This window comes from Bradyrhizobium sp. MI1.4 (assembly GCF_055811315.1).
Window position 1 is genome coordinate 315,659 of record NZ_JBVVPP010000001.1, and the last position, 57,671, is coordinate 373,329.

The following is a 57,671-nucleotide window of genomic DNA, read 5'->3' on the forward strand; positions in this document are numbered from 1 at the left end:
AGGCCAAGCACCGCCAGCCAAATCGTCACGCCCGGCATCGGGAAACGCCACGGCTGCTCCATTGCGCCAGCGACGATCGCCATCATCACCGTGGAAGCCATCAGTTGAAACGCGGCCGTCCCCAGCGGGGCTGCGTCCTTCAACAACCGCCGCGCCGCCAGCGCGGCAAAGCCATAGCTCAAGGCGCCACCGAGACAGAGCAGGATGCCCAGCCCCTGCCCCGCCCGTGTCTCGACACCCCATCCGTGCAGGATGATCACGCCGGCGAGGCCCAGTGCCACGCCGGCGACGCGGCGGAGCCGTAAGGCCTCTTCGCCCGCCGCGGCCATCACGATCACCGTGAACAGCGGCGTGGTGGCATTCAGGACCGACGCCAGCCCGCTTGGAATGAAAGTCTGGCCGATCACGATCAGCGAGAACGGGATGACGTTGTTGAGGAGCCCCATCGCGACGAACGGTTTCCAGCCGGCGATGCCCTTGGGAAAGGCGATGCCCTGAAAACGGAGCAGCGGCAGCAGAAGGGCTGAACCAAGTGCAACGCGCATAAACACCAGCGTGAGCGGCGGCAATTCCCGCAGCGCCGCGCCGTTGAAGAAGAACGAGCCGCCCCAGAGCGCCGAGAGCACAGCGAGCAGCGACCAGTCGCGCGCGTCGATACGGTTGTCGATCGGGGACATGGCGTCTCACAGCGATGGTCCGACCTGCTAGGACTGCGCGACCAAAATTGCCACCCGATTTCCGGGTAAAGGGCGAGATTCAGGATCGATCGCGACTTCGCGCGTCAACCGCGATATCCGCAACCACCGCCCCAACGACCAGAACACCGCCAACAAGGGCGTGGACGGCAGGTACCTCGCGAAAGGTAATCCAGATCCAGAACGGCATCAGCGGCGTTTCCAGCGTCGCAATCAGGGAAGCCTGGCTCGACGGCAGGAGGCGCGAGCCGAGCATGTAGAATGTCAGCCCCAGCGCCACCTGAAAGCAGCCGAACATCGCGAGGATCGCGAGGTTGGCGCTGTCGATATGGACGAGGTCGTGCGCAAACGGAAGGCTGACGAGGCTTCCCAGGAAATTCGACAACGCCGCCGCTGCCACCATCGATGTCTCCTGGTAGCGTCGGATCACAACCGTCATCGCCGAGATGGCGAGTACCATGAGGCAGCTCAGCGCCACGCCTCCAACATCAGCCCCGGCTTCGATGCCTCCGACCGTGATGGCGACGCCGCCAAAGGCAACGAGGCTCGCGATCAGGGTACGCCATGTTACGGCTTCGCCAAGCCACAGCCACGCCAGCGCCGCGGCCACGAAAGGCTGCGTGGAGATCAGCACAGCCACATTCATCACCTTGGTCATCTGGAGCGCGGGGATGAAGGAAACCATGCCGAGCGTGGACAATGAGGCGACGAGCAAGCCGCCGCGTCCCGGCGCCACCAATTGCCGCAGCGCGCCGCGTCCCTGCATCACGACGAGAAACACCGAGATCAGACTGCCGCCGAACACGCCGCGCCAGAACAGAATGGTCCAGGGATCGAACGGCAACAGACGTGTGAAGAACGGCGCCGTGCTCCAGGCAATCGCAGCTGATATGACGAGGGCAATGCCGAGACCGCGTTCCGAACGAGGCTGCCCCATGTCGATGCGGCCGCTAGGACGGTTTCTTCGGCCGCGACACCAGTTCGATCATCTTGCCTTCGTCGTCGTCAGGCATCGCGGCCTTCGCTTGCGCGTAGGCTTCCACCGCGGCGCGCGCGACCAGCGGCTTGTCGGCCAGCAGGCTCTCGGCGAGCTTCACCGCGTAGGCGGCATCCTTGTGCCGCAGCGCTGCCGTGAATGTCGCGCCGGAGAAATCGCGGGAGACCATGCGCTTGGAATGACGCTGCACCTGCGGGCTCGCGGCCACGCCCGCCTGAATCGACTCCAGCACGAGGTTCATGTCGAGCCCGGCCTGCTCGGCAATGGCAAGCCCCTCGGCGAGGCCGGCGATCTGGATCGCGCCCATCAGATTGTTGATCAGCTTGTAGACCGTGCCGGAGCCGACCGCGCCGAAATGGCGGATGGTCGAGCCGATCGGCGTCAGATAAGGCCGCGCGCGTTCGAGATCGGCGGCATCGGCACCAACGAGCAACGTCAGCTTTCCGCTCGCGGCCGCATCCGGCAATCCCGTCACGGGGCAATCGATATAGATCAGCCCGCGAGCGTTCATCTCGCGGCCCATCTCGCGCGCATGGTCATAGGAGACGGTGGAGCATTCGATCGCAATGGTGCCGGCCTTCGCGGTCTTGGCTGCGCCCTCGGGCCCGAGCCAGACCGCACGCGAGGCCTCATCATCGGCGACCATGGTCACGACGGCGTCGGCGTCGATCGCCGCGTCCTCAGGCGAGGTCGCCCAGAGCGCGCCGCGCGCGATCAGGTCTTCCGCTTTTGTTTTACTGCGATTCCACAGCGTCACCGTGAAGCCAGCATCGAGATAGCGGCCGGCCATGCCATGGCCCATCCGCCCAAGCCCGATGAAGGCGATCCGGGGCATCAGTCGACGTCCTCGATGTCGGCGCCGGGAGTGCCGAAGGCGCGCTGCGCCAGGGTCGCGGCCATGAAGTCGTCGAGATCGCCACCGAGCACGCCTGATGTGTCGGAGGTCTGCACACCCGTGCGCAGGTCCTTCACCATCTGGTAGGGCTGGAGCACGTAAGAGCGGATCTGGTGGCCCCAGCCGATGTCGGTTTTGGCGGCCTGGTCGGCGGCGGCCTTCTCTTCGCGCCGCTTCAGCTCGATCTGGTAAAGCCGCGCGCGCAGCATGTCCCAGGCCTGCGCCTTGTTCTTGTGCTGCGAGCGGCCGGCCTGGCAGACCACGGCGACACCGGTCGGGATATGCGTCAGCCGCACCGCGGACTCGGTCTTGTTGACGTGCTGGCCGCCGGCACCACCGGAGCGCATGGTGTCGACGCGGACGTCGGATTCCTTGATGTCGATCTTGATGGTGTCGTCGATCACCGGAAACACAGCAACGGACGAGAACGAGGTGTGCCGCCGCGCGTTGGAATCGAACGGCGAGATCCGCACCAGGCGGTGCACGCCCGCCTCGGTCTTCAGCCAGCCATAGGCATTGTGGCCGGAGACCTGGATGGTCGCGGACTTGATGCCGGCCTCTTCGCCCTCGGACTCTTCCAGCACCTCGACCTTGAAGCCGTGGGTTTCGGCCCAGCGCGAGTACATGCGAAGCAGCATCTGGGCCCAGTCCTGGCTTTCGGTGCCACCGGCGCCGGCATGCACTTCGAGATAGGAATCGAAACTATCCGCCTCGCCCGACAGCAACGCCTCGAGCTCGCGCCGGGCGACTTCCTTCTTGAGGGTCTTGAGCGCGGCTTCGGCTTCCTTGACAACGCCCTCATCGCCCTCGGCTTCGCCGAGCTCGATCATGCCGATGTCGTCTTCGAGCTCCTGCTCGACCTTGCCGATGCCGGAGAGCGCATCCTCAAGCGAGGTGCGCTCCTGCATCAATTTCTGGGCTTTCTGGGGATCGTTCCAGAGATTGGGATCTTCTGCGAGCTTGTTCAGCTCAGCGAGGCGCGCCGTCGATTTCTCGACGTCAAAGATGCCTCCTCAGCAGCCCGACAGACTGCTTGATCTCTTCTACCAACCGTTCGATTTCGGCGCGCATGTGGTTCTCTGGTCTCGCGGAATTTTTCCGCGTCTAATGACAACGGGATGTAGCGGCGGCGGCTGCAAAGCGCAACCGCCGCGGCGACGAACGTCTGTCTTGTCCTAAGCCTTAGTACAGCCCGCCGGTGCCCGGCCGCATGAAGAAACCGGAATCCGGCTGCTGCTGCTGCGACGCCGGCACGCCGCCTCGCCCATCGGCATCGGCAACGCCGATGACGGAGTAGTTATCCGGCGGCGCCGTGCCCGGCTTGAAGGCTTCGAGAATGGTTCCGCCGGTCTCGCCCGGACCGGCGCGCATGCCGGACTTGGCGACGACCCGCACCAGCTTGATGCCGGCCGGCACCTTGAACGGGACCGCGGGCTTGTCGGCGAGCGCGAGCTGGAGGAAGTCGCGTGCGATGGGAGCTGCGAGATGGCCGCCGGTCGCGGCGTTGCCCTTGCCGAGCGGACGCGGTTTGTCATAGCCCATATAGATGGCAACGGCGACGTCGGGCGAGAAGCCGACGAACCAGGCGTCCTTGGCCTCGTTGGTGGTGCCGGTCTTGCCGGCGATCGGCTTGCCGACCTGCTTGACCACGGTCGCGGTACCGGCCTGGACCACGCCTTCCATCAGCTCGGTGATCTGATAGGCGGTCATGGAATCCAGCACCTGCTCGCGGCGGTCGATCAGCTGCGGCTCGTTCTGGTTCTTCCAGCCGCCGGGCGCGTCACAGCCACGGCATTCGCGCTGGTCGTGCTTGAAGATGGTGTGGCCGTAGCGATCCTGGATGCGGTCGATCAGGGTCGGCTTCACCCGGCGGCCGCCATTGGCGAGCATCGAATAGGCCGTGACCATGCGCATCGCCGTGGTCTCGCCGGCGCCGAGCGCGTAGGACAGATAGTTCGGCAGTTCGTCATAGACACCGAAGCGGCGGGCATATTCGCCGATCAAGGGCATGCCGATGTCCTGGGCGAGGCGCACCGTCACCGTGTTGAGCGACTGCCGCAATGCGTTGCGCAGCGTCACCGGCCCCTGGAATTTGCCCGAGGAGAAGTTTTCAGGCCGCCACACGCCCGCGCCCTGGCCTTGATCGATTTCGATCGGGGCGTCGAGCACGACAGTCGAAGGCGTATAGCCGTTGTCGAGCGCAGCCGAATAGACGATCGGCTTGAACGACGAACCGGGCTGCCGATAGGCCTGCGTGGCGCGGTTGAACTGGCTCTGGTCGAACGAGAAGCCGCCGACCATCGCCAGCACGCGACCGGTCCAGGGGTCCATCACCACCATCGCGCCGGACACTTCCGGGATCTGGCGCAGCCGGTACTGCCCTTCGACAGGCTGGGCGTCCTTGTACAGCGGATCGGCGTAGATCACGTCGCCGGGCTGGAGCACCTGCGACACCGCACTCGCCGCCCTGCCCTTCGCAGCCCCCGAGGCCGCTCTTGCCCATTTGATACCGTCGAGCGTGATGAGGCCGGTCTCGCGCTGCTTGCTCACGGCGCCGCCGAGTTCGCGGCTCGGCTGGAAGCCGATGCGCGCCGACTGGTCGCTGGTCTCCAGCACCACCGCCATGCGCCACGGCGAGATATCGGACAGAGACTTGATTTCGGCGAGCTTCACGCCCCAGTCGCCCGAAATGTCGAGCTTGCTGATTGCGCCGCGATAGCCCTGCTGCTCGTCATAGTTGACGAGACCGGCGACCATGGTCTTGCGCGCCATGACCTGAATCTTGGGATCGAGCGTGGTGCGGACCGAAAGGCCGCCCTCATACAGCTTCTTCTCGCCATAGCGCTCGAAGATGTCGCGGCGCACTTCCTCGGCGAAATATTCGCCGGCGAAGGTGTGGGCGCCGTTGGAACGGCTGGTAACGGCCAGCGGCTCCTTGCGCGCCTTGTCGGCGTCGGCCTGCTTGACCCAGCCGTTCTCAACCAGACGATCGATCACGTAGTTGCGGCGCTCGATGGCGCGGTCGCGGTTGCGGACAGGATGCAGCGTCGCGGGCATCTTCGGCAGCGCCGCGAGATAGGACGCTTCCGCGACGGTCAGCTCATTCACCGACTTGTCGAAATAAACCAGCGACGCAGCCGCGATTCCGTAGGCACCTAAGCCCAGATAGATTTCATTCAGATACAGCTCGAGGATCTTGTCCTTCGAGTAGGTCTTCTCGATCCGCATCGCCAGCAAGGCTTCCTTGATCTTGCGCGCGAAGGAGACCTCGTTGGTCAGAAGGAAGTTCTTGGCGACCTGCTGGGTGATCGTGGAAGCGCCCTGCGGACGGCGGTTGGAGCCGTAGTTCTGGATGTAGACCACGCCGGCGCGCGCCATGCCGGTGTAGTCGATGCCACCATGCTCGTAGAAATTCTTGTCCTCGGCCGCGAGGAAGGCGTTGATCACGAGTTTCGGCACCGCCTGGATCGGCAGGTACAGCCGCCGCTCCTTGGCGTATTCGCCGAGCAGCGAGCCGTCGGTCGCGTGCACGCGGGTCATCACCGGCGGCTCGTAATCCTGAAGCTGAGAGTAGTCAGGCAAGTCCTTGGAGAAATGCCAGATCAGGCCTGCGACGGCACCCACCCCGACAAGGAACAACACCGTTCCCGCGGCGAACAGGAAGCCCATGAACCGCACCAGCAAGCGCATTATCTGTTTATCCGTTCAAACTCTGGATCAGCCCAAGATCAGCCCTGGCACCAGAAACAGGCACCAAACCATCGCGAATTCACCGGCTTTACTCAATACTATTAGTGCCGGACTCAAGGCGCTTGCCGAGCGGGATTCTCGCCGATTCCGGAACCCCCTGCGGCGTTTTTATAAAGCGCCCGCTGTGGCCAAACTAGGGCTTTTGCGGCGGGACGGAAAATCACTCTCAATTCAACGATCCCCGGGTCGTCAACTGGACGATCGCCCGGTCGTCAATTCGACGATCCGGCCGTGGCCATCCGTTTGGCCAAAAACCCGTCGATCGCCTGCGCCATCGAGCCCACGGCACGCGACCGCCATCCCTCGGAGACCAGATGCTCGAGGTCGCCCTTGTTGGAGACATAGCCGATCTCGACCAGGACCGACGGCACGTCGGGCGCCTTCAGCACCCGGAAGCCGGCTGACTTCAGGGGATGCTTGTGCATCCGCACCGTCGACTTCATTTCGCCCATCAACAGGCGGGCAAAACGGCTTGAAAAGGTACGGGTTTCCCGCTGGGTGAGATCGATCAGGATGTCGGCGACATCGGTCGGCTCCTCCGCGAGGTTGAAGCCGGCGATGGCGTCCGCCCGGTTTTCCGCATCCGCCAGCCGCTGCGCCTCGGCGTCGGAGGCCTTGTCGGACAACGTGTAGATGGTCGCGCCCTGCGCATCGCCCTCGGCGCGCGGCAGCGCGTCGGCATGGATCGAGACGAACAACGCCGCCTTGAGCCTGCGGGCGACTTTGACCCGGTCGTTGAGCGGGATGAAGGTGTCGTCGTCTCGGGTCATCACCACGCGATATTTGCCGGTCTTTTCCAGCCGTTCGCGCAGCGCCAGGCCAAAGGCCAGCACCAGATTCTTCTCGCTCTCGCCGCTCGACTGCGTGCCGTTGTCGATGCCGCCATGGCCGGGATCGATGACGACGACCGCGCGGCCATCGGCCTTCTGCCCGGCTTCAGGGGGGGCAGATGCGGGAACCGTCGCGGGCGGCGGATCGGCAATAGCCGGCCGCAGCTCAGGACGGTTTTCCGGAGCTAGCGACGGCACGAAGGCGGTGCGCTCGACCTCCTCCATTTCGAGCACCAGCCGCGCCGGCTGGCCGTTGGCAGCCTCCACCACGTAGGAATTGGCGATCTTGGCCGGGCCCGTCAGGTCGAACACGATTCGGGAGCCGCCGGGCATCACAAGCCCATAGCGGAAGGCCTTGACCAGTCCGCGTCCGCCGGACCCGGTCCCGGCGGGAAGTTGAAAATTGACCTGGGGAACGTCAACCACCACCCGATACGGGTCGGCCAGAGTGACTGCGCGGAAGCTAACGGTCTGATCGATGTCGAGGACAAAGCGAGTCTGCCTGCCGTCCCCGGCCAGTCGGGCGGCCGAGGCCGTTGGGAAATTCGCTGATGCAACAGGGAGTTGAGGCTGACTTTCCGCGGCCTTCAGGCGCGAGGAATCAGCACACGGCAATGCCGCCGCGCAGAGCAGCACGCATCCCAGCAGGATCCTTTGATTTGCGCGGCTCGCCACCGATTCCGTGCCTCCGAGCAGCCTCTTTAACGCAATAGAACCACAGGGTTAAACGATCCTTAATGACAGACACGCGAAACTCGCTGACTGTGACCGCCGTGCGACGCTCCTTGCACGGATGGCCCAATCCACGTATGTACGGAATGCTGACGGCCGATATTTCCGGTTGTGTCGCATTCAGCCTCCCGGTGCAGCGCCGGAACTCTCAAGGTTTGGGAATTCCAGCGTTTTTCCGTTCCCCTCTAAGTCCAGCGCGGTGCGCGGCAGCAAGGTGGAGCGGGGCAAGCCCCGGCGGCGGAACGGTCCTCGGTTACCAACACGTTTCCGGGACGGTTCTGACAGCGGCGCAACCCGTTACCCGGTCCCTTAATCCCAAGGGAGCGGTTCGTAATACCCCAAGGCGAGCGCGCTCGCGCCATGCCTGGCCAACAGCAACTGATTGAGGGGCGGCCCCGCCGCCCAATGTTTCATACGGGCCGACGCTTGATGCGCCAGACTGTGCCGACCAATTCTGAAGGACCATTCGCGACGCTGCGGAGTGACAATTCCGCGCGCCGCTTCGGTCCTCCGGCTTTCGGTTCGGCAAGGCGCGAGAGACGGTGTTTCGGCCTTCCCCTCACCCCCGAATCAGGTGGACCGTCGCGTCACCCGGCAGCGCTGATGGCGCCCACGGTGAATCGCGCCCGCCGCCGCCAAGAGTTAAGACATGCCCAACAAGATGTTGATCGATGCCACCCACCCGGAAGAGACCCGGGTCGTCGTGGTCCGCGGCAATCGCGTCGAAGAGTTTGATTTCGAGACCGCGCAACGCAAGCAACTGCGCGGGAATATCTACCTCGCCAAGGTCACAAGGGTCGAACCCTCGCTCCAGGCGGCTTTCGTCGAATATGGCGGCAACCGCCACGGCTTCCTCGCCTTCAGCGAAATCCATCCCGACTACTACCAGATTCCGGTTGCCGACCGGCAGGCGCTGATCGAAGCCGAGGAGCAGGCCCATCGCGAGGCCGAGGAAGAGAGCGAGAACCGCTCCCAGGGCCGCCGCCGCTCCCGCCACCGCAATTCCCGCCGCCGTAGCCATGGCGAGCGCGTCCGCAGCGAGGTCGTCGAAGGCGATCCCGCGGCCCGGCAGGTCCAGGGCGAGGCCCTGCCTGAGGGCGCTTCGCACGAGGGCGAGCACCTGCACGCCGACGCAGAGCATCACGGCGAGCACGAAGGCCACGATCATCACGGCCACGAAGCACATGACCACGAAGGGCATGACCACGACGACCATCATCATGCCCATGGTGACGATCATCACGCGCACGATCATCACGACCACGATCATCATGGCGAGCACGATCATCACGACCATGATCATGCCGACGAGACACCGGCGCCTGTCGCGGCGATCGGCGCCGAGCCCGCGGTCGCCACCGAGGCCGTTGCCGAGCCGGAGGAGTTTGCCTCCGACGCGCACGCTCACGATCTTGCCGAGGCCGTGACATCGGCTACTGAGCCTGCCGACGCCGTGTACGCCGCAGGTGAGAGTGCGCAGGCTCCGCATCACGACTCCGAAGCGACGGCCGAGGATGACGACGAAGACGAGGACGACGAGGAAGCCGAAGAGGACGTCGTTGAATCCGTCGGCGGCGACGATGTGCTGGAGGAAGTGCCGGAGCGCACCTTCCGTCCCCGCCGCCAGTACAAGATCCAGGAAGTCATCAAGCGTCGCCAGGTGATGCTGGTGCAGGTCGTCAAGGAAGAGCGCGGCAACAAGGGCGCGGCGCTGACGACCTACCTCTCACTCGCCGGCCGTTATGCCGTTTTGATGCCGAACACCGCGCGCGGCGGCGGCATCAGCCGCAAGATCACGAGCGCGCAGGACCGTTCGCGCCTGAAGGAAGTGGTGCAGGATCTCGACGTGCCCGAGGGCATGGGGATCATTCTGCGCACGGCGGGTGCCGCCCGCACCAAGCCCGAGATCAAGCGCGATTTCGAGTACCTGATCCGCATGTGGGAGACGGTGCGCGACATGACGCTGAAGTCGCAGGCCCCGACCCTCGTCTACGAGGAAGGCTCGCTGATCAAGCGCTCGCTGCGCGACCTCTACAACAAGGAGATCGACGAGATCCAGGTGGCGGGCGATGCCGGCTACCGCGAAGCGCGCGACTTCATGAAGATGCTGATGCCCGCCAATGTGAGCGCGGTGAGACAGTATCGCGACGGCCAGCCGCTGTTCTCGCGGATGGGCGTCGAAAGCCAGCTGGATGCGATGTTCTCGCCGACCGTACAGTTGCGCTCCGGCGGCTACATCGTGATCAACCAGACCGAAGCGCTGGTCTCGATCGACGTCAACTCCGGCCGTTCGACGCGCGAGCATCATATCGAAGATACCGCGCTCAAGACCAATCTCGAGGCCTCCGAGGAGGTTGCGCGTCAGCTTCGGTTGCGCGACCTCGCCGGCCTGATCGTCATCGACTTCATCGACATGGACGAGAAGCGCAACAACCGCGCGGTCGAACGCAAGCTGTCCGATTGCCTCCGGCAGGACCGCGCGCGGATCCAGGTCGGACGCATCTCGCATTTCGGCCTGCTCGAGATGTCACGCCAGCGCATCCGCGCTAGCGTGCTGGAATCCTCGACCGATCCCTGCACGCATTGCGGTGGCACCGGCCATGTCCGCTCGGTGTCCTCGGTTGCGCTCCAATTGCTGCGCGGCCTCGAAGAGATCCTGATGAAGGGCGCAACCCACAACCTCGTGGTCCGCACCCGCACCGACGTCGCGCTCTATGTGCTGAACCACAAGCGCGGCCATCTGCGCGACCTTGAGAACGGCTTCAAGGTCACGCTGTCGGTCATCGCCGACCCGAGCGTCAGCGGACCGCAGGCCTATGTCATCGACCGCGGCGAGCAGGTGCATACGCTGGAAGCCGCCAAGGCTCTGCTGGCGGCGCAGGCGGCCGCAAGCCCGCCGCCCCTGGTCGAAGAGGCCTATGACGACGAGGAGTTCGATCCGGAGACCGAATCCGAGGTCGAGACCGAGGAGACTGAAGGTCTCGCCGAGGAGCAGACCGCAGGCGACGCCGTTACCGAGCAGGACGGCCAGCGCCGCAAGCGTCGCCGTCGCCGCCGCGGTCGCGGTGGCCCGCGCGACGAGGAGACGCGCGAGGATGGCGCTCCCGTTATTGCCGAGACGGCCATGGCAGCCGGCGAAGGCGAAGAGGATGCCGAGGCCGAGCCGGACGGCGAGGAAGGCGAGGAACAGGCAGCCCGTGGCGAGCAGCAGGGCAGCGCCGACCGCCGTCGCCGGCGTGGTCGCCGTGGCGGACGCCGCCGTCGCGGTCCTGGCGAGGAAGGTCTCGCCGGCTCCATCAGCGACGAGCTCGCTGCCAATGCACCGTCGGAAGCGACCGACGCAGTCGCCGATTTCGACGGTTTTGGCAGCGAGGCTGCGCCCTCGATCGCGCAGGCCGAGCACACCTCTGAACCCCAGGTCAACCAGCCTGAGCCGCGCGCCGAGGCAAAGATCGAGGCAGCGGCCCAGCCTGAGCCGCCTCCTGCTGCCGCGGACGAAGAGCACGCCGACGACAAGGCCGCACGACGCCGCTCGACGGTTCGGGAAAAGGTGAGCTTCCTGTCGAGCAGCCAGAGTGAACCGACACCGATTGCACAGGCGGCCGAGCCGGTTGCCCCGCCCGCCCCCGCTCCGGAGCCCGCGCCCGCAGCGACAAGCGAAACCTCGGCCGCACCTCGTCGTGCCGGCTGGTGGTCGCGCCGCTTGGGCGGGGGCTAATAAACAAGCCCCAATCAAAAACGCCCGGCTTCGGCCGGGCGTTTTTCGTTCCGCGCTCTCTTTGCCGACGTCAGAGCGACGGTGGATCGCCTTCGAACGGTGCCACGTCGCGCGATGCAATCCGGCGGAGCTGATCGTAGAGGTCAGGCGCCTCGCTGGTGCAAAGGCAGACGCCTTGCGCAGAAGGCGCTTCGCCGGCGTTGAGGTAGGCGTGGCCCATGGTGCTGTCGAGATAAATGCCGTCGCCCTCGCCCAGGATCTCCGGCGCGTAGAACTCGGTGTGGACGGCAACGCGTCCGCTCGTCACCACGAAATATTCCTCGCCGGCGTGGCGCAGCAGCGGACCGAACTCCTCCAGCGAGCGCGCCCGGACTTCGGCCAGGATCGGTACCATGCGTTTGCCGATCAGATCGGTGCATTGATAAGTGTAGGTGTAGAATCCGGTCGTGATCACCTGCCCCTGCCCGGCGCGGCTGATGCTCCGTCGCGCCGTGACCGGCCTGCTCTGCTCGGGACGCGGGGGCACCGGATTGAACAGCTCGGCGATCTCCATTTTCAAGCCGGAGGTGAGCTGGAGCAGCTTGTCGTAGGTCAGCGACATCAAACCGTTCTCGACCTTGGACAGGGTCGACAGCGCCATGCCGGTCCGCTCCGCCACCTGCTTGAGCGTCAGCCCCCGCGCCTGGCGGGCAGCCTTGAGGCATTGGCCCAGCTGGGAGTTCACGCCCTCCGGCGTCGTCATGATCTCGCTCATGCAGCGAGGCTATCACGGCGGCGGAAAAATTGTTGACCGATCCACCTAATCTTTTCGGCTGAAGCCGGCCCAGGTTCCGCATCTGGGCGGCATTTGGGCAGGAAAACTAGCATTTGTGCATAAAGCGCCCGGTTCTGACAAATATTGGTGCGCGGGCTTCACTTTCCGATATGCTAAACCGTTTTCAAATTTTGAAAGGGATTGGCATTGTCCGAACTTTGCGATTCCAGCGCCGTTGAGCTGCGCCGCCGCCTGTCCGCCAGGGACATCTCGCCCGTCGAGCTGCTGGAATCGTGCCTGTCGCGGATCGCCGCCGTCAATCCTGCCGTCAACGCCCTCGTGACACTGGACGTATCGGGCGCTCGCGCCGCAGCCAAGGAAGCCGAGGCCGCCATCCTGCGCGGCGAGGATCATGCCGCCCTCCAAGGGCTCCCCGTTCTCATCAAGGACACCCAGGACACCGCTCGGCTGCGCACCACCTATGGCAGCCCATTGCTGAGGGACAACGTCCCGCTCGCCGACCAAGCCTCGGTCGCGCGACTGCGCGCGGCTGGCGCCATCATCTTCGGCAAGACCAACACACCGGAATGGGCGGCCGGCGGCAACACCCGCAACCCGGTGTTCGGGGCGACCGGCAACCCGTTCGATCCGATGCGCTCGGCGGCTGGCTCCTCCGGCGGCTCGGCGGTGGCGCTCGCCTGCGGCATGGCTCCGCTCGCCTCGGGGTCGGACACCGGCGGCTCATTGCGCAATCCGGCGGGCTTCGCCGGCATTGTCGGCATGCGTCCGTCCTACGGCCTTGTCGCCAGCGAGAAGCGCGTGTTCGGCTGGTCCAATTTGTCGACGGACGGGCCGATGGCGCGCAATGTCGCCGACACCGCGCTGATGCTGTCGGTGATGGCGAGCGACGATGCCCGGGATCCGCTCGCCTATACGTTGCCCGGCGAGTCCGTGCGCGCGCGTGCCGAACGCTGGGCCGCGCCGCGCCCCGCAGAACTCGGCAGGCTGCGCCTCGCCTTCACCGAAGACTTCGGCTTCGCCCCGACCGAGCAGGCGATCCGGCGCGTGTTCCGTCAGCGCGTGAGCAAGCTTGCCCCCCTCTTCGCCGAGTCCCGCGAGGCGACGCCGGATTGCTCCGGCGCCGACGACGCCTTCGCCGTGCTGCGTGCAGGCATGTTCCTGGCGACACATGGCAAGAACTACAAGGAGCGGCCCGAGATGCTCGGGCCCAATGTCCGCGCCAATGTCGAGGAAGGCCTCGGCTACACGCTCGAAGACCATGCGCGCGCCGCAACGACGCAAACGCGGATCTATCGCGCCTGGCAAAGCTTCTTCGAAAGCTGCGACGTGCTGATCAGCCCGACCATCACGCTCAGTCCGCGGCCGTGGTCGGAGCCGCATCCCGCGGAGATCGACGGGGTACCAACGAAATCTTACTTCCATTGGCTGGCGCTCGCTTATGCCGTCACGCTTCCCGGCCATCCCGCCATCAGCATTCCTCTCGGCCTCGATGAAGCCGGGCTGCCTTTCGGCCTGCAGATCGTCGGTCGGCGTGGCGGCGACGCCGCCGTGCTCGCGGTGGCCGCAAGCCTCGAAGCAGCGTTCGCAAGCGATGCGCAATTGTGCCGGCCTGCGCCCGATCTGGCCCGGCTTGCCGTGGCGCCGCCGTTGTCGGCTGCACCCGGCTTCCTGACTTGGGAATGAAGAACTTGGGAATGACCTGAACTCGGGAACGACCGAAACCAGCCCTGGCAGCGCAATGGAGACGAGGATGACGGAATTGCCGAGGAAGACCAGCGTCATCGCATTCGTCCTGCTCTACGTCGCCTACTGCATCTCTTATGTCGACCGCGCCGCGATCTCGCTGGCACTGGCCCAGATCGGCAAGGACTTCAACCTCCAGGCCGCAGATCTCGGCATCGTCATCAGCGCGTTCTTCCTCGGTTACGCCGCGATGCAGGTGCCGGGGGGATGGCTCTCCGACCGTTTTGGATCGAAATATGTGGTGATCATAACCATCGTGATGTGGTCGCTGTTCACGGCGTTCACCAGTCTTGCCTGGTCACTCACCTCGCTGATCGCGATCCGCTTCATGTTCGGCATCGCCGAGGGCGGCTTCCCGCCGGCGAGCATCCGCGCCGTCGCGGAGGTGTTCAAGAAGGACAGCCGGCCGAAGATGTCGGCGCTGCTGCTGTCGTCCAACTATGCCGGCAGCATGATCGCGCCGCTCATCATGGCGCCGTTGATCCTCTGGCTCGGCTGGCGCCATGCCTTCAACGCGATCGGCATCGCGGGCATTGTCTTCGCAGTCGCCTATTTCGTCTTCGTCCCGTATCTGGGCCGCCCGGGCGCGAACGATCCGACCCCGTCGGGGACGAAGGCCGAGAACCGTGCACCGATGCGCGAGCTCATGAAGAATCCGCTGCTGTGGCAGCTGATGGTGGTGTGGTTCGGCCTCAGCTGCGTCAACAAGGGCCTGGATTCCTGGATGCCGCTCTATCTGCTCCAGCAGCGCGGCCTCGACCTCAAGACTGTCGGCATCGTGGCGCCGATCCCGTTCGTGATGGCGACGATCGCGACCGCGATCGGCGGCTGGGTGATGACGACGTTCTTCGCCGAGCGCGAAAAATATCTGCTGATCGGCGCCTCCGCATTGACCGGCATCTTCCTCTACGCCATGTACAAGGCGGAGACGATCGCGATGCTGATCACCTACCAGTCGGTGGTCTATTTCTTCAAATCCTTCGTGCTGGCCTCGGTGGTTGCGCTTCCGACCAAGCTGCTCCGCGACGACCAGATCGGATCCGGCATCGGCATGGTCAATCTCGGCGGCCAGAGCGCGGGTTTCGTCGCACCCGTGGCCATCGGCTTCATCGTGACCGGAACCGGATCGTTCGATGCCGCCTTCGGCTTCCTCGTGGCGATGACGGCGTTGTCCGCCGTGGTCGCCGCGACCATCAACACGGCCGAGCCGAAGCTCACGCCGCAGACAGCCTGACAGGAGAATTTCTTCCGATGCAAAGCGCGATCGTCCTCGGCGGCGGCATGATCGGCGTCAGCGCGGCGCTGCACCTGCAGCAGCGTGGCTGGTCCGTCACGCTGATCGACCGCAGAGAGCCGGGCCGAGAGACCAGCTACGGCAATGCCGGCATGATCCAGGCGGAAGCGGTGCGCCCCTACCCGATGCCGCGCGACCTCGCCACGCTCCTGAAGATCGCGACCGGCCGCACCAACGACGTGCGTTACAGCCTGTCTTCGCTTCATCTCCATATCGAGCCCCTGCTTCGCTATTGGTGGCATTCGGCGCCGAAGCGGCATCGTGAGGCGATCGACGCCTGGGCGCGGCTGATCGCCTACGCGACGGCGGAGCACGACATCCTCATTCGCGAAGCCCACGCCGACAATCTGATCCGCCGCGCGGGATACCGGCACCTGCATCGCGACGCAGCTTCGTTCGATCTCGCCGTCAAGGCGGCGGAAGAAGACCAGCGCGAATTCGGCGTGAGGTTTCGTGCGCTCTCGGGCGCCGAGCTCGCCAAGGCCGAACCTGTCCTGCGCGACGACCTGCCCGGCGCGATCCATTGGCTCGACACCTGGACCGTGTCCGATCCCGGCGCGCTGGTCACGGCCTATGCCGATCTGTTCGAGCGCCTCGGCGGCACCATCGTGCTCGGTGATGCCCAAAGCCTGCAGCAGACCGCCACCGGCTGGTCGGTCAAGACAGACCATGGGCGCGTCGACGCCGCCCACGCCGTCGTGACGCTCGGGCCGTGGTCGCCCGATCTCCTGCTCAAATTCGGCTATCGCATCCCGCTGGTGCGCAAGCGCGGCTACCACATGCATTACAGCGGCGGCGCCTCGCTCGATCTGCCGCTGGTCGACAAGGCCGGTGGCTACGCCATGGGTCCGATGGCGAAGGGTATCCGCATCACCACCGGCGCGGAGCTGACCGGCCTGGACGCGCTGGCAACGCCCGTGCAGCTCGCCAGCGCGGAAGCTTCCGCGCGCGAGCTGATCGACCTCGGCAAGCGGGTCGAGCCCGACCCATGGTTCGGCACCCGCCCCTGCACGCCCGACATGCTGCCGGTGCTCGGCCCTGCCTCACGCCATGCCGGCCTCTGGATGAACTTCGGCCACGGCCACCAGGGCTTTACGCTTGGACCCGCGACCGGCCGCCTGCTCGCGGAGATGATGAGCGGCGAAACGCCCGCGATCGATCCCACGCCGTACCGGCCGGAGCGGTTCTAAGCCCTCGCAGCGAAAGAAAAAGGGCTGATCGAGGATCTCGACCAGCCCTATTATTTCAACATCTGACGGCGCTCGGCACCGCCACATGCAGATCAATCCGTCGTGACCGCCGTTTCCATGTCGGTCGGATCGATCTGCCGGGCGAGGTTGGCGTTGAGCTTGTCGCGATCGAGTTCGCCCTCCCACCAGGCGACGATCACGCAGGCAACGCCGTTGCCGCACAGATTGGTCAGCGCGCGACACTCGCTCATGAACTTGTCGATGCCGAGCACGATCGCCATGCCCGGCACGAGGCGCGGATCGACCACGGCGAGCGTCGCCGCCAGCGTGATGAAGCCCGCGCCCGTGATGCCGGAGGCGCCCTTCGAGGTCAGCATCGCCACCACCAGGATGGTGAGCTGCTGGCCGAAGGTGAGATCGAAGCCCAGCGCCTGCGCGATGAACAGCGTCGCCAGCGTCATGTAGATGTTGGTGCCGTCAAGATTGAACGAATAGCCCGTGGGCACCACGAGGCCGACCACCGACTTGGAGCAGCCGAGGCGCTCGAGCTTTTCCATCAAGGACGGCAACGCGCTTTCCGAGGACGAGGTGCCGAGCACAATCAGCAGCTCGTCCTTGATGTAGGCGAGGAACTTGAAGATGGAGAAGCCGGCGAAGCGCGCGATGATTCCGAGAACGACGAATACGAACAGCGCCGCGGTCAGGTAGAACGTCGCGATCAGGCCGACCAGGTTGAGGATCGCCCCGGTGCCGAACTTGCCGATGGTGTAGGCCATCGCGCCGAAGGCACCGATCGGGGCTGCGCGCATCACGATGGAGATGACGCCGAACACCGCATGCGCGGCGTCGTCGATGAACGAGCGGATGGTGTGGCCGCGTTCACCGAGCCCCATGATGGCGAAGCCGAACAGCACCGAAAACAGCAGCACCTGCAGGATCTCGCCTTGCGCGAAGGCGCCGACGACGGTGTCCGGAATTATGTGCAGCACGAAGTCGACCGACTTCTGGCCTTCGGCCTGCTTGGCGTAGTTGGCGACGGCCTGCGCATTGGCGGCGGCACCGCCGAAGCCCGCACCCGGCTTCACCAGATTGCCGATGACTAGGCCGATCACCAGTGCGAAGGTCGAGACGATCTCGAAATAGACCAGCGCCTTGACGCCGATGCGGCCGACCTTCTTGGCGTCCTGGATATGGGCGATGCCCGAGACAACGGTGCAGAAGATGATCGGCGCGATCACCATCTTGATCAGCTTGATGAAGCCGTCGCCGAGTGCCTTGATCCACTCATTGGTGGCGACCGACGGCCAGAGCCAGCCGACGATGGCGCCGAGCACGATCGCGATCAGCACCTGGATATAAAGTACCTTGTACCACGGCTTGGCGGCGGGCGGCGCGACCGGCGCCCCCACCATCGTTGTCGTCGTCATTGTTTCACTCCCCCTCAAAACGCCAAGCCAGCCAAGATCAACTTGGCCGGCCCTGTCAATCGGAACTGCTCGATATTGCGCGCTTTACCCGCGATCGACCACCCGGCGTATCGCCGGCATCAACGTCGCGCCCAGCGCGTTCTTGACCAGCGACGCCGCAACGAACGGCATCAGGCCGACCTGCCACGCCTTTGCGGCGCCCAGGCCGAGACCGAAGGCCAGCCAGCCAAAGCCCGCGGCCAGAATGAGGATGTGGCCGGCCGCCATGGCCGCAAACAGCAGCGTTACGCTGCGATCCCAGCCGCGCTCGGCGAGCCAGCCGGTGACGAAGGCGGCGCCAATGAAGCCGAACAGATAGCCCGCGGTCGGGCCCACCAGCGGTGCAATTCCACCAACGGGGCCGGCGAACACCGGCAGGCCCATTGCACCCTCGGCGAGGTAGGCGATCATGGTTGCGCTGCCAAGCCGCCAGCCGTAGGCGGCGCCGATCATCAACACGACCAGCGTCTGCAATGTCATGGGCACGTAAGGCAGCGGCAGGTTCACCTTGGCTGACAGCGCCATTAAGGCGGTGCCGAGCGCAATCAGCACGACAGCGCGCAAGGCGCCGACGGTTTCACCCGGCCGGATCGGCCACATCAATGCGGCGAGAGGAGAATGCGTGGCGGTAGAGGGGAGGGAACGGTCAGACAAGTTGCACTCCAGAAGGCGGGCGAAAACTGGCGGCTATTTAAGCCAGTGAGCGATCCGGTCAACTGCTTCCCGCATCTCCGCAGCCGAACGCGCATAAGAGAGCCGTATGAATGAACGACCATGGATGGGATCGAAGTCGAGGCCCGGCGTGACCGCGACATGGGCCTGTTCGAGCATCTGCTTGGCGAACTCGAAACTGTCGGAGGTGAAATCCGAGACGTCCGCATAGAGATAGAACGCGCCGTCGGCCGGCAGAAATCTGGTCAGGCCGGCCTTGGGCAATCCCTCGATCAGGATGCGCCGGTTTTCCTGATAGCCGTGCTTGATCTCCTCCATCTCGGCCGCGCCGTCGAAGGCCGCTTCGGCCGCGATCTGCGACAGCGACGGCACCGAGATCGACAGGTTCTGCTGCAGCCGCTCGATCGGCCGCACCAGAATCTCGGGCACGACCATCCAGCCGACGCGCCAGCCCGTCATGCAGAAATACTTCGAGAACGAGTTGATCACGAGCGCGTGGTCCGACAGCGCCGCAGCCGTCACGGCGGGAAACGCGTAGTCGAGCCCGTGATAGATCTCGTCCGAGATGAAACGGATGCCGGCGTCTTCCGCCGCAGCGATCAGGCCGGCGAGCGCCTCGCGGGACATCATCGTCCCGGTCGGATTGGCGGGACTGCCGACCAGCACGCCCTTCAGCGGCGCCTTGCGATGGGCGGCCAGCAGCGCCTCGCCCGTCAGCGCATGGCGGGTCTCGTTCGTGGTCTCGATCAGCACCGGCTCGCAGCCGAGCGCGGTAAGGATATGACGGTACGGCGGATAACCCGGCACCGTCACGGCAACGCGGTCGCCCGGCTCAAACATCGCCAGGAAAGCCAGAATGAACCCGCCGGAGGAGCCGGTGGTCACTACGACCCGCTCGGGGCTGACGTCACAGCCATAGGCATCGCGATAATGCCGCGCGATGCGCTCGCGCAAGGAGGGGATGCCGAGCGCTGAGGTATAGTCGATCCGCCCGGCCTCGAGCGCCACATGGGCGGCTGCAATCGCGGTCTTAGGCGCGCCGGCGGCGGGCTGGCCAACCTCCATGTGGATGACATGGCCCCCGGCCGCCTCGATTCGGGCCGCCGCGGCCATCACGTCCATCACCATGAACGGGGGAACATCGCTGCGGCGGGAGGCCGCGAGCCACTGCCCCAACCGGTTCCTCAAGGTCGCATCGTGCATCGATTTCTGCTATTCGCTGGCGGGGCCGATCCGTCCGACCCGGGAAAAACGGGGTGCTTGCGCCCCAGACTGGCCGCATTGTACGGCTCATAAGGGGAACGGCTCAAAAGGGCATATCGCGTATCCGGTCCGCCGCCAATCGCCAAAACCAATCACGAAACTGCTCGACCAAGACTGCTCGACCAAGAATGCTTGACCAGCCTGCTGATAAGACCGTTTGACCCAGACCGCTTGATGTTGTTCCAGATCACATTGCGCAAGAAGGCCACCGCCCTCATCTCCCTCCTCGCGGCGGCTGCGATCGCGCTGACGCCGTTCTCGGCCGCGCATGCGCAGGCCAAGGGGCCGCCGGTCCTGCGCGACACCGAAACCGAGCAGCTGCTGCGCGAATACACCCGCCCGATCCTGCGCGTCGCCGGCCTGGAGAAGCAGAACATCCAGATGGTGATCGTCAACGAGGGCTCGTTCAACGCGTTCGTCGCCGATGGCCGCCGCATCTTCGTCAATTACGGCGCGATCCTCCAGTCGGAAACGCCAAACCAGATCATCGGCGTGCTCGCGCACGAGACCGGGCATCTGGCCGGCGGCCATTTGTCCAAGCTGCGCGAGCAGCTCGCCAACGCCCAGACGCAGATGATCATCGCCATGCTGCTCGGCGCCGGCGCGATGGCCGTGGGCAGCACCCGCGGCAGCGGCAGCGCCGGTAACAATGGCCTTGCCAATGCAGGAGCCGCCGCCCTCGCCGGCCCGCAGGAGATGATCCGCCGGACGCTGCTGTCCTATCAGCGCCAGCAGGAGGAGAACGCCGACCGCGCCGGCGTGAAATTCCTGACAGCGACCCAGCAGTCGCCCAGGGGCATGTACGAAACCTTCAAGCGCTTCACCAGCGAGAGCCTGTTCGCGGCGCGCGGCGCCGATCCCTATCTCCAGTCGCACCCGATGCCCGCCGAGCGCGTCGCTTCACTGCAGGAGTTCGCCAGCGCCAGCCCTTATTGGGACAAAAAGGACGATCCCGCGCTCCAGCTGCGCCACGACATGGTGCGCGCCAAGATCTCCGCCTTCATGGAGCGGCCGGAAACGGTGTACCGCCGCTATCCCCTGACCAACGACAGCATGCCGGCGCGCTATGCCCGCGCCATCAGCACCTATCTGCACGGGGATTTGCGCAGCGCGCTCACCCAGATCGACGCGCTGATCCAGGTCCAGCCCAACAACGCGTATTTTTACGAGGTGCGCGGCCAGGCGCTGCTGGAGGGCGGCAAGCCGGCGGAGGCGATCCCGGCCCTGCGCAAGGCTGTCGCACTTTCGAACAACGCGCCCCTCATCGAGATGTTACTTGGGCAGGCTCTGGTTGGGTCCGATAATAAGGCCTACACCGATGACGCCGTTCGGATTCTCCGGGCCGCGGTCGCACGGGAACCGGAGGCCGTGCTCGGCTACATGCAGCTCGCGATGGCGTATGGCCGGAAAGGCGACTATGCCGAGGCGGATCTGGCGTCGGCGCAGGCCGCCTATCTGCGCGGCGACAACAAGACCGCCCGCGAGCTTGCGACGCGCGCGAAAACCCGTTTCGCCGTCGGCACGCCCGGATGGGTCAAGGCCGACGACATCGTGGCGTCGAAACCGCCGCGCAACTGACAAGACCAAGACGATCTTACAAGACGACGCCTTACGCCACGACGCCTTACGAAACGACGTCACGACACCGAGCTTAAGTCCGCCGGGACGTTTTCCGAAACCTGCTTTGGATAAGAGGATTTGCCTATGCCTTCGCTGCGCCTGCTTGCTCCCGCGCTGTTTGCGCTCGCCATGTTCGGCGCAGCCGCGCCCGCGTCGGCCGACAGCTTCTCCGATGCCCAGCGCACGGACATCGAGGCGATCATCAAGAACTATCTCGTCACCCATCCCGAGGTGCTCGAGGAAGCGATGACCGAGCTCACCAAGCGCCAGGCCGCGGCGGAGACGCAGAAACACGAGGCCAGCGTCGCTCAGAATTCCGATGCGATCTTCAACTCTCCGCGCCAGGTCGTGCTCGGCAACAAGGACGGCGACGTCACCTTCGTCGAGTTCTTCGACTACAATTGCGGCTACTGCAAGCGCGCGATGGACGACATGCTCACCCTCATGAAGGCCGATCCGAAGCTGAAGGTGGTGCTGAAGGAGTTTCCGGTACTGAGCCAGGGCTCGGTCGAAGCGGCCCAGGTCGCCGTCGCGGTGCGCATGCAGGATCCCTCCGGCAAGAAGTACCTCGACTTCCACCAGAAGCTGCTCGGCGGTCGTGGCGCGGCCGACAAGGCGCGCGCACTTCAGGCGGCCAAGGAAGCTGGCCTCGACACCGCTCGAATCGAGAAGGACATCGGCAGCGCCGAGGTGCGCAGCACCATTGAGGAGAACTTCAAGCTCGCCGAAGCAATGGGCATGAACGGCACGCCGAGCTACGTGATCGGCAAGCAGATCGTTGTCGGCGCCGTCGGTGTCGATAGCCTGAAGGAAAAGATCGCTGTGGCCCGCTGCGGCAAGGCGACCTGTTAAAAAGGCGACCTGCTAACAAGGCGACTTGCTGATCAGCGATCTGCTCTACAACTTCACGCATGCAAAAGGCCGGCTGAAAAGCCGGCCTTTTCATTGCGCCGAAATTTGGCGCGCGCATTCATCTGGCATTCAACAAACAAAAGCCTCGGAACCACCGAAGTTCCGGAACAACTCAAATCTCCTTTCGTTGTCGGCGCGGGCAATGACGCAAATGAACCCGTGAGGAGAATTCCATGTCTAACCGCTTTATGATCTCGGTTGCCACACTCGCGCTCGTCGCGGGCACCGGTCTGGCGAACGCACAGGGCACCATGAACCGCGACAGCGGTGGCGGCGCCGGTGGTGCGCAGACGCAGCATTCGCAGCCCTCCGGCGGCGCCGCCGAACGCGGCGGCTCGATGGGTAAGGAATCCGCCCATGAGAAGGGCACCGTCGGCCAGGCCGGCGGCTCCAGCAGCATGAAGTCCGGCACGTCCGCCGAGGACAAATCCTCCGGCGCAACAAAGGACGAGCACTCCGGCCGCGAGATGAACAAGAACGCGGCTGAGGACAAGTCCGGCGCCACCAAGGGCCAGCACACCGACGAACGCGCGCAGGGTCAGCAGGACAAGTCCAAGAGCATGAGTCAGGACACGAGCAAGTCCGGCGCCAAGGACCAGAAGGACATGAAGGCTGAGGGCGCCAAGAGCGGCACCAGCAGCACCAACAATGCCGAGAACCAGAAGGGTACCGAGACGCGCACCAACCAGAACGCTCAGGGCCAGACCGGCACCAGCACCAACCAGAACGCGCAGGGTCAGACCGGCACCAGCTCCAACCAGAACGCGCAGGGTCAGAGCAGCACCAACACGACGGTCGGTCAGGCCGGCGCGGGCGCCAAGCTCTCGACCGAGCAACGCACGCAGATCACCTCGGTGATCCGCGAGGAGCACGTGCGTCCGGTGACCAACGTGAACTTCTCGATCTCGGTCGGCACCCGCATTCCGCGCGAGGGTATTGAGCTGCACACCCTGCCGTCCCGCGTCGTGACGATCTATCCGGAATGGCGGACCTATCGCTACGTCCTGGTCAAGGATGAGATCGTGATCGTGAATCCGGACACCTATGAGATCGTGGCTGTCCTGAACACGTAAGACGATACCCGGCAACCATCGGGGGCGGGCAGCAACGCCCGCCCCTTTGCCGTTCGGCCGGCAGCCATGCTTCGGACTGGTTAACAAGCAATTTCCGTAGCTTCCACACAGATTTTTGCACCCCGGATGAGGTATCTGAAGCCACCTCGGAGGTCCTTCAAGGCTTCCCCTCACGCGCTTTGTTACCTATAACCCCCGCCACGCTGAAGCAGCTCTTGCGGGATTGGAATGGCCGAACCAGCAACCGACACGATCCTTGTCCTGAACGGGCCGAACCTCAACATGTTGGGGACGCGCGAGCCCGAGAAGTACGGGCATGCGTCGCTGGCCGACGTCGAGGCGCTGTGCCGGGAGACGGCGGCGACGTTCGGCCTCAAGGCCGACTGCCGGCAGTCCAACCGCGAAGGCGAGCTGATCGACTTCATCCACGAGGCACACGCCCGCAAGATGAAGGGCATCATCATCAATGCCGGCGGCTATTCGCACACGTCGATCGCGCTGCACGACGCGCTGCTCGCGGTGCAGATCCCGACGGTCGAAGTGCACGTCACCAACATTCACGCCCGCGAGAATTTCCGACATCACTCCTACACCGCGCGCGCGGCCTTCGCCTCCCTCTGCGGTTTCGGCATCGAGGGCTACCGCCTCGCCATCCAGGGCCTTGCCGCCAAGCTCGGCATCAAGCCCAAAGCCTGACGCTCCCCTTCACACAGAACATTCGGATCAAACAACATGGCGCGCCAGCCAGACGACAAAGCAGCCGCAAAGTTTTCCAGCGAGGATTCTGCCCTCGTCCGCGAGCTCGCCTTGCTGCTCGATGAGACCAGCCTCACCGAAATCGAGATCGAGCGTGCCGGCCTGCGCCTGCGCGTCGCCCGCAATATCAGCGTCGCCGCGACCATGCCGATGCAGATGGCAGCTGCCCCCGCCGCGCTCCCGGCGGCCGCAGCTGCCGCCGCGCCTGCCGCTGCCGACCTGTCGAAGCATCCCGGCGCCGTGACCTCGCCGATGGTCGGCACCGCCTATTGGGCGCCGGAGCCCGGCGCCAAGCCGTTCATCGAGGTCGGCAGCAAGGTCTCGGTCGGCCAGACGCTGCTGATCATCGAAGCCATGAAGACCATGAACCAGATCCCCTCGCCGCGCGCCGGCACGGTGACGCAGATCGTGATCGAGGACGGCCAGCCGGTCGAGTACGGCGAGCCGCTCGTGATCATTGAGTGACGTTCGAGGGCGGTCTCATCGCCCTCGCCGCTTTCCGCGCGTCAGTCCAATAAGGACACCATGTTCGACAAGATCCTCATAGCCAATCGCGGCGAGATCGCCCTTCGCATCCTCAGGGCCTGCAAGGAGCTCGGGATCGCGACCGTCGCCGTGCATTCAACCGCCGACGCCGACGCCATGCATGTGCGCCTGTCGGACGAGAGCGTGTGCATCGGGCCGCCGGCCTCCAAGGACAGCTATCTCAACGTGCCCGCGCTGCTCGCGGCCTGCGAGATCACCGGGGCCGATGCCGTGCATCCCGGCTACGGCTTCCTGTCGGAGAACGCGCGCTTCGCCGAAATCCTCGCTGAGCATAATCTGCATTTCATCGGCCCGAAGGCCGAGCACATCCGCCTGATGGGCGACAAAATCGAGGCCAAGAGGACCGCCAAGAAGCTCGGCATTCCCGTGGTGCCCGGCTCCGACGGAGGGGTCGGCCACAACGACGACGCGATGGCGATCGCCAGGAAGATCGGCTTCCCCGTGCTGGTCAAAGCCGCGGCGGGCGGCGGCGGCCGCGGCATGAAGGTGGCCGAGAGCGAGGCCGATCTTCAGGTCGCGCTGTCGACGGCCGCCAACGAGGCCAAATCCGCCTTCGGCGATGCTTCCGTCTACCTCGAGAAATATCTGCAGAAGCCGCGTCACATCGAGATCCAGATCCTCGGCGACGGCCGCGGCGGCGCGATTCATCTTGGCGAACGCGACTGCTCGCTGCAGCGACGCCACCAGAAGGTCTGGGAGGAAGGCCCCTCGCCCGTGCTGACCGCGGCTGCGCGCGCCAAGATCGGCGAGACCTGCGCCAAGGCGATGCGCGAGATGAAATATCTCGGCGTCGGCACGATCGAGTTCCTGTTCGAGGACGGCGAGTTCTACTTCATCGAGATGAACACCCGCATCCAGGTCGAGCATCCCGTCACCGAGAGCATCACCGACATCGACCTCGTGCTGGAGCAGATCCGCATCGCCGCCGGCGGCGACCTGCCGGCGAGGCAGGACGAGGTCCAGGTCATCGGCCACGCGATCGAGTGCCGCATCAACGCCGAGAATCCGCAGACCTTTCGTCCTTCGCCCGGCCGCATCACGCAATATCACCCGCCCGGGGGGCTCGGCGTGCGGATCGATTCCGCAGTCTATCAGGGCTATACGATCCCGCCTTATTACGACTCGCTGGTCGGCAAGCTGATCGTGCACGGCAAGACCCGCGGCGAGTGCCTGATGCGGCTGCGCCGGGCGCTGGACGAGATGGTGGTCGAGGGCATCGAGACGACCCTGCCGCTGTTCCGCGCTCTGGTGCGCGAAGACGACATCATCAACGGCGACTATCACATCCACTGGCTGGAACAATATCTCGCCAACAAGGCGGAACCCGCCCCGAAGTAGCCGTCCTTTCCCGTGGAACCCTTTGGCCCTAATCGCGTTTGGCACGATGGGGACAGTTCCGAGGGGGCGTTTTGAAGTCCGGCAAGCCTGATCGAGCGAGACCGTCGTGATCGCTGACGCGCAGCGGCGGCGTAGATTCTGGCAGATCCTGCTGTTCGCGGCCGGTCTCCTGGTGCTGACCGTGATCAGCGCCGGCTCCGTCTACCTCGTCAACAAGGCGAGAGACGACAGCAAATGGGTGATTCACACCATCGAGGCGGAGAACCAGATCAACGCCCTCCTGCTGGAAATCCGCCGCGCCGAGAGCACCGCCCGGGGTTACCTTCTGACACAAGGCGAGGATTTCAAGGTCGACCATGACAAGGCCGTGGCGGCCATCGTCCCGGCTCTCGACAGGCTCACGCGCCTGATCGGCGACAATCCGGAGCAACGCCAAAGCATCGAGAAGCTGAGCGCGGCGATCGAGACTAGGCTCGGCCAGTTCGTGCAGGAGATGGACTTCATCCGGCGCGGCGAGCCGGAGAAGGCCGCAGCGCTGGTCCGCGAGATCGCCTCCACGGACACCACGGCCGCGATCGCCAATGTCGCGACCGGGATGATTCAGGAGGAGGAACGGCTATTCCGGCTGCGAACGGTCAATTCGGACCGCAGCCAGACCCTGGCCGCGTCGATGACCGGCATCGGCTCCGGCCTCGTCGTGCTGCTGGCCCTGATCTCGATCTGGCTGGTGCGGCGCTCGGCCCTTGCCCGCGACGATGCCGAGGCGCGCCTGCGCGATGCCAATGTCAATCTGGAGGGCGTGGTCGACGAACGCACGGCCGATCTGCGCGAAGCCAACAACGAGATCCAGCGCTTTGCCTATATCGTCAGCCACGATCTGCGCTCGCCACTCGTTAACATCATGGGCTTCACCAGTGAGCTCGAAGAGCTCGGCGGCGACATTTTCCGCCGTATCGGCAGCCTCACCCATGTCCCGGCCGACGGGCCGCCGTTGCCGGACGGCGAGATCGCACTCGAAGGTCCGGACAAGCAGCTGTCAGACGATTTTTCCGAAGCGCTGGGCTTCATCAAGTCGTCGATCGCCAAGATGGACCGCCTGATCTCGGCGATCCTCAATCTCACCCGCGAGGGCCGGCGCGAGTTCCAGCCGGAAAAGATCGACACGCGCGAGCTGATCGAAGCCATCGTGTCGACGCTGGCGCATCAGGCCGCCGAAGCGCAGGCCGAGATCCACATCGCCCCGCTGCCGGATCTCGTCAGCGACCGCCTGGCGCTGGAGCAGATCTTCTCCAATCTGATCGACAACGCCATCAAATATCTCAAGCCCGGCGTCCCCGGCGAGATCAGAATCCGCGGGCGCACCAAGCTCGGCTACGCTATCTTCGAGATCAGCGATAACGGCCGCGGCATCGACGCCAAGGACCACCAGCGGATCTTCGACCTGTTTCGCCGCGCCGGAACCCAGGACAAGCCCGGTCAGGGCATCGGTCTTGCGCATGTGCGTGCACTTGTGCGTCGCCTCGGCGGCACCATGTCGGTATCATCGGAACTGAATACGGGCAGCACGTTCACCATCACGCTGCCCATCACCTGGAACGCCAGCAACCGGAACGCGGATCAATGACTCAACCCGTCACCATCATCATGATCGAGGACGACGAGGGCCACGCGCGGCTGATCGAGCGGAACATCCGGAGGTCCGGCGTCAACAACGAGATCATCTCCTTTGCCAACGGCACTGAGGCGATGAAGCACCTGTTCGGGCCCGACGGCAGCGGGCTCGTGCAAAAAGGCAATGCGCTCCTGATCCTGCTCGATCTCAACCTCCCCGACATGACCGGGATCGACATTTTAAAGCAGATCAAGGAGAACAAATACCTGAAGGCCTCGCCCGTGGTGGTGCTGACCACCACCGACGATTCCCAGGAAATCAAACGCTGCTACGAGCTCGGCTGCAACGTCTACATCACCAAGCCCGTGAACTACGAGAATTTCGCCAATGCCATCCGGCAGCTCGGCTTGTTCTTCTCGGTCATCCAGGTCCCGCCCGCCGCCCCATGAATCAACGTACGCCCACACTGCTCTACATCGACGATGACGGGGCGCTGGCGCGCTTGGTCGATCGCGGCCTGACACGGCGCGGCTACAAGGTCGTTCACGCCGCAAGCGGCGAGGAAGGCCTCGAGCACATCCGCCGCGCGGCCACGACCGGCGGTATCGACGTGGTGGCGCTCGACCAATACATGCCCGGCCTCGACGGACTGGAAACGCTGGAGCAGATCATGGCGATCCCGGGCGCGCCGCCGGTGGTCTTCGTCACGGCCTCGCAGGATTCCAGCATCGCGGTGACGGCGCTGAAGGCGGGCGCGGCCGATTATCTCGTCAAGGACGTCAAGGGCGACTTCATTCCCCTGCTTCACGTCGCGGCCGATGGCGCGCTGCGCCAAGCCGAATTGCAGAAGGCGCGCGAGGAAGCCGAAGCCGAGATCCATGCCTCGCGCGACCGCTACGCTGCTCTTGCAGCCGAACGCGAGCTGCTATTGCGCGAGGTCAACCACCGCGTCGGCAACTCGCTGCAGATCATCGCCTCCCTCCTGCACCTGCAGGCCAGCTCCGCCGCGCAGGACGAGGTCAAGGCTGCGTTGACCAATGCGATGGGCCGCGTGGCCGCAGTCGCGCAAGTGCACCGCCGCCTCTACACCTCGCAAGACCTGAAGAGCGTGGTCCTGAACCAGTATCTGGACTCGCTGCTCGAGGATCTGCGCCGCTCGGCCGAGGGCAACCGGATGTCGCGCCTGACGCTGAAGGCCGAACCGATCGAGATCGATCCGGACCGTGCAGTCGCCGTCGGCATCATCGTCAACGAGCTGGTGATGAACGCGGTAAAATACGCCTACCCTGACGGCGCCGGCCCGATCCATGTGGAGCTGACCTCGCAGGGCGACGATCTCCTGCTGTCGATCAGCGACGATGGCGTCGGCGACAACGTCAAGGCCGATCCGCGCTCCACCGGCATGGGCCAGCGTATCGTCGCAGCTATGGCCAGCAAGCTCGACGCTTCGGTCGAGCGCGACCCCAACCATTCAGGAACCCGCGTCATGTTGATGTTCCGCCGTGTCCCGGCTGCCGCCGGCAAGCCGGCTGCTGCCGCAGCGAACTGATCCGCACCGCCCATCGCACCCGCCTTGCGATCCTGCTATTATGGCGCGCCATGACTTCGCGCGACTCTGCCCCGTCTGAAATCACGCCAGCCGTGCTGCTGCGCGCCTATGCCTGCGGCATCTTTCCGATGGCTGAAAGCGCCGATGATCCGACCCTGTTCTGGGTCGAGCCGGAGTTGCGCGGGGTCATCCCGCTCGACGGATTTCGCGTGGCCTCGCGGCTCGCGCGCACCGTGCGTTCGGATTCATTCCGCGTCACCGTTAATACCGCCTTCAAGGCCACGATCGCCGGCTGCGCCGCACCCCAAGCCGGGCGCGAGGACACCTGGATCAACAAGCGCATCCGCGACCTCTATGGCGGGCTGTACGAGCTCGGCCATTGCCACAGCGTCGAGGCCTGGCAGGGCGAGGACCTCGTCGGCGGCCTTTACGGCGTCAGCCTGGGCCGGGCTTTTTTCGGCGAAAGCATGTTCCACACCGCACGCGATGCCTCCAAGGTCGCATTGGTGCATCTGGTCGCGCGGCTCATCCATGGCGGCTTCGAGCTGCTCGACACCCAATATGTCACCGAACACCTGAAGAGTTTTGGCGCGGCCGAGATTTCGCGGCGGCGCTACACCGCGCTGCTCGACAAGGCGCTCGCGGGCGAGCCTGGCGATTTCCTGAGGCTCTCGGCCGGCGAAGCGATCCCGGGCGCGCGCGCGCTCGAGATCATCGCCGCGCGGCAATAACCGGATTATCGACCAAACCCCGCGGGATTTGGCCTAGCGGCCAAACCCGGGGAAACCGAACAGACCCGGCCGCTGCTCGGGCGGCGGAGGAGGTGGCGGCGGTGCCGGCTGCTGCTGCTGGATCGGCGGTAACGGCTGCGGCGGACGCTGCTGCACCTGCTTGGGCGCGGCCTTCTTCTGCGCGGGCGGCGGCGGTGCCGGCTTGGTGCCGGGATCCGGTGCCGCGGTCGCAATCGTTTGCTGCGGCTCTTTGCAGTCGGTGAGCCAGATATCGTAGATCGGGTGCTCGACGCCGTGCAGGCCCGGACTTGCCGCGTACATCCAGCCCGAGAAGATGCGCTTCACCTCACCCTGCAAGGTGATCTCGTCGACCTCGACGAAGGCGTCGGTGTTGGCGGCCTCGGTCGCCGGCCGCGTGTAGCAGGCGTCGGTTTTGACGCGCAGCGCCCCGAATTGCACGGTCTCGCCGATCTCCTCGTCGAAGTTGATGATGCGCCCGGTGATCTTGTCGAGGCCGGAGAAGGTCGCTTTCTTGTTCACGATCTTCTGGGCCGGCGGCTCGGTGACGACTTCGTCGCCCGGCTGAAGGCTCGCCGGCGTCTGCGGGACAGCGCCGCCCGGTCCGCCCTTCTGCTGTGGCTGGCGCTGACCGGGCGCACCCGGGGCGCCTTGCGGATTGGGCGGAGCGACCGCGACGGGCGGCGGCTGGTTTGGCGGAGCGGCGCTAGAACCGGGCGGCGGCGCCAGAGGTTGGGTCTCGACCGGCCCCGGCATCACATTGCCCTGCCGGCCCGGCGGTGGCGCCATCGGACGTGACGGCAGCACACGGCCCTGCGGCGGCAGCTCCGGCACCTCTTCGTCGTCATCGGGGATCTGCGGCTGCGGCTGGGGCTGGCCACGCGGAATGGTGCCGGGCGGCCGCAGCGGCGGCGGATCGGAGAAGATCGTGCCGATCTGCGCCTGCGCCGGCGTCGCAGCCGTCAGTGCGGTGGCGGCCAGAAGCGCCGCAAGACCTGTCAGGGTAAATGTTCGAAACATATCTCGCGCGGCTTCAACAGCGAATCGGGCTTGCTGGAGGACATTCTACAGGGGCTACCGCCGCTCGCAGGCCATCCGGTTAACACGGCGAATACGGCGGGGGAAGGGCGGCATCCCTGCCCTTCCCGGCCCGGTCTGGCCAGATCGGCCCCCGGATGGAATAGTCGAGCACGCTTCCGGCGGCCGAGGCGGCCCGCCCCCGAAAAGAACTCCAACGATAACTGGAAACCCAGAGGTCGCTCCCCATGCCCGTTGTGCTCGATCCCGATGCCGCCGCCGTCTACAAGGCCTTCCAGGAGGCCGGCCGGCCCGCCTACGAGACCCTGACCGCGCCGGAAGCGCGGGCCTATTACGCGCAGGCGCGCTTTGCGACCAATCCCGAGCCACCTGACCTCGCGCGCGTCACGCCGCTGTCGATCCCGGCACCGCACGGCGCCATTCCCGCGCGCCTCTATGTTCCGAAAGAGCCGCGCCGGTATGATGGCTTGTCCCCGGCGCTGGTGTTCTTCCACGGCGGCGGCTGGGTGATCGGCGATCTCGACTCCCATGACGTCGTCTGCCGCCAGCTCGCCGACGCCGGCGCGCTGATCGTGATCTCGGTGGACTACCGCCTCGCGCCCGAGCACAAATTTCCCGCCGCCATCGATGACGCGATCGCCGCGACCAAATGGGTCGCCGCCAACGCGCGCGAACTCGGCATCGACGCCTCCCGGCTTTCGATCGGCGGCGACAGCGCCGGCGGCAATCTCGCCGCAGTCGTCGCGCTCGCCGCGCGCGACGGCGACGGTCCGGCCATCGCGGGCCAGTTGCTGATCTACCCGGCAACCGATTTCGCCATGACGCACGGCTCTCACCGCGAACCCGAGACGAGCGTGCTGCTGACGCATTCGGTGATCCGCTGGTTCCGCGACCATTATCTCAACGGCGCCGCCGATATCCACGACTGGCGCGCCTCGCCGGCACGGGCGACAAACCTGGCCGGCCTGCCGCCGGCCTATGTGCTGACCGCCGGTGCCGATCCCCTGCGCGACGAAGGCGACGAATATGCCGAGCGGCTGAGGCAGGCCGGCGTGGCCGTGGCCTACAAGCACTATCCCGGCCAGTTCCACGGCTTTCTCACGATGGGGAAATTGCTGCGAGAGGCCAATGTCGCCGTAAGCGAGATCGGCGCGTGGCTGAAAGGATTGGCCTGAAACGCCATTCCCGATGCCGCCTGTTCTTCAAAGCATATTCGCCCTCCCCCTGCGCGGTCTGACATGGCTTGGCGGCCAGGGCACCCGCGCGGTGGCCGCCGTCGTGTTCATCGCGCTCGCGGTGCCGCCGCTCGGGGCGTTGCTGCGCCCCTACGTCACCGAGGCGATCTTCGTTCTGCTCTGCATCTCCTTCATGCGGGTCGACCTTGCCGCGCTCACCGGCCATCTGCGCCGGCCGGCGCTGGTCGCGACCGCGACCGTCTGGACCATGATCGGCGTGCCTGTGATCATCGGGCTGATCGTCCATGTCACCGGGCTCACGGCGCGCGCGCCCGACCTTGCCCTGGCGTTGATGCTGCAGAGCATGGCCTCGCCGATGATGGCCGCACCGGCGCTGGCCGCGCTGATGGGCCTCGACGCCACGCTGGTGCTGGTCACGCTGGTGAGCGCGACGGCGCTGGTACCGTTCACGGCATCGCTGTTCGCAAGCCTGTTCCTCGACGGCATGCTCAGCATCTCGCCGCCTGCGCTGGGCTTGAAGCTGCTCGGCATCCTCGCCGCATCGCTGCTGGCGGCCACCGTGATCCGACAGATCTTCGGCGCGGCCGCGATCCAGCGCCACAGGCAGCCGATCGACGGCTTCAACATCGTCATCCTGCTGGTCTTCGCGACCGCAATCATGGGCGACGTCGCGAGCGATCTCGTCGCCCGGCCGGTCTCCACCATCGGCTTCGCGGCTCTCGCCTTCGCGATCTATTTCACGCTGCTCGCCGTGACCACGCTGCTGTTCCGCCGCATCGGCTATGAGCGCGCGCTGGCGCTCGGGCTGATGGTGTCACAGCGCAATCTGGGCCTGATGCTCGCCGCGACCGCCGGCGCGCTGCCGCCCACCACCTGGCTCTATTTCGCGATGACGCAGTTTCCCATTCACCTGGCGCCCTACATGCTGATGCCGATCGCGCGGCGCTTGACGGCGCGCGCGCAGGCCTCGGGCGCTGCGGCGACCGGCGGCAAGGCCGCATCGGGCTGAACCAATCCGCAAGCCTTGCCAACACGCAAGTCATGTCCGCTCTGCCATCGCGAGGCCGCTGGTGACCCAGCGAATGTCGTCACGCAGCGCGCCAATGTCCCTTGTGAATATCAAACTTCACGGCGCCTTCGTCACGCATCTTCAACAGGAGCGATTGGCAGTCGTCCTGATTCTTGATGTTCACGCGCTTCATGACTTCGAAGGTCTTCAGAGGTTTTTCGCGAAGGGCAATCAGAATCTTTTCTCGATCGGTCATTGGGGTTCCTTGCATCGGATCGGCGACGGTACGTGTTGTACACATCGTCTACAACGGGTGCATTCGCTTGACGAGGTCCGTTCCGGGTCCAAAGGGCGAAATGCCGCGCAATATGCAAGTCTGCTCAAATATCCAAGTGTGCTCACCCGCTCAAGCGGGCTCTCCAACTCGATCAATTCTCCCTACCCGGCCCTTGCCGCGCGCCGCAGCGCTTGCGGCGGCTGGCCGAAGGCGCGAATGAAGGCGCGCCGCATGCGCTCGGGATCGCGGAAACCGGTCGTCTCCGCGACGAGTTCGATCGCCTCGCGCGAGGACTGCACGCGCTCGCGCGCGACCTCGATGCGCAAGCGCTCGATGGCCTTCGAAGGCGTCGTGCCGGTCTCGGCGGCAAAGGCGCGGGCAAAATGCCGCGCGCTCATGCCGGCGCGGTCGGCGAGATCTTCGACAGTCAAGCGAGCGTCGAGGTTCTCGCGCGCCCAGGACAGCAGCGCGCCGAAGCGGCCGTTCGGCGTCTTCAATTCCAGAAGTGACGAGAATTGCGACTGGCCGCCGCTGCGGCGATGATACAGCACGAGCTGCCGCGCCGTGTCCTGCGCGATCTGCTCACCGTGATCCTCCGTCACCATCGCGAGCGCAAGGTCGATGCCGGCCGTGATGCCGGCCGACGTCCACACATTGCCGTCGCGGGTGAAAATCTGGTCCGGCTCGAACTTCACCTTGGGATAGCGCGCGACGAAATCCCGCGTGCGTCCCCAATGCGTGGTGGCGCGGCGGCCGTCGAGCAGGCCTGCTTCGGCGAGCACATAGGCGCCCGAGCAGACGCTCGCGACCCGCATGCCGCGCCGCGCCAGCCGCTGCACGAAGGCGCGCGTGACCTCGCAGCGCGCGGCATCCGTCACGCCCGCGCCTCCCGCCACGACCAGCGTCGTGATCGCATTGGCCGACTTGAAGTCGCGCGCCATCATCTCCACGCCCGACGAGCTGCGCACCGGCCCCGCGCTCACCGCCAGCACGCGGATCCCGGTCGTCGTCTTGCCCGTGCAGCGCGCCGCGATCTCGAACACGGAGATCGGGCCGGCCGCATCGAGCAACTGGAAGTCCGGGAAGATCAGGATGCCGATCATGGTCATGTCCGAAAGCGAGGGAAATATGCCATTCTGGACGGAAAGGCATCATGAGAGGCTGCTTCCGTCAAGCTCATAATTGGAGGCTCTCATGTCGTCCCCGCTCCAGATCGGTCTCTTGGTGTTTCCGCGCGTCACCCAGCTCGATTTCACGGGCCCCTTGCAGGTGTTCTCCTCCGTGCCCGGCGCAAAACTGCATTTGATCTGGAAACGGGTCGAGCCGGTGCCGAGCGATTCCGTGCTGACGCTGACGCCGACCACGACATTCGCCGACTGCCCGCAGCTCGACGTGATCTGCGTGCCCGGCGGCGGCGGCACCAACGATCTGCTCAATGACGAGGAGGTGCTCGGTTTCCTGCGCCGGCAGGCCGAGGGTGCCAAATACGTCACCTCGGTCTGCACGGGATCGCTGGCTCTCGGCGCCGCCGGCCTCTTGAAGGGCTATCGCGCCGCCACGCATTGGAGCGCGATGGAGATGCTCGCTCAGTTCGGCGCGACGCCGACCAAGACGCGCGTCTGCGTCGACCGCAACCGCATCACCGGCGGCGGCGTCACCGCGGGAATCGATTTCGCGCTGACCCTGGTGTCGATCATGGTCGATCGCACCACCGCGGAGGCGATCCAGCTTCAGCTCGAATACAATCCGGCCCCGCCGTTCAATGCAGGCTCGCCGGATACCGCGCCGGCGGAGGTGCTGGCATTACTAAAAGAGCGCGGCGCGCAGGGTCAGGCGCGCCGGCTAGAGGCGGTGAAGCGTGCGGCCGAGCGGATGACCTAGTCTCCACTCTCGTGTCCCGGACGCGATGCATCGCGTAGCGGTGCCGCGCAGCGTCCGGGGCACGCGAAATCCAGTCGTCCCTCTATCAAAGAAAAAGGCCGCCCGGTTTCCCGAGCGGCCTTTCCTGTCTTACGGCGGCTGCACATTTCATCGGGCGATTTCGGAGCTTCCAGACCGGGGGCCTATCTCCCGATCGAGTCCTGGTCGGCGGCCGCTGCATTTCGGGACAGTCGCGAACTGTTGCCCGAACCGAACGCGATGGTCTCCCATCTCCGTAAGATGCGACCATTGAGCCGCATCGCCCGCGTGGCTGCAATGCCCGCGCAGCACTCATCCCCGCTGTTCCCGTTGTCCACAGCAAAGCGAGGCGGATGCGGGTGCATCCACCCCCACGACAAGGGTTGAGACGGGAATCGGAAGGCTAGCTCGGCGTCCAGGGCTGATAGTCGCCGGTCGCCTTCGGCCGCTTGCCGCTGGCGAGCGTCGAGCCCGCGGGACGGTAGGCGTTGGCCGTGCCGGTGAGATTGGGCTGGTGCGGCTTTTCCCATTCGCGCGGCTGGTAGTTGTCCTGCGTCGGCGGCACGTCGACGGTGTGATGCATCCAGCCGTGCCAGGACGGCGGGATACGGCTGGCCTCGGCGTAGCCGTTATAGACCACCCAGCGGCGCTCGAAGCCGAGCACCGGGTCGATCGCCCCGCCGCGGGTGCGATAATAGAGGTTGCCCTGCTCGTCCTGGCCGACCAGCTCGCCGTAGCGCTTGGTCCAGAGTTGGGTGCCAAACGTCTGGCCATTCCACCAGGTGAAAAACTTGAGGAAGAACTGTTTCATGCGGCAAGGGCCCTGCTTCGTCGGGTCCTGATGCCATCCGGACGGCGAAATGTCCAGTTCGGCGCGGGCGGCAATGCCCCGCTGCTGATGCGGTCCCCGGCACGGAACGCTGCCGCAAATCGGACGCGATCCGTTCATGCCGGATACAGCGTCGCCATGAGAACTTTTCGTCGCACGCAAACCCCCGTGATCCCAGGAACTCCGGCCCTTTCATGGGGTTTGCTTCCGGGAAAAGGAGTTTTGATCATGAAAAGTCTGAAAGTCTTGAGCACGGCTGCGGCAGTGGCATTGGTTATCCCGTTGGCGACGCCGAGCTTTGCCCAAAGTCGGGCCGCAGCGGTCGGCGGCGGCGGAGCACACTTTGGTGGCGGCGGCGGCGGAGCACACTTCGGTGGCGGCGGCGGCGGAGCACGCTTCGGTGGCGGCGGCGGCGGCGGGGCACATTTCGGTGGCGGCGGCGCCCGCATGGGCAGCGGCAACTTCGGCGGCAACTTCGGCGGCGCGCGGATCGGCGGCGGCGGCGGCAATTTCGAGGCCGGCGCAGCAGTACGTCCGGGCGGTGGCAGCTTCGCAGCGGGTACGGTGAGCCGACAGGCCTTCTCGCCGTCCTACAGCGGTACACGCAGCGTCGCGACTGCGGGCAACTGGCAGGGCGGTGGCGGCAATTGGAGTGGTCGTCACTGGCATCATCGTCACGGCGGCGGCTTTTGGCCCGGGTTCGCGGCCGGCGCTGCGATCGGCGGCCTCGGCTCGTACGCCTATTACGGCGGCGGGTATTACGACGACCCCTACTATTACGGCGACAGCTACTATGATGAACCGACAGTGGCCGTGGTCCCCGATGGCGGCGGCGACTCCGCGGCCTACTGCGCGCAGCGCTACAAGTCCTACGATCCGGCGTCCGGCACCTATCTGGGCTATGACGGCCAGCGTCATCCCTGCCCGTAACACGACCTGAAACACTTGAAGAAGAAGGCGTCGCAGCGATGCGGCGCCTTTTTCATTCAGGCGCCTCACCTGTTTCGCTCGCCTCGTATTCGTCATCGGCAAGTGTCGCGTACAATCGATGCGAGCGGACCTTTATTCACCGCACCGTGCATATCTACCCTTATCCAATCCCAAATTGACCCGACGCGCGATTCACCTGTATCAACTTGGCTGTGGGGACTTCGATGACTGGGAAGTGTCATGCCGCGCATTCTCGTGGTTGATGACGATCCGATGGTCGGCGCGACCATCGAGGTCCTCCTCCAACGTCAGGGCTTCGACGTCACGTTGACTGACGGCGGAGAAACGGGTTTGGCTGCGCTCGAAACACAGAATTTCGACGTGATGCTGGTTGACATCTTCATGCCGCATATGCGCGGCTTCGAGTCCATTCGCATCTTTCACGAGCGCGCGCCGGCGGTTCCGCTAATCGCGATGTCCGGCTACGCCTTCGCATCATCCGCCTCGCCCTCTCCCGACTTCCTCCGGATGGCGCTGGAGCTTGGCGCGACCCGCTGCCTGCGCAAGCCGTTCACGCCGGACACGCTGCTGACCACGATCCGGGAATGCATCGCCGTGCCGGGCGATGGCTCGCAGCCGAAGGACAAGAAAGAAGTCCCTTGATCCCAACGCAGCGCGTCATTCTCGGTGCTGGACTTGCCATCCTCCTGATCATCACCGCGGCCTCGATCGGCCTCGACGTCAAGTCACGGTCCGATGCGGCCTGGGTCAATCACACCGTCGAGGTGCTGAAGAAGATCTCCGACCTGCGCGTGCTGATGCGCAGTGCCGAGAGCGCCGCACGTGGCTACGAGATCTATCGCAACCCGAGCTTCAGCGAAGAATTCCAGGCGGTGCACGCCCGGATCGCACCGGCACTCGCCGATCTCAAGCGCAGCGTGCGCGACACTCCCGAACATGTCGCGCTGCTCGAGGGCACCGAGCCGCTGGCGCTGCGCCGGATCGAGATCGCCGCCGAAGTGATGCGCCTGCGCGCCGGAAACGATCAGGCCGGCATTGCAGCAGTCCAGGGCAAGGGCGAGGGCCGTGGCCTCATGGACACGGTGATGGGCAATTTCGACCATTTGAGCGCAGAGGAAGAACGATTGCTCGCGGCGCGCTCCCAGGATTCGCGCCGCACCGGAATCGTGCTGCTCGGCATCGACGTCGCCGGCGCGCTGGTGATCCTGCTGCTGGTCGTGATGATGATGCGCGAGAGCCGGCGCAGCGAGGGCGCACTCAAGAGCACGCTAATGGAGACCACGGCCGCCAAGCAGCAGCTCGAGGCCGCCGTGGCCGAGCGCACCGAGCATCTGGTCACCGCGCATGACGAGCTGCGCCTCTCGGTCAACGTGCTCCAGAGCACCTTTCACAGCATGGCGGAGGCGGTGCTGGTCATCGATGCCGAGGGCAATGTCCTTCTGTCCAATCCCGCCGCCGAGCGCATGCTGCTGCACCGGACCGGCATGAACCTGCGCAATCTGCGCGCGATGTCCACCGTGCTTCACGGCGACGGCCTCACCCCGCTCAAGCCCGACGAGCTGCCGTCGGCACGCGTGCTGCGCGGCGAGCCGTTCGAGAACATGGAGATGATCGTCCGCCCGCACAGCGGCAATGCTCCCCGTCATCTCATGATCAGCGGCCGGCCGATGCTGGACGGGAAAGGCAACGTCTCCGGCGCGGTGCTGGTCTATCACGACGCGACCACCTCGCGCGAGACCGAGCGGCAGTTGTACCAGTCGCAGAAGCTGGATGCCATCGGCAAGCTCACCGGCGGCGTCGCGCACGACTTCAACAACATGCTGACCGTGATCTCCGGCAATACCGAGACGCTGGTGGCAAGCCTGAAGCAGCAGCCCGAGCTCCAGCGTGTGGCGCGCCTGATCGACGAGGCCGCCGAACGCTGCGCCGAGCTGATCCAGCATCTGCTCGCCTTCGCGCGCAGGCAGCCGCTGCAGCCGCGCAACGTCGAGATCAACGCCGCGGTCGCGGACATCGCGAAACTCCTGCGCCCCACCCTCGGCGAGCAGATCGAGATCGAGACCGTGCTCGAACAGGGTCAGATGACCGCGCACATCGATCCGTCCCGCCTCACCAATGCCCTGCTCAACATGGCCATCAACGCCCGCGACGCCATGCCGAACGGCGGCAAGCTGCTGCTCGAGGCCCACCGCGTCGTGCTCGACCAGGCCTATGCGCAAAGCAATCCCGACGTGCGGCCCGGCCCTTACGTGATGCTCGCCGTCAGCGACACCGGCACCGGCATGCCGGCCGAGGTGCAGCAGCAGGCGTTCGAGCCGTTCTTCACCACCAAGGAGGTCGGCAAGGGAAGCGGCCTCGGCCTTTCCATGGTCTACGGCTTCGTCAAGCAATCCGGCGGCCACATCAAGATCTACAGCGAGGAAGGCCACGGCACCACGATCAAGCTCTATCTGCCGCCGGGCGAAGGCATGACCGAGCCAGTCACCTCTGCCGCACCGCCGGCCGAGGGTGGCGCCGAGACCATTTTTGTGGTCGAGGATGATCCGCTGGTGCGCAACTTCGTCACCGTGCAGCTCCAGAGCCTCGGCTACCAGACCGTCGCCGCGCCCGACGGCAAGGCCGCGCTGGAGTTGATCCGGGCCGGCCAGCCGTTCGATCTGCTGTTCACCGACGTCGTCATCCCCGGCGGCATGAGCGGACGCGACCTCGCCGACAAGGTGGCGACGATCCGCCCCGGCGTGAAGGTGCTCTACACTTCCGGCTATACCGACAACGCCATCGTCCACCACGGCAAGCTCGACGACGGCGTGATGCTGCTGACAAAACCCTACCGCCGCAACCAGCTCGCCGCGATGATCCGCAAGGCGCTCGGACACATGCCCACCGGCTAGCGTTTCTGGTTGGCGATATGTCCAATGGCGTTGCAGATGATCCGCGCTGCGCAGATCGCCCCAATATTCTGCGGATCACGCTCCGGCACCAATTCGACCAGATCAAGACCGACAATTCTGGCCTTCGAGGCGACGCCCGCGATCAGGTCTATGACGTCGAAATAGGACAAGCCGCCAGGCTGCGGCAGCAGCACGCCGGGAATGACGGACGGATCCAGGCCGTCGCAATCGATCGTGATCAGGCAGTTCGCGCTGTCCTCGATTGCACTCAGGACGGCTTGAACGCCCCGGCTTTTGACGTCTCGTGCTGTAAAAATCCTGGAGCCCCAGTTCCGCGCGCAACTGAGCTCCTGCAGGCCCGAGCCACCGATACCCCTTAAACCGACCTGCACAATGCGTTCGACCCAAGGCAACTCGCTGGCGCGCCGCATCGTGCTGGAAAACGTATGTGCTGAGCCGTCGCGCTGGTCCTTCCAATCCAGATGCGCGTCGATCTGCAGGATCGTCAGCTTGCCCGTGTCTTCGAACGCCTCGAAGAACGGTATGGGGACAGAATCATCTCCGCCGAGCAGCATGGGTACCGCGCCGGACTTCAGGATCTTCCTGGTGGCGGTCCTGATTGCATTCCGGTTTTGCTCGGGGGCCTCGGGTGACGTGGCAAGATCGCCGCCATCGACGACCCGGATTTGCTCCGGGTCGAGCAGGATTCCGTCTTGGTCGAAATCCCACCTGGCAAGGTCGGTCTGATAAACGCGCAAAGCATTGCGAATGGCCGCTGGGCCATTCGCGGCATGGCTGGTCCTGCCCTTCACATGCGGCGTGGCGTCGGCAGCTCCGAAGATGACGATGTCGGCTTCGCCTAGAGGCTGGGCAAGGTCGCACGCCGCGACGCCGAGGAATGTGTTGCGGTCGCTCGCCATAGCCGTCTCGCTGGAGGCACTCAGTCCGGCCGACAGAGCCAATCCGCAACGCCTCCGCGAGTTCCTGACCTGCTCTTGGCCTGCCGCCGAGCCGAGCGGTCGAAGCCGCTCTCGCCGAGGACGTGACCTCATAAACGTCGGCTTACCAAGGCAAAGCGGAAGCTCCCACCTTCGGCGTGGTCGGCGGCTTGTGACCACAGCGGACTCCAGCGCGTCGAGCTTCCCCTGAGGGAGTTGACGAGTGGGCGGGCCGCTTTCTTCTGGAACGAAATTAAATTGATTTAATTCAGTTATTGTGATTTAATTTTTAGGCTTATCTCTGGACGGAGAAACGCATGCCAGATCAGGACGACCGTCGCGAGTTCTTAAGAACCTGCGGAAAGTTCGCGGCGGTGACACCTCCAGCCATCACCCTACTCCTGTCGACATCCCTTACATCGGATGCGATCGCGAAGTCGGGCGCAGGCGCGGTCCACGACGACCATCACCATCACGGCAACAACGGCTGGGGCAACGGCGGCGGAGACGGCAGCCCCAACGGCAAGGACGATAGAGGCCGCTGAGACGACGACACACGGCCTCCGGAAGGAGACACAATGCAGACCAGGCGCCGCGACGTAGATTGGCATTTCGCCAGCTTCGTTGTTTCGATGATCTGGCTCGCGATTGTTGCTGCCGCTCTTCTTGCAGTGCTCTTCCGAGGGCACCCTTGAGGAGTTATGAAGTACATTTTCATCGCGGTCGGCTGCTGGCTGCTGCTGAACCTGCTCTTCGTTGTGCTAGTCACGCCGCCGCGTAGTCGCCGGCCGCGACAGCTTGCTCGCACGATTCATGCGGTCAAGAAATTCATTATGAGCAGACGGCAGCCCCCCACCTGATGAGGGCAGTGACGCGCTGCAAAAAAAACGACAGTAAGGCTGGCTGTTTATTTCCAGCGACGCCGCACCGCAGTTCGCTGTATCGTGCCGTTCCGTTTTTTCCAACAGCGGATTTGATTGCCATGCACCACATCCAGAGTACGCATATTGCCGCGATACTGAAACTGACCGCCCAGCAGCTTGAAGCACTTCGCACCCGCCCAGAGATCCAAAAGGAATATTCCGAAATCCTCGTTTTGAGAGAGAAAATAAAATTGGCGACCGATCTGAAGAAGGCTCGCCGGCAGCTCCTTACTCGGTCCCTGCCAAGCGCCTGAAGGGAGAGAACTCCACCCGTGCCTTGCGCTGTGAGGCTCGAGCAAGGAGTTGCTCGTTGGCATTCCCGCTTGTGGACCCGAAGCGGACATCTTAGCAGCGCCGCACGGCATATCCCGTCGCTGTGGCAGCGCAAACAATACTTCCCGAATGCTGATAGCGCCTTGTCGGTTATCTCCCTCACAACCGATGTTTTGTTTTGCGAAAGCCCTCGATGTTCTTGCCAAATTCATCCGAGAGCGATTTCTTTTGGCTTCCGTACGCGGCAGCGATTTCCGGGTGTAAGCGCAAGTAGTCGCGAAACAGCAGGAATCTCTCCAGCGTGGATTGCATTGCTCCATGATGTGAAGATGGTGTGTCCAGGGTCCAGGCATCCTCTTCCGAAAAAACAGTTCACCAGGTAACCATGCTTCGTACTCGGGGATGTAGGTGTATCCGAGTTGCGCGAATGGCCTCACAAACGTGGACTTCGCGCGCAACAAGTTCGGGAGGCCGACCAAGATGTCCATAATCGGTTTGGCCGAGAGGCCGGACACAGACGTACTGCCCATGTGTTCGATCTTGAGCGCCGGACCGACCACAAATCGCAAGCGACGGCACTCCTGCTGGAAACGAACCGGCCAGTCGGGGTCATAGTCACGCACCTCGATGGCGCCCCTCCATACTTCTCCATTCTGTCCCCTCGCTGGAAGCTACCCTTCTCAAACGGCCCTGTTGGAGCAGACCACCGTTCCTGCATGTGATCGGACTCACTGCAATGCGCGGCATCTCCCGATATACGGGTCAGCTTTTGGGGCTTCAGCGACGTCGTGGGCGCACCATATTGAGGTCCATCCAGCGAGGCATGGCGGAGTAGATTTGCTCAGGTTGAGTTCTTCGCACTTTGACCCATAAGCGACATGGGTGGATTGAAAATCCTTGCAGTGCAATAGGCCGTGCGGCATCGGATGGCTCGCGAGGACCGGGCGAAGCTGATAGATTGCCATCGTCAGGAGCTGATCGATGACATCCATTGACGAGCGTCTTCTCGAAAGCAAGATGACGCAGATCGAGCAGGCCCGCACTTGGAGCCCGCGCGTAATCTCCAAGTTCGAAACGCTGATTCGCAGTGGTGACGAGGTCAGCCTGTACCGCGCCAATCCGCTGGCGTTCGCCCGTGATCGCAGTGTGGCTGAGCCGGAGTCGATCGATCTGTTTCTCCATGCCGCTCGCGCCGGGCTGGTCGACATGCATTGGGACATTCTCTGCCCCCACTCGGGTCTGGTGCTGGAAAGCTTCGGGAGGCTCCGTGCGCTCCGGAGCCATTTCGTCTGCGGGCTTTGCGATATCGAGGGTCACACCGAACTCGACGACTTCATCGAAGTGTCCTTCTCCGTCTCGCCGCAAATTCGGCACCTCGCCTTGTATGACGTCGACAATCTCTCGATCGAAGATCTGCACTGGAAGCTCAAGTTCGCCAACAGCGGACGGCTGCCCGGCGGACAGACTCGATTTGTCGATGTCTTGCGCGGTTTCGTTCGCGGAATGACTTATCTGCCGTCCGGTCTGACAACGACGCTGCAGACCGATATTGGGCCGGGCGCGGTCTCAGGCGTCAATGTCCAGACCCAGGCGGGCTTTACGCTCCCGGTCGCGCTCGATCCCACTGCCGTGCAGATGCCGAATACTCCGACGATCGTTCGTGCCACCTATGACGGGCAGCGGTTCACGCCCGCCGTTTCGGCCGTGCCGTCGGGGCCTGTGATCTTCGAGATCAGCAACACCGGCCCTAAGCGCGGTTCGCTGCTCCTGATCAACTGGCCACCTGAAATCTTGGAAATGCCAGAGAAGCCGACCCTCGAATTCGATCCCTACGTCTCGGGCGGGATGCTGCTGACGCGTCAGACGTTCCGCAAGCTCTTCCGCTCAGAGCGCGTAGATGAGGAGGAGGGCCTCGGCGTTCGGCAGGTGACGTTCCTGTTCACGGACCTGAAGGGTTCGACCGCGCTCTACGAGCGCCTCGGGGATCTTAATGCCTATGCTCTCGTCCGCGAACATTTCGCTCTCCTCGACGCAATTGCCCATCGGCATGCCGGTGCCATCGTGAAGACCATCGGCGACGCCGTCATGGCTGCGTTTTTCCGGCCGGTGGATGCCGTGGAGGCAGCGCTGCACATTCTGCGGGACATCGGAGAGTTCAACTCCAAGCACGGCCAGCCCGCCGTCGTTCTCAAAATGGGGGCACATTGCGGTCCTTCCATCGCCGTGACCCTCAACGAGAATCTCGACTATTTCGGCCAGACCGTGAATATTGCCGCGCGGGTGCAATCATTCGCCGACGCCGGCGAAATCTGTCTCACTGAAGCACTCTACACCGCGCCCGCTGTTCGCCAGCTGCTGGCGGGCCACCATGTCGAGGAGTTCGAGGCGCCGCTGCGCGGCGTCGAAGGCGAGGCGCGAGTCTACCGGGTCACCGGCCGATTGTAGCCTAGGCTCTGCGGCAGTCCGCACTAGCGTAGTGATCGAAATGTATTTCCGACATCTGGCCGCCGCGAGGCGGCTTTTCTTGGACACGGCAAGAGCAAAGGAGTCTGTTCGTGGCCCAGAGCTGACCTGCCCTGCGCAGCCGGTCGAGGACCGCTTGTGACCCAAAGCAGCCTTTAAAGCGGCTCGAAAATCATCTGCCAGCCCTTTCGGGTGTCCATGTATTCGCGAACCAGCTTGATCCGCTCGCCGGAAAGGACAAAAGCGAAGCAATAGTCATTCTCGTAGGGCTTGCCTCCAGGAAGAGTGGCTCGCATTCGCTCCTCGACGATCACAGTATCGCCATCGGCATGAATGCCCCGAAACGAGATGTCGACGTTCGAGAACAGATGATGCATTTCCGAGGCAATAAACTGTGCGATTTGGTCCGGTCCAATCATGTGGTCGGTGTGTTTGAGAGCGACCGCCGTGGCATTTCCAGCCGGTGCGATCCATTCGGCATCGGGAGTAAACAGCTCCGCGATCAACTGCGCATCACGGGTTTTAAAAGTCTTCCAGGCATTGATGACGATCTCTTTAGGATTCGTGCTGTTCATTTTTGCTTCTCCAAGTGCTCAGCGAAGTTGGACCTTCTCTATAAGAAGGGCGCACCGATATCGCTGGCCGGAATCGGACCTGATCATCTCAGGGCTATTCTTCTGGCTGCGGCCTGCGGTAAAATGAGTCATGCTCAGTTTTGAGGTATGCAACACCGCGCGCTTGCAGCGCGATCCCCGCTATGACGGCCGTTTCTACACGGCAGTGAAGACCACGGGAATCTACTGCCGCCCGGTTTGCCCGGTGAAGCAGCCGTTGACCCGTAACGTGACCTACTATCAAACTGCAGCGGCCGCCGAGGCCGCGGGGTACCGACCTTGCCTGCGTTGCCGTCCGGAGACCGCGCCCTTCTGTGCTGCCTGGAATGGCACGCGTTCGACAGTCGCGCGGGCCTTGAAATTGATCGATGGTGGCGCCTTGGATGACGCTTCGGTTGCCGCACTGGCCGATCGGCTCGGGGTAAGCTCGCGCCACCTTGCGCGTCTGTTCGAACGGTACGTCGGGGCCAGCCCCCAACAGGTCGCGAAGACCAGGCGTGTACAGAGGGCGAAGCGCCTACTTGACGAGACGACTGAACCACTGGCCCAGATCGCCTACCGAGCTGGCTTTGGCAGCGTGCGCCGGTTCAACGCCGTCTTTCGCGAACTCTATGGGCGCTCGCCCTCCAGCATTCGCCACCGCCGCAGAGTATTCGCCTGAGGTCGGGCATCCCAACGTTGGTCCGCTGTTGGACCCATTGCGGACTAACTGGTCTCGCGCGGTTGTGTTGAAGCTGCTAGACACGTGAAGTGTCGCTGTTCTTACTCTTTTTTGGACTTTCACTGCTGGGCATTGCCGGATGGGGATTTCAATCCATCGTGGCAGAGCTAGATAGGTCGTGCCTCCCCCGGACGGACGCAATTTCTCGCAAGTTTCAGGTTGAGGCGTTTATCTGGGGGGACCGCGCGCCGTTGGCGCTGAGGCGTCGGTATATCGCAACACAAGCCTGCGCGGTCCCGGCGCTCCTTTGCCTGGCGGCTCTCGTGTGGCTCAACGAGCCGCGCCGCGATGTCCGCGCTTTGGGGGTGATCGCGTTCTGTTTCGTGTCGTTTGTCGTGGCCGCTTCCTTGGCCTGGAAGACTGCCCGAAGCAGCGGCTCAAAATTATCCTGACGGAGGCAACAATGCGTGGCCTGATCTACATTTGGGGCGCGGGAATACCGCTTCTGGTCGGGCTTGAGATATATCTCGCTACGAACGCTCTCCGAAACCTCGCTCCCGGGGTAGAAAGAAAAGACGTAGTATTTCTGAGAAGGTTTGCAGATGGCGGCAGCCCTCCAGGAGGTCGCTCCCCGAAGCATGGCGGACCAGATTTGCTCAGTTGAGTTCGTATGCTGACCCGAAGCGGATGTTGTACTGTTTGCCAATGGCGAGTTGCTTTTGTCCCCCATCGGACCACGTACGATGGCGCCCGACCCATGAATGATCACCGAAAGATCAAAGTCTTTTTTGAAGTGTTGGGACGGCTCCTGTCGCGAGTTGGGTCTCAAGCGCTGGCCCGTATTGGCGCCGAGTTGGGACCTAAGGAAAAAGTCACGCTGACCAATGGGCTGTACTTCCGCGTCGAACGGTCTGGTTTGACCCTTGTGTCGGTCGGCGCTGGTGAGTGTCAATCGATGAAGCTTTCGGTCGATGAAGCAAAGCAGATATTCTCATCGATCGAGTCCGCGTGCACCAGTCGCGATGTTGTCAAGGTCCGGGCCAGAGAGCTATCTTGGACGACCGATGCTCGGCCGAAATCCAATCCTGAAAAGGTGGTTATCAGGTTCACAGGACCGCTGGGATTCACACGCACGGACGCCAGGCGTAAAGATGTTGCAGCAGCGGTCGTAGAGTTCGCCAACCGATTTGGTAGAGACAATCCCCCGCAAGGCAGGTCGGCTCTTGGCCCATCTGCGAGCTCGGAGACCTTCCGCTCTCCGGCCGATGTTGACGATGAACCGGAAGTCCAGGCGGCCAGCCGCTCATGAATATACGCCCTACCGCGTCGCCAGCACCACGGCCGCCAGCGTGAACACCAGCGCGGCGATCTGCCCTGCCCCCAGCGGCTCGTGGAGAGCGATCGCGGACGCCACGACGCCGATGACAGGCACCGCCATGGTGCCGATCGCGGCGACGGAGGCCGGCAGGCGCGCCAGTGCTGCGAACCAGCTGACATAGGCGATGCAGAACTGCACCACGGTTGAATAGACCAGGAGCCACCAGCCGACGGGCGTCACCAGCTCCAGATGCGTGGTCTCGATGGCGAGGCCGATGATCGTGATGGGCAGGCAGCCGATCCCGATCTGCCAGGCCGCGGCCGTGATCGGCGGCAGGCGGATCGGGTACTTCTTCGAAAACACCGTGCCGGCGGCGAAGCCGAGCGCGCCGCACAGCGCCATGACGATGCCCGGCAGCTTGTCCGCAGTGGCGGCAAAGCCGTTGCCGCCCATGATCGAGGCCAGGCCGGCAAAGGCCATCACCAGCGCGATGGTGCGCAACAAGGTCGGCCGCTCGCCGAGCACCGGCCAGGCGATCAGCGAGGCCCAGACCGGCATGGTGTAGGCGATCAGCGCCGCTTCGCTCGCCGGCAGCCACAGCAGCGCCAGACCCATCAGCACCATCCAGCCGGTGACGTTGAGGATCGCGGCGGTCACGAGGCGCGGCCAGATCGCGCGCGGGACGCTGAGGCTGTCAGCGCGGATCAGTGCCAGCGCCGCCAGCAGCACCGCGCCGAGCACGCCCGTCGCCCCGCGCAAGGTCAGCGGCGGCAGCTCGGAGAGCAGGAATTTCGTCACCGGCCAATTGAAACCCCAGCCCACCGAGGTGATGGCGAGGAATATCAGGCCGGCCGGGGCGATGCGCGCTCGCAGCACCGGCCGAGTCGAATCAAGCATGTGGGTAGTCCGGCAAAATCGAGGGCAGCTTGGCGCGGATTCGCGCCTCCCACCACCACCCCGGCGGGCATGCCTGCCCTCACCTTCCGTAGCCCTACGTGAGTCCCCCCGAGGCAAGCCCGCGATTCAAAAATATACCTGCCCTGTGAACAGCGGGGTGAAGCCACAGCGGCACCCCAAGATGCAAATTTTTTCGGTTGGGAATCCCTGAGGACTCACTGATACTTGGCTCAACAACAGGCGCGGGCCTGCCCCCTGTTATCCCCCATAATCCACCATATTTAGTATTTGATTCAGGAACTCGCACTAGTTCTTGACGGGCGTAACGGAGAGTCCTAGTTTTCGATCCGTTCGGCGCGAGTGTGTTTGCGTCCCGCCGGCACTCCCCCAAAGGGTCTGCAAAACAGCACTCCGCCAAGCCAGACAAGGGCAGCGGGATACGGGCTTGTCTGCCCGGCGAGAGCGGACTTTTCGGGCGCCTGAACGGGCTGGAAACAGGCCCGGATGGCAATGGTTGAAGACGTGACGTTGTGGGGCGTTGAACGCATGTCGGGCTCATCCCTTTGGGGCGGATGGGTCTGGACGTGCCGGCGGATGATCGGTGCGCGCATCGAGCAATCGCGTCGGGAGAAAACGGGCCGGGTCTACCGGCTGAGCTGCGATGCCAAGGGCCAGGCGGCCTCGAGCACCGCGAAATGAAATGATGACCCGGCACGCCTGAACGGAGGCGGTCCGGTCAAAGATAGGACGGGGCAAGACCATGCGGATTGAGCGGCGCCACACCACTTCGGGACAGTCACCTTACGCCGGCATCGATTTCCGGCTGACCACGTCGGAGATCAGGAATCCCGACGGCTCGGTCGTGTTCAAGCTCGACAATGTCGAGGTGCCGACCGCGTGGTCGCAGGTCGCCTCCGACGTCCTCGCCCAGAAGTACTTCCGCAAGGCCGGCGTTGCCGCGCGCCTGAAGAAGGTCGAGGAAGAGTCCGTCCCCTCCTTCCTGTGGCGCTCCGTGCCCGACACCGAGGCGCTCGCCCTCCTGCCCGAGAAAGAGCGCTATGTCAGCGAGCTCTCGGCCAAGCAGGTGTTCGACCGTCTCGCCGGCTGCTGGACCTATTGGGGCTGGAAGGGCAAGTACTTCTCCTCCGACGAGGACGCCCAGACCTTCTACGACGAGCTCCGCTACATGCTGACCATGCAGATGGTCGCGCCGAACTCGCCGCAATGGTTCAACACCGGTCTGCACTGGGCCTACGGCATCGACGGTCCCGGCCAGGGCCATTATTACGTCGACCCCTTTACCGGCAAGCTGACCCGGTCGAAATCCTCCTACGAGCATCCGCAGCCGCATGCCTGCTTCATCCAGGGCGTCGGTGACGACCTCGTCAACGAGGGCGGCATCATGGACCTCTGGGTCCGCGAAGCGCGCCTGTTCAAATACGGCTCCGGCACCGGCTCCAACTTCTCGCGCCTGCGCGGCGAAGGCGAACGCCTCTCCGGCGGCGGCCGCTCGTCCGGCCTGATGAGCTTCCTCAAGATCGGCGACCGCGCGGCGGGCGCGATCAAGTCGGGCGGCACCACGCGCCGCGCCGCCAAGATGGTCGTCGTCGACGTCGATCACCCCGACATCGAGACCTATATCGACTGGAAGGTGAAGGAGGAGCAGAAGGTCGCCGCTCTCGTCACCGGATCCAAGATCAACCAGAAGCACCTCAAGGCGGTGCTGAAGGCCTGCGTCAACTGCGAAGGCTCGGGCGACGATTGCTTCGACCCCGAGAAGAACCCGGCGCTGCGCCGCGAGATCAAGCTGGCGCGCCGCAGCCTCGTGCCCGACAACTACATCAAGCGGGTCATCCAATTTGCAAAACAGGGCTACAAGGACATCCAGTTCGACGTCTATGACACCGACTGGGATTCGGAAGCCTATCTCACGGTTTCGGGGCAGAACTCCAACAATTCGGTGTCGCTGAAGGACGACTTCCTGCGCGCGGTCGAGACCGACGGCGACTGGAATCTCGTCGGACGCACCACCAAGAAGATCACCAAGACCCTGAAGGCGCGCGACCTCTGGGAAAAAATCGGCTACGCCGCCTGGGCGTCGGCCGACCCGGGCCTGCACTTCAACACCACCATGAATGACTGGCACACCTGCAAGGCGTCCGGCGACATCCGCGCCTCCAATCCGTGCTCGGAATACATGTTCCTGGACGACACGGCGTGCAACCTCGCCTCCGCCAATCTGCTGACGTTCTACGACATCCCCTCCAAGCGTTTCGACGTCGAAGGCTACGAGCATCTCTGCCGGCTCTGGACCATCGTGCTCGAAATCTCGGTGATGATGGCGCAGTTCCCGTCGAAGTCGATCGCCGAGCTCTCCTACGAGTTCCGCACGCTCGGCCTCGGCTACGCCAATATCGGCGGCCTCTTGATGACCATGGGTCTGTCCTATGACAGCAAGGAAGGCCGCGCAATCGCCGGCGCGCTGACCGCGATCATGACCGGCATCACCTACAAGACGTCGGCCGAGATGGCGGCCGAGCTCGGCACTTTCCCGGGCTACAAGAAGAACGCCGCGCACATGCTGCGCGTGATCCGCAACCACCGCCGCGCCGCCCATGGCCAGTCCAACGGCTACGAGGGGCTCAGTGTCAATCCGGTGCCGATGGACTTGGTGTCCTGCCCGCAAGGAGACCTCGTCACGCATGCGCAAGCGGCCTGGGATGCGGCGCTCGACCTCGGCGAGAAGCACGGCTATCGCAACGCCCAGACCACGGTGATCGCGCCGACCGGCACGATCGGCCTCGTCATGGATTGCGACACCACCGGTATCGAGCCCGACTTCGCGCTGGTAAAATTCAAGAAGCTCGCCGGCGGCGGCTATTTCAAGATCATCAACCGCGCGGTCCCCGCCGCGCTGCGTGCGCTCGGTTATCGCGAGAGCGAGATCGCGGAGATCGAGGCCTATGCCGTCGGCCACGGCTCGCTCTCCAACGCGCCCGGCATCAACGCCTCGACGCTGAAGGCCAAGGGCTTCACGGATGAGGCCATCGCCAAGGTCGAGAAGGCGCTGCCGACCGCGTTCGACATCAAGTTCGCCTTCAACAAATGGACCTTTGGCGAAGACTTCATCCGCGACCAGCTCGGCATCGGTGCCGAGGCGATCGCGGCCCCCGGCTTCGACCTGCTCCAGGCCGTCGGCTTCACCAAACGCGAGATCGAGGCGGCCAACGTCCACATCTGCGGCGCGATGACGGTGGAAGGTGCTCCGCACCTCAAGGCCGAGCACTATCCGGTGTTCGACTGCGCCAACCCTTGCGGCAAGGTCGGCAAGCGCTATCTCTCGGTCGAGAGCCACATCCGCATGATGTCGGCGGCGCAGCCCTTCATCTCGGGTGCGATCTCCAAGACCATCAACATGCCGAACGACGCGACGGTAGAGGACTGCAAGTCCGCCTACATGCTGTCGTGGAAGCTGGCGCTCAAGGCCAACGCGCTCTATCGCGACGGCTCCAAGCTCAGCCAGCCGCTCAACTCGCAGCTCATCGCCGACGATGAGGACGAGGACGATGCGGTCGAGAGCCTCTACGACAAGCCGATGGCGGCACGCACCGCCCAGGTCTCGGAAAAGATCGTCGAGAAGCTGGTCGAGCGCATCATCGTGATGCGCGAGCGCGAGAAGATGCCGGATCGCCGCAAGGGCTACACCCAGAAGGCGGTCGTCGGCGGCCACAAGGTCTATTTGCGCACCGGCGAGTATGACGACGGCCGCATCGGCGAGATCTTCATCGACATGCACAAGGAAGGCGCGGCCCTGCGCTCCTTCATCAACAATTTCGCCATCGCGGTGTCGCTGGGTCTTCAGTACGGCGTGCCGCTCGACGAATATGTCGACGCCTTCACCTTCACCCGCTTCGAGCCGGCGGGCCCCGTGCAGGGCAACGACAGCATCAAATACGCGACCTCGATCCTCGACTACGTCTTCCGCGAATTGGCGGTGAGCTATCTCAGCCGCTTCGACCTCGCCCATGTCGATCCCAGCGAGACCGGGTTCGACGTGCTCGGCAAGGGCGTCGAGGAAGGCAAGGAGCCGGATGATCACGGCCAGCGCGCCTCCAAGCTGGTGTCGCGCGGCCTCACCCGCTCCCGCACCGACAACCTCGTGGTGATGCGCGGCGGCTCGACCGCGGTCGCGCAAGGCAATGACAGCGCACCGGCCGGCGGCTCCAAGGTCACCTCGCTCGCGTCGCACGGCGCAGGCCGTGCCGGCGACGTCCTGGAAGGCGCGGTCGCGCTGAAGCAGGAAGTGGCCCACGACCTCTCGCCCACCGAGAAGTTAGAGGCCCTGCAATGGAGCAAGGCCGGCAGCGCGCAAACCGCAGTGCCCAGCAAGGCCGAGCGCCGCGCGGAAGCCAAAGCCAAGGGCTATGAGGGCGAGATGTGCAGCGAGTGCGGCAACTTCACGCTGGTACGGAATGGCACGTGTATGAAGTGCGATACGTGCGGCAGCACGACGGGGTGTAGCTGATACCAATAGCGCAAGCCGCCCGGAGGCATTGATGCCAGTTGCATTGCGCCAGGGCGGCTTGCGTTACTACTTCTTCTCAAACGAGGGGCAGCCACCCGAGCTGCCCATATTCATGTCAAAGGCGGCGGCCGGGACGCCAAGATTTGGCTTGAGCCTGGCATATCAATAGCCGACAGTTATGGCTTCAATCCGCGGGAACTTTCGAATATCCTGCGCGTCGTGGAAGACAACCGCGAGCTTCTTCTGAAGGCCTGGCATGACCATTTCGGCAACTAGCGCTCGCTTTGACGAACACACGATGTGGGTCGAACTGTCCGATGGAAGGACACTCGGGATCCCGCTTGCGTGGTTTCCGCGCCTGCTCCATGCAACGCCAGACGAACGCAACCAGGTCGAGCTCAGCCGCGTCGGCCTGCACTGGGAAGCGCTCGACGAAGATATCTCCGTTGCCGGCCTTCTCGCGGGACGCGGCGATGTAACGCGATCCACGGAACACGCCGCCTAACTGGCCGATCCGCCCGCGGATGTCTCGCGCTGAAGCTGTGGGCAAAGCCCGAGGTCTACGAGAGCGACATGTGCTCGGTATTGCGGCGACAGAGCGTAGGATGGGTGGAGCGAAGCGATACCCATCGCCGCCAAATCCACGGAAGGCATGGGTTTCGCACGGGCTCAACCCATCCTACGAGTCATCAACACCCCGCTGCCGAAATTACCTTTGCGGTCGAGCCCTTCCCTCCTAAACTCCGACCACCGCCGGCATCGGTTCCGACGGGCCCGGTAGAAGCGGAGTCAAGTTATGCCCAAACCGGAAAGCTTCCCGATCGAGAAGATCTTCGTTCCCACGAAGCAGAAGAAAGCCATCAAGCCCGAGATCGTCGGGGAGATTGCTGAAAGTATGCTGGACATCGGACAACAGGAACCCATTTCCGTCCGGCTCGACGGAGACCGCCTCGTTCTGGTCGAGGGACTGCATCGGCTCGAAGCCTGCAAGGCGCTCGGCGAGACAACCATTATCGGTGTCATCGTCCCGGCGGAGGTCGCTCAACACAAGCCGCAGCTTGCCGAACGGCCCGAAGTCGAGGCAGAGCGCCTCAAGATGGCGCGATTGAAACAGTTGCGCCTGGAGAAGGAAGCCGCGGAGGCATCGATCGCTGGCCGGAAGGGCGTCAACGGAACGGAAGCGCCGCGCACCCGTCCGACGAAAGGCGTTCGCGACAATCCGAAGGCATCACCGAGCCGGACTGCGAAATCGACGCCGAAAACATTGTCGGACTGGATCACGCAGCAAAAGGGCCACGGCGGTCGCTATTGATTGTTGGCTCCAGCTCGTAGGATGGGTGGAGCGAAGCGATACCCATCACCGCTCGATCGGCGAGAGATGAAGGGTTTCGTAAGGGCTCAACCCATCCTACGACCTAGAGCTCAACCCAGCCTACGCGCTATCTACGCCCGCCTCACCGTATCTCGCTCATCGACACCTTGGCGGCGATCCCGCTCAACTCGGGCTGTTGCGGTGCGAACTCCTCGTTGGACGATGAGCCTAGCGAGACGTCGACCATCCTGCGCTTGACCTGTTCGCATGTCTTGCGGACGTCTTCGGTGAACAGCGCGCATTCTTCGATGCGCTTGAAGATCTTCCGACCCTCTTCACGATACTCCGCCGCCGTTTCTCGCATGAAGGCGATCGCATCATGGACCTGGGCAGTCAGCGCCTCGCATTTTTGCGCGGCGTCGATCAACTCGGTGCCCATGGCCTCGATCTCTTTTGCAGCGGACTCATAGTCCCGAACGACCGCCTCTGCACTGAGCGCGCCGACGCGCGTCACGCCCGCGGTGTGCTCGACGTAATCAGGCAGAGCAATGGAAGCAAGAGAGCTTCCCGAGCGTATCGATGCAATGTCCTCCTCGAGCTGGACCAAGTTTACTCCGTCCCGCCTGCGCAATTGTTCGACATTTGCCATTATTGATCTCCCATACGCACCCCGAACCCTTAACAGCATCGGGTTTATTACGGGGATAAGCTCCGTTCTACTCTGATGTATCCTTGACAGCCGCAGTTTTGCCGCTTTTTCCCGATTGCCCAATTGCACGCATTGATAGATTTATCGGCGTTCAACCTCTCCTGGTCGCGGCCGGCGAAGATGGCACGTGCGCCTCGCTAGAAGTCGACCTGTCGAGCAACAGACGCGCCAATACGCACGGTGAAGCGAGCACAGCTCGGATCGCGTGTGTGCGGGCCCGGAACTCGGATCACCTCTCCCCACTCGGAGAGAGGTGCTCCGCGCACAGCCGACCGACGGTGCTCTGGCCGCTGCGCAAAGACCGGCTAGTAGCAAGGCGGGTAAGGTTCGTAGCCGCAGCGGCGATAGCCGCCGTAGGCTCCGTAAGCCCCGTAAGCTGCCGCACCAACCGCAGCAGCTCCGACGCCCACGGCAACTCCGCGGCGCACGGCTGCACCACGATAGACGCCACCGCGATAGACACCGCCGTGATGAACACCAACCCGACCAACCCCGACGCCTCTTCGATAGGCGAAGGCGTCAGTCGAAACAGTCACGATGCAGGCGATGCCAATGATTGCGGATGCGGTAAGTGAAACGATGGTTCGGCGCGACATGTCCACTCTCCTTCCTGGATTGGGACGGTGCGTCAGCGCAATTCGCTAATGAGCGGGTTTGTTGATTTAGAACAATGCGGGCCCTTGCGATCTGGCGGCCGGGTTCATAACGAGACAGCGAAAGTGTCACGCTTTACCTACATAGGGCATCAGCGGGAGCCACACCGCTTTCGGTCATGTACCTGACGCTCGCGACGCATGCCGGTTCGGCAATGCCACGCCCCACCCCCGTGCCCGCGATAATTTCTCGTTCGCACGCGCGTTGGGGGGACAGCGGCGCAACCTCTCCTTCCGGCGATAGGACTGCCCGCACTCCGAGGCTGGGCGGCCCCGCCCCTACTTCGTATCGGCCTCGACCGCCTCCAGCAGCGGCATCTCGCGATGCGACTCGCAGAAGCGCGAGAGCTTGTTGCCGTTCTTGTTCAGCGCTTGCGTATCCACGACGGGATTGTTGCGGCGGCCGGCGTAGAACCCGGCGAGCCAGACGTTCACGGTCTGCATGTGGGTGATGCGCTGGGTGATGTACTGGTCGCAGCTGATCTTGGAAACGTCGACCAGCACCTGGGCCTTGGCCGGCACGGCCAGCAGCAGGGCCGCGAAGGCACCAAGGACGATCGCTCTTGTCTGAACCATGTGTTCCTTCCGATGAATGTCTGCACGGTGGCGACGGTCGGGCGCTGCATGCTTGATCCAGATCAAGGGCGCCCGTTGCATACCCCGCGACCGCCCCACCCCGAGGCCTCGCCATAATTTCTCCTTCGCACGCGCGTTGTGTTGGACAGCGGCGAGACCTATCGTTCCGATCGGACTGCCACACTTCCATTGACGCCCGACGGAAGCGAGAGCGCATCGGTGCCCGAGACGAACGACCCCAAACCTGACGACCACAAGCCAGACGCCCCCAAGCCGGACGAGGGGCGCGCCGATGGCGGGCTGGCGCGGGCCTACGATCGGATCAAGAGCGCGGAGCAAGACCTTGCGCGGCTGGACCGGCTGGTTTCCGGAATGGAACGCGGCAGCGAAATCCCAGCGGCCTCGCGAGCAAGCGCCGGTGCGGAGGCTGTCGAGACTCCCAAGGACAAGGCTCCCGAGGCCAAGACTCTCAAGAGCACGGCGCCGGCGCCGGATAGCAGGGTTCGCAGTCAAGGCCTGAGGGGAGATCGGCCCATGCTGCGCGCTTTGGTCGGCCTCGTGCTGGCGATCGGCATTCTCGGCGCCGCCTTCGCTTCGCAATACAGCGATCGGGCCAGGTCTATGACCAAATCGATCATGGCGCGATGGGCTCCGCCGGCCGGGACTGAGCCTCGCCAAGCGTCCGCGGTTGAAACTCCGGCGCAACCGCCGGCGGTGCAACTGGCTGCCGCGGATGAGCCCGGCACGGTGCCCGCGCCGCCGGCCGGCAAGGACACGGAGAGCAATGCAGGGTTTGACGCTTCAAGACCAGCTGCTTCAAGACCCGACGCTCCAACAACGGGCGCCACGACGCCCGACCCCTCGTCGTCCGATCTCGCGCAATCGCTCAAGACCATCACCAGCGAGCTTGCGAACATCAACGGAAAGCTCGAGCAACTGAAAAGCCGCAACGAGCAGACGCTGCGCGAGCAGGCCGACACCATTCAGCAGCTCAAGGCGGCGCAGGAGAAGGATGCGGCGGCCAATGCGCGCCTTGCCGCACAGGTCCAGGCGCTGCAAAAGGAGCTGACGACGTCATCCGCATCGTCATCCGCACCTGCGTCCGCGAAACCCGCCGCGCGTAGCGTGATCACCAACGAGACCGCTGCGCCCGCACGGCCGCACGTGCAAGCGGCCGCACCTCGGCGACCCCGGCCGTCGCGAGGGCCCTGGATGCCCCCGCCCTATATGGTCGATCCCTACTATGGGGATCCGGATTGGTGAGCCCGCGGGGCGGATGAGCTGACGTTACGGAGCCGCCAATCGAAGGCGGTCCCGGATGTTGCGTTGGTGCGGCTAGCGCCAACCGCGATGACGGCCCCTGCTCCAGCCGTAGTGATGACCGCGGCCGCCACGTCCCATGTGACCGTGGCCATGTCCATGGCCTCCGCGCGCGAGAATCACCGGACTGTCGGAGCCAGCGACCAACGTCTCAGCCGCAACGCGGGGCATGGCAGAAGCGGAAAATGTCGACATTGCCGCGATTGCGCACGCGGCAACGCCGA

50 protein-coding genes and 2 pseudogenes (1 of these 52 cut by a window edge) are annotated in these 57,671 nt (G+C 64.3%); 31 read left to right on the plus strand and 21 right to left on the minus strand.

All coding sequences use genetic code 11. The annotated features are described in order from the left end of the window. The 6 genes from AC0L23_RS01560 to AC0L23_RS01585 form a co-directional block, all read right to left on the minus strand. Nucleotides 1–677: the 5' portion of a DMT family transporter gene (locus AC0L23_RS01560; protein WP_085353509.1), read on the minus strand. 235 nt of this gene lie to the left of the window's left edge; only the first 677 of its 912 coding nucleotides appear in the window; it begins with the start codon at nt 675–677; its stop codon lies beyond the left edge, outside the window. 79 nt (nt 678–756) lie between these two features. Next, nucleotides 757–1,632, minus strand: coding sequence for a DMT family transporter (locus tag AC0L23_RS01565; protein WP_085353510.1), 876 nt, complete (start codon nt 1,630–1,632; stop codon nt 757–759). Between the two features lie 13 nt (nt 1,633–1,645). Continuing rightward, nucleotides 1,646–2,527 carry an NAD(P)-dependent oxidoreductase gene (locus AC0L23_RS01570; RefSeq protein WP_085353511.1) on the minus strand — a complete coding sequence of 294 codons (882 nt, stop codon included), beginning with the start codon at nt 2,525–2,527 and terminating at the stop codon, nt 1,646–1,648. After that, nucleotides 2,527–3,658 (minus strand): peptide chain release factor 2 gene (prfB, locus tag AC0L23_RS01575; RefSeq protein ID WP_143273426.1). Its coding sequence is split into 2 segments (ribosomal slippage): nt 2,527–3,588 and nt 3,590–3,658, totalling 1,131 coding nucleotides; the frame shifts between segments, so codons are not numbered across the junction. Before prfB ends, AC0L23_RS01570 begins: the two co-directional genes overlap by 1 nt. Before the next feature lie 111 nt (nt 3,659–3,769). Next, nucleotides 3,770–6,277 carry a penicillin-binding protein 1A gene (locus AC0L23_RS01580; protein ID WP_085353514.1) on the minus strand — a complete coding sequence of 836 codons (2,508 nt, stop codon included), beginning with the start codon at nt 6,275–6,277 and terminating at the stop codon, nt 3,770–3,772. Nucleotides 6,278–6,549: 272 nt separating this feature from the next. Then, nucleotides 6,550–7,842 carry an N-acetylmuramoyl-L-alanine amidase gene (locus tag AC0L23_RS01585; protein ID WP_473356758.1) on the minus strand — a complete coding sequence of 431 codons (1,293 nt, stop codon included), beginning with the start codon at nt 7,840–7,842 and terminating at the stop codon, nt 6,550–6,552. A 706-nt stretch (nt 7,843–8,548) separates the two neighbouring features. Between AC0L23_RS01585 and AC0L23_RS01590 the strand changes: the two genes are divergently transcribed. Continuing rightward, on the plus strand, nt 8,549–11,617 hold the full coding sequence (locus AC0L23_RS01590; protein WP_473356759.1) for an Rne/Rng family ribonuclease: 3,069 nt from the start codon (nt 8,549–8,551) through the stop codon (nt 11,615–11,617). 70 nt (nt 11,618–11,687) lie between these two features. Here AC0L23_RS01590 and AC0L23_RS01595 read toward each other — a convergent pair whose 3' ends face one another. Then, a complete protein-coding gene (locus AC0L23_RS01595; protein ID WP_085353517.1) occupies nt 11,688–12,371 on the minus strand; it encodes a helix-turn-helix domain-containing protein in 684 nt (227 codons plus the stop codon). Nucleotides 12,372–12,578: 207 nt separating this feature from the next. Between AC0L23_RS01595 and AC0L23_RS01600 the strand changes: the two genes are divergently transcribed. From AC0L23_RS01600 to AC0L23_RS01610, 3 genes are all read left to right on the plus strand, one after another. After that, nucleotides 12,579–14,075, plus strand: a complete 1,497-nt coding sequence (locus AC0L23_RS01600) for an amidase (RefSeq protein WP_085357771.1) — start codon at nt 12,579–12,581, stop codon at nt 14,073–14,075. Nucleotides 14,076–14,142: 67 nt separating this feature from the next. Next, complete coding sequence (locus AC0L23_RS01605) at nt 14,143–15,369, plus strand: MFS transporter (RefSeq protein ID WP_085353518.1); 1,227 nt, start codon at nt 14,143–14,145, stop codon at nt 15,367–15,369. 17 nt (nt 15,370–15,386) lie between these two features. Further along, the gene (locus AC0L23_RS01610; protein WP_085353519.1) at nt 15,387–16,619 is read left to right on the plus strand and encodes an NAD(P)/FAD-dependent oxidoreductase; all 1,233 of its coding nucleotides are present in this window, start codon (nt 15,387–15,389) and stop codon (nt 16,617–16,619) included. A 92-nt stretch (nt 16,620–16,711) separates the two neighbouring features. Here AC0L23_RS01610 and AC0L23_RS01615 read toward each other — a convergent pair whose 3' ends face one another. The 3 genes from AC0L23_RS01615 to AC0L23_RS01625 all read right to left on the minus strand — a co-directional run bounded on the left by AC0L23_RS01615 (nt 16,712) and on the right by AC0L23_RS01625 (nt 19,960). Further along, nucleotides 16,712–18,046: a dicarboxylate/amino acid:cation symporter gene (locus AC0L23_RS01615; RefSeq protein WP_018454476.1), complete on the minus strand. Its 1,335-nt coding sequence runs from the start codon at nt 18,044–18,046 to the stop codon at nt 16,712–16,714. 84 nt (nt 18,047–18,130) lie between these two features. Beyond that, nucleotides 18,131–18,685, minus strand: a complete 555-nt coding sequence (locus AC0L23_RS01620) for a biotin transporter BioY (protein WP_018454477.1) — start codon at nt 18,683–18,685, stop codon at nt 18,131–18,133. Nucleotides 18,686–18,772: 87 nt separating this feature from the next. Continuing rightward, nucleotides 18,773–19,960, minus strand: coding sequence for a pyridoxal phosphate-dependent aminotransferase (locus AC0L23_RS01625; protein WP_018454478.1), 1,188 nt, complete (start codon nt 19,958–19,960; stop codon nt 18,773–18,775). 234 nt (nt 19,961–20,194) lie between these two features. Between AC0L23_RS01625 and AC0L23_RS01630 the strand changes: the two genes are divergently transcribed. The 10 genes from AC0L23_RS01630 to aat all read left to right on the plus strand — a co-directional run bounded on the left by AC0L23_RS01630 (nt 20,195) and on the right by aat (nt 30,157). Then, nucleotides 20,195–21,598 carry a M48 family metalloprotease gene (locus AC0L23_RS01630; protein ID WP_085357769.1) on the plus strand — a complete coding sequence of 468 codons (1,404 nt, stop codon included), beginning with the start codon at nt 20,195–20,197 and terminating at the stop codon, nt 21,596–21,598. Nucleotides 21,599–21,724: 126 nt separating this feature from the next. Continuing rightward, nucleotides 21,725–22,492 carry a DsbA family protein gene (locus AC0L23_RS01635; RefSeq protein ID WP_018454480.1) on the plus strand — a complete coding sequence of 256 codons (768 nt, stop codon included), beginning with the start codon at nt 21,725–21,727 and terminating at the stop codon, nt 22,490–22,492. Between the two features lie 233 nt (nt 22,493–22,725). Beyond that, nucleotides 22,726–23,625 carry a DUF1236 domain-containing protein gene (locus AC0L23_RS01640; RefSeq protein WP_085353522.1) on the plus strand — a complete coding sequence of 300 codons (900 nt, stop codon included), beginning with the start codon at nt 22,726–22,728 and terminating at the stop codon, nt 23,623–23,625. A 228-nt stretch (nt 23,626–23,853) separates the two neighbouring features. Continuing rightward, nucleotides 23,854–24,321 (plus strand): type II 3-dehydroquinate dehydratase, encoded by a 468-nt coding sequence (aroQ, locus tag AC0L23_RS01645; RefSeq protein WP_007591609.1) that lies wholly within the window; start codon nt 23,854–23,856, stop codon nt 24,319–24,321. Nucleotides 24,322–24,357: 36 nt separating this feature from the next. Continuing rightward, a complete protein-coding gene (gene accB, locus AC0L23_RS01650) occupies nt 24,358–24,846 on the plus strand; it encodes an acetyl-CoA carboxylase biotin carboxyl carrier protein (RefSeq protein ID WP_007591611.1) in 489 nt (162 codons plus the stop codon). Nucleotides 24,847–24,906: 60 nt separating this feature from the next. Then, nucleotides 24,907–26,265: an acetyl-CoA carboxylase biotin carboxylase subunit gene (accC, locus tag AC0L23_RS01655; protein WP_085353525.1), complete on the plus strand. Its 1,359-nt coding sequence runs from the start codon at nt 24,907–24,909 to the stop codon at nt 26,263–26,265. Between the two features lie 106 nt (nt 26,266–26,371). Further along, entirely contained in the window at nt 26,372–27,889 is a 1,518-nt protein-coding gene (locus AC0L23_RS01660; RefSeq protein WP_085353526.1) for a sensor histidine kinase, read from the plus strand. Further along, nucleotides 27,886–28,326: a response regulator gene (locus AC0L23_RS01665; RefSeq protein WP_018454485.1), complete on the plus strand. Its 441-nt coding sequence runs from the start codon at nt 27,886–27,888 to the stop codon at nt 28,324–28,326. Before AC0L23_RS01660 ends, AC0L23_RS01665 begins: the two co-directional genes overlap by 4 nt. Beyond that, a complete protein-coding gene (locus AC0L23_RS01670; RefSeq protein WP_018454486.1) occupies nt 28,323–29,426 on the plus strand; it encodes a sensor histidine kinase in 1,104 nt (367 codons plus the stop codon). The genes AC0L23_RS01665 and AC0L23_RS01670 overlap by 4 nt, the downstream gene beginning before the upstream one ends. A gap of 50 nt (nt 29,427–29,476) precedes the next feature. Continuing rightward, nucleotides 29,477–30,157, plus strand: coding sequence for a leucyl/phenylalanyl-tRNA--protein transferase (aat, locus tag AC0L23_RS01675; protein WP_026232743.1), 681 nt, complete (start codon nt 29,477–29,479; stop codon nt 30,155–30,157). A 33-nt stretch (nt 30,158–30,190) separates the two neighbouring features. Here the strand turns inward: aat and AC0L23_RS01680 are convergent. After that, nucleotides 30,191–31,239 (minus strand): annotated as a pseudogene (locus AC0L23_RS01680) (DUF2155 domain-containing protein). A gap of 201 nt (nt 31,240–31,440) precedes the next feature. Here AC0L23_RS01680 and AC0L23_RS01685 point away from each other — a divergent pair. Together AC0L23_RS01685 and AC0L23_RS01690 are read left to right on the plus strand one after the other, a co-directional pair. Continuing rightward, nucleotides 31,441–32,388, plus strand: a complete 948-nt coding sequence (locus AC0L23_RS01685; RefSeq protein WP_085353528.1) for an alpha/beta hydrolase — start codon at nt 31,441–31,443, stop codon at nt 32,386–32,388. Nucleotides 32,389–32,401: 13 nt separating this feature from the next. After that, complete coding sequence (locus tag AC0L23_RS01690; RefSeq protein ID WP_085353529.1) at nt 32,402–33,418, plus strand: Na+-dependent transporter; 1,017 nt, start codon at nt 32,402–32,404, stop codon at nt 33,416–33,418. Nucleotides 33,419–33,497: 79 nt separating this feature from the next. On the opposite strand, the gene AC0L23_RS01695 is transcribed toward AC0L23_RS01690, so the two are convergent. Continuing rightward, nucleotides 33,498–33,674: a hypothetical protein gene (locus AC0L23_RS01695; protein WP_018454491.1), complete on the minus strand. Its 177-nt coding sequence runs from the start codon at nt 33,672–33,674 to the stop codon at nt 33,498–33,500. 182 nt (nt 33,675–33,856) lie between these two features. Next, nucleotides 33,857–34,798 (minus strand): GlxA family transcriptional regulator, encoded by a 942-nt coding sequence (locus tag AC0L23_RS01700; protein WP_085353593.1) that lies wholly within the window; start codon nt 34,796–34,798, stop codon nt 33,857–33,859. A 91-nt stretch (nt 34,799–34,889) separates the two neighbouring features. Here AC0L23_RS01700 and AC0L23_RS01705 point away from each other — a divergent pair, with 91 nt between their 5' ends. Further along, the gene (locus AC0L23_RS01705) at nt 34,890–35,576 is read left to right on the plus strand and encodes a DJ-1/PfpI family protein (protein WP_085353530.1); all 687 of its coding nucleotides are present in this window, start codon (nt 34,890–34,892) and stop codon (nt 35,574–35,576) included. A gap of 421 nt (nt 35,577–35,997) precedes the next feature. Here the strand turns inward: AC0L23_RS01705 and AC0L23_RS01710 are convergent, their stop codons facing one another. Then, nucleotides 35,998–36,405, minus strand: a complete 408-nt coding sequence (locus tag AC0L23_RS01710; protein ID WP_026232746.1) for an NADH:ubiquinone oxidoreductase subunit NDUFA12 — start codon at nt 36,403–36,405, stop codon at nt 35,998–36,000. Between the two features lie 246 nt (nt 36,406–36,651). Here AC0L23_RS01710 and AC0L23_RS01715 point away from each other — a divergent pair, with 246 nt between their 5' ends. From AC0L23_RS01715 to AC0L23_RS01725, 3 genes are all read left to right on the plus strand, one after another. Then, entirely contained in the window at nt 36,652–37,353 is a 702-nt protein-coding gene (locus AC0L23_RS01715) for a BA14K family protein (protein ID WP_473356760.1), read from the plus strand. Nucleotides 37,354–37,593: 240 nt separating this feature from the next. Further along, a complete protein-coding gene (locus AC0L23_RS01720; protein ID WP_085353532.1) occupies nt 37,594–38,016 on the plus strand; it encodes a response regulator in 423 nt (140 codons plus the stop codon). Next, the gene (locus AC0L23_RS01725; RefSeq protein ID WP_085353533.1) at nt 38,013–40,265 is read left to right on the plus strand and encodes a CHASE3 domain-containing protein; all 2,253 of its coding nucleotides are present in this window, start codon (nt 38,013–38,015) and stop codon (nt 40,263–40,265) included. Before AC0L23_RS01720 ends, AC0L23_RS01725 begins: the two co-directional genes overlap by 4 nt. Here AC0L23_RS01725 and AC0L23_RS01730 read toward each other — a convergent pair. Next, a complete protein-coding gene (locus AC0L23_RS01730) occupies nt 40,262–41,185 on the minus strand; it encodes an arginase family protein (RefSeq protein ID WP_085353534.1) in 924 nt (307 codons plus the stop codon). The two genes, AC0L23_RS01725 and AC0L23_RS01730, sit on opposite strands and share 4 nt — an antisense overlap. A gap of 335 nt (nt 41,186–41,520) precedes the next feature. On the opposite strand from AC0L23_RS01730, the gene AC0L23_RS01735 reads away from it, so the two are divergent. Next, complete coding sequence (locus tag AC0L23_RS01735; RefSeq protein ID WP_085353535.1) at nt 41,521–41,748, plus strand: hypothetical protein; 228 nt, start codon at nt 41,521–41,523, stop codon at nt 41,746–41,748. A 323-nt stretch (nt 41,749–42,071) separates the two neighbouring features. Continuing rightward, nucleotides 42,072–42,380, plus strand: coding sequence for a hypothetical protein (locus tag AC0L23_RS01740; protein ID WP_244561577.1), 309 nt, complete (start codon nt 42,072–42,074; stop codon nt 42,378–42,380). A 178-nt stretch (nt 42,381–42,558) separates the two neighbouring features. On the opposite strand, the pseudogene AC0L23_RS01745 reads toward AC0L23_RS01740, so the two are convergent. Further along, a pseudogene (locus tag AC0L23_RS01745) lies at nt 42,559–43,022 on the minus strand (GrpB family protein). 358 nt (nt 43,023–43,380) lie between these two features. On the opposite strand from AC0L23_RS01745, the gene AC0L23_RS01750 reads away from it, so the two are divergent. Continuing rightward, nucleotides 43,381–44,844, plus strand: coding sequence for an adenylate/guanylate cyclase domain-containing protein (locus AC0L23_RS01750; protein WP_085353537.1), 1,464 nt, complete (start codon nt 43,381–43,383; stop codon nt 44,842–44,844). Between the two features lie 173 nt (nt 44,845–45,017). On the opposite strand, the gene AC0L23_RS01755 is transcribed toward AC0L23_RS01750, so the two are convergent. Next, nucleotides 45,018–45,437: a nuclear transport factor 2 family protein gene (locus AC0L23_RS01755; protein WP_085353538.1), complete on the minus strand. Its 420-nt coding sequence runs from the start codon at nt 45,435–45,437 to the stop codon at nt 45,018–45,020. A 130-nt stretch (nt 45,438–45,567) separates the two neighbouring features. Between AC0L23_RS01755 and AC0L23_RS01760 the strand changes: the two genes are divergently transcribed. After that, on the plus strand, nt 45,568–46,137 hold the full coding sequence (locus AC0L23_RS01760) for a bifunctional transcriptional activator/DNA repair enzyme AdaA (RefSeq protein ID WP_085353539.1): 570 nt from the start codon (nt 45,568–45,570) through the stop codon (nt 46,135–46,137). 757 nt (nt 46,138–46,894) lie between these two features. Continuing rightward, the gene (locus tag AC0L23_RS01765) at nt 46,895–47,446 is read left to right on the plus strand and encodes a hypothetical protein (protein WP_085362185.1); all 552 of its coding nucleotides are present in this window, start codon (nt 46,895–46,897) and stop codon (nt 47,444–47,446) included. 9 nt (nt 47,447–47,455) lie between these two features. Here AC0L23_RS01765 and AC0L23_RS01770 read toward each other — a convergent pair whose 3' ends face one another. Next, nucleotides 47,456–48,352 carry a DMT family transporter gene (locus AC0L23_RS01770; RefSeq protein ID WP_085353541.1) on the minus strand — a complete coding sequence of 299 codons (897 nt, stop codon included), beginning with the start codon at nt 48,350–48,352 and terminating at the stop codon, nt 47,456–47,458. Nucleotides 48,353–48,862: 510 nt separating this feature from the next. Here AC0L23_RS01770 and AC0L23_RS01775 point away from each other — a divergent pair. The 5 genes from AC0L23_RS01775 (at nt 48,863) to AC0L23_RS01795 (ending at nt 54,189) form a co-directional block, all read left to right on the plus strand. Next, on the plus strand, nt 48,863–49,051 hold the full coding sequence (locus tag AC0L23_RS01775; protein WP_231188561.1) for a hypothetical protein: 189 nt from the start codon (nt 48,863–48,865) through the stop codon (nt 49,049–49,051). Between the two features lie 61 nt (nt 49,052–49,112). Continuing rightward, complete coding sequence (locus tag AC0L23_RS01780; RefSeq protein WP_085353542.1) at nt 49,113–52,877, plus strand: vitamin B12-dependent ribonucleotide reductase; 3,765 nt, start codon at nt 49,113–49,115, stop codon at nt 52,875–52,877. Nucleotides 52,878–53,036: 159 nt separating this feature from the next. Further along, complete coding sequence (locus AC0L23_RS01785) at nt 53,037–53,153, plus strand: DUF4160 domain-containing protein (RefSeq protein WP_240543391.1); 117 nt, start codon at nt 53,037–53,039, stop codon at nt 53,151–53,153. Continuing rightward, entirely contained in the window at nt 53,134–53,382 is a 249-nt protein-coding gene (locus AC0L23_RS01790) for a DUF2442 domain-containing protein (protein WP_085353543.1), read from the plus strand. Before AC0L23_RS01785 ends, AC0L23_RS01790 begins: the two co-directional genes overlap by 20 nt. Nucleotides 53,383–53,673: 291 nt before the next feature. Then, the gene (locus tag AC0L23_RS01795) at nt 53,674–54,189 is read left to right on the plus strand and encodes a ParB N-terminal domain-containing protein (protein WP_085353544.1); all 516 of its coding nucleotides are present in this window, start codon (nt 53,674–53,676) and stop codon (nt 54,187–54,189) included. 142 nt (nt 54,190–54,331) lie between these two features. Here AC0L23_RS01795 and AC0L23_RS01800 read toward each other — a convergent pair whose 3' ends face one another. From AC0L23_RS01800 to AC0L23_RS01810, 3 genes are all read right to left on the minus strand, one after another. Next, nucleotides 54,332–54,838, minus strand: coding sequence for a hypothetical protein (locus AC0L23_RS01800; RefSeq protein WP_026232748.1), 507 nt, complete (start codon nt 54,836–54,838; stop codon nt 54,332–54,334). Nucleotides 54,839–55,203: 365 nt separating this feature from the next. Next, complete coding sequence (locus AC0L23_RS01805) at nt 55,204–55,494, minus strand: hypothetical protein (RefSeq protein WP_085353546.1); 291 nt, start codon at nt 55,492–55,494, stop codon at nt 55,204–55,206. 336 nt (nt 55,495–55,830) lie between these two features. Continuing rightward, a complete protein-coding gene (locus AC0L23_RS01810; RefSeq protein WP_240543383.1) occupies nt 55,831–56,127 on the minus strand; it encodes an HdeA/HdeB family chaperone in 297 nt (98 codons plus the stop codon). A 219-nt stretch (nt 56,128–56,346) separates the two neighbouring features. On the opposite strand from AC0L23_RS01810, the gene AC0L23_RS01815 reads away from it, so the two are divergent. After that, entirely contained in the window at nt 56,347–57,390 is a 1,044-nt protein-coding gene (locus AC0L23_RS01815) for a hypothetical protein (RefSeq protein ID WP_085384035.1), read from the plus strand. The last annotated feature ends 281 nt before the right edge of the window (nt 57,391–57,671 follow it).

Coding starts and splice junctions, on each gene's coding strand:
- AC0L23_RS01805 (WP_085353546.1), bottom strand. CDS start 55,494: ATGTCGCGCCGAACCATCGTTTCACTTACCGCATCCGCAATCATTGGC.
- AC0L23_RS01705 (WP_085353530.1), top strand. CDS start 34,890: ATGTCGTCCCCGCTCCAGATCGGTCTCTTGGTGTTTCCGCGCGTCACC.
- AC0L23_RS01625 (WP_018454478.1), bottom strand. CDS start 19,960: ATGCACGATGCGACCTTGAGGAACCGGTTGGGGCAGTGGCTCGCGGCC.
- AC0L23_RS01700 (WP_085353593.1), bottom strand. CDS start 34,798: ATGATCGGCATCCTGATCTTCCCGGACTTCCAGTTGCTCGATGCGGCC.
- AC0L23_RS01610 (WP_085353519.1), top strand. CDS start 15,387: ATGCAAAGCGCGATCGTCCTCGGCGGCGGCATGATCGGCGTCAGCGCG.
- AC0L23_RS01750 (WP_085353537.1), top strand. CDS start 43,381: ATGACATCCATTGACGAGCGTCTTCTCGAAAGCAAGATGACGCAGATC.
- AC0L23_RS01735 (WP_085353535.1), top strand. CDS start 41,521: ATGCCAGATCAGGACGACCGTCGCGAGTTCTTAAGAACCTGCGGAAAG.
- AC0L23_RS01810 (WP_240543383.1), bottom strand. CDS start 56,127: ATGGTTCAGACAAGAGCGATCGTCCTTGGTGCCTTCGCGGCCCTGCTG.
- AC0L23_RS01690 (WP_085353529.1), top strand. CDS start 32,402: ATGCCGCCTGTTCTTCAAAGCATATTCGCCCTCCCCCTGCGCGGTCTG.
- accC (WP_085353525.1), top strand. CDS start 24,907: ATGTTCGACAAGATCCTCATAGCCAATCGCGGCGAGATCGCCCTTCGC.
- AC0L23_RS01790 (WP_085353543.1), top strand. CDS start 53,134: ATGACCATTTCGGCAACTAGCGCTCGCTTTGACGAACACACGATGTGG.
- AC0L23_RS01760 (WP_085353539.1), top strand. CDS start 45,568: ATGCTCAGTTTTGAGGTATGCAACACCGCGCGCTTGCAGCGCGATCCC.
- AC0L23_RS01715 (WP_473356760.1), top strand. CDS start 36,652: ATGAAAAGTCTGAAAGTCTTGAGCACGGCTGCGGCAGTGGCATTGGTT.
- AC0L23_RS01640 (WP_085353522.1), top strand. CDS start 22,726: ATGTCTAACCGCTTTATGATCTCGGTTGCCACACTCGCGCTCGTCGCG.
- AC0L23_RS01665 (WP_018454485.1), top strand. CDS start 27,886: ATGACTCAACCCGTCACCATCATCATGATCGAGGACGACGAGGGCCAC.
- accB (WP_007591611.1), top strand. CDS start 24,358: ATGGCGCGCCAGCCAGACGACAAAGCAGCCGCAAAGTTTTCCAGCGAG.
- AC0L23_RS01620 (WP_018454477.1), bottom strand. CDS start 18,685: ATGTGGCCGATCCGGCCGGGTGAAACCGTCGGCGCCTTGCGCGCTGTC.
- AC0L23_RS01730 (WP_085353534.1), bottom strand. CDS start 41,185: ATGGCGAGCGACCGCAACACATTCCTCGGCGTCGCGGCGTGCGACCTT.
- AC0L23_RS01605 (WP_085353518.1), top strand. CDS start 14,143: ATGACGGAATTGCCGAGGAAGACCAGCGTCATCGCATTCGTCCTGCTC.
- AC0L23_RS01590 (WP_473356759.1), top strand. CDS start 8,549: ATGCCCAACAAGATGTTGATCGATGCCACCCACCCGGAAGAGACCCGG.
- AC0L23_RS01720 (WP_085353532.1), top strand. CDS start 37,594: ATGCCGCGCATTCTCGTGGTTGATGACGATCCGATGGTCGGCGCGACC.
- AC0L23_RS01780 (WP_085353542.1), top strand. CDS start 49,113: ATGCGGATTGAGCGGCGCCACACCACTTCGGGACAGTCACCTTACGCC.
- AC0L23_RS01685 (WP_085353528.1), top strand. CDS start 31,441: ATGCCCGTTGTGCTCGATCCCGATGCCGCCGCCGTCTACAAGGCCTTC.
- AC0L23_RS01710 (WP_026232746.1), bottom strand. CDS start 36,405: ATGAAACAGTTCTTCCTCAAGTTTTTCACCTGGTGGAATGGCCAGACG.
- AC0L23_RS01755 (WP_085353538.1), bottom strand. CDS start 45,437: ATGAACAGCACGAATCCTAAAGAGATCGTCATCAATGCCTGGAAGACT.
- AC0L23_RS01635 (WP_018454480.1), top strand. CDS start 21,725: ATGCCTTCGCTGCGCCTGCTTGCTCCCGCGCTGTTTGCGCTCGCCATG.
- AC0L23_RS01670 (WP_018454486.1), top strand. CDS start 28,323: ATGAATCAACGTACGCCCACACTGCTCTACATCGACGATGACGGGGCG.
- AC0L23_RS01770 (WP_085353541.1), bottom strand. CDS start 48,352: ATGCTTGATTCGACTCGGCCGGTGCTGCGAGCGCGCATCGCCCCGGCC.
- AC0L23_RS01775 (WP_231188561.1), top strand. CDS start 48,863: ATGGTTGAAGACGTGACGTTGTGGGGCGTTGAACGCATGTCGGGCTCA.
- AC0L23_RS01580 (WP_085353514.1), bottom strand. CDS start 6,277: ATGCGCTTGCTGGTGCGGTTCATGGGCTTCCTGTTCGCCGCGGGAACG.
- aroQ (WP_007591609.1), top strand. CDS start 23,854: ATGGCCGAACCAGCAACCGACACGATCCTTGTCCTGAACGGGCCGAAC.
- AC0L23_RS01795 (WP_085353544.1), top strand. CDS start 53,674: ATGCCCAAACCGGAAAGCTTCCCGATCGAGAAGATCTTCGTTCCCACG.
- AC0L23_RS01615 (WP_018454476.1), bottom strand. CDS start 18,046: ATGACGACGACAACGATGGTGGGGGCGCCGGTCGCGCCGCCCGCCGCC.
- aat (WP_026232743.1), top strand. CDS start 29,477: ATGACTTCGCGCGACTCTGCCCCGTCTGAAATCACGCCAGCCGTGCTG.
- AC0L23_RS01570 (WP_085353511.1), bottom strand. CDS start 2,527: ATGCCCCGGATCGCCTTCATCGGGCTTGGGCGGATGGGCCATGGCATG.
- AC0L23_RS01695 (WP_018454491.1), bottom strand. CDS start 33,674: ATGACCGATCGAGAAAAGATTCTGATTGCCCTTCGCGAAAAACCTCTG.
- AC0L23_RS01800 (WP_026232748.1), bottom strand. CDS start 54,838: ATGGCAAATGTCGAACAATTGCGCAGGCGGGACGGAGTAAACTTGGTC.
- AC0L23_RS01565 (WP_085353510.1), bottom strand. CDS start 1,632: ATGGGGCAGCCTCGTTCGGAACGCGGTCTCGGCATTGCCCTCGTCATA.
- AC0L23_RS01595 (WP_085353517.1), bottom strand. CDS start 12,371: ATGAGCGAGATCATGACGACGCCGGAGGGCGTGAACTCCCAGCTGGGC.
- AC0L23_RS01765 (WP_085362185.1), top strand. CDS start 46,895: ATGAATGATCACCGAAAGATCAAAGTCTTTTTTGAAGTGTTGGGACGG.
- AC0L23_RS01630 (WP_085357769.1), top strand. CDS start 20,195: ATGTTGTTCCAGATCACATTGCGCAAGAAGGCCACCGCCCTCATCTCC.